At 72.7% G+C, this 54,544-nt stretch carries 57 protein-coding genes and 1 riboswitch (1 of these 58 cut by a window edge); of the genes, 26 read left to right on the top strand and 31 right to left on the bottom strand.

From position 1 onward, the window contains the following. Positions 1-41, bottom strand: partial view of an LCP family protein gene (locus AB0C84_RS04090; RefSeq protein WP_361060930.1) — the start only. 1,297 nt of this gene lie to the left of the window's left edge; 41 of the gene's 1,338 nt are visible here — the first part of the coding sequence; it begins with the start codon at positions 39-41; its stop codon lies off the left edge, out of view. A 283-nt stretch (positions 42-324) separates the two neighbouring features. Here AB0C84_RS04090 and AB0C84_RS04085 point away from each other — a divergent pair, with 283 nt between their 5' ends. Then, a complete protein-coding gene (locus tag AB0C84_RS04085) occupies positions 325-480 on the top strand; it encodes a hypothetical protein (protein ID WP_258945609.1) in 156 nt (51 codons plus the stop codon). Here AB0C84_RS04085 and AB0C84_RS04080 read toward each other — a convergent pair. Beyond that, entirely contained in the window at positions 464-955 is a 492-nt protein-coding gene (locus AB0C84_RS04080) for an ATP-binding protein (protein WP_361060928.1), read from the bottom strand. The genes AB0C84_RS04085 and AB0C84_RS04080 overlap by 17 nt on opposite strands. A gap of 174 nt (positions 956-1,129) precedes the next feature. Here AB0C84_RS04080 and AB0C84_RS04075 point away from each other — a divergent pair, with 174 nt between their 5' ends. Further along, complete coding sequence (locus AB0C84_RS04075) at positions 1,130-2,530, top strand: HAMP domain-containing sensor histidine kinase (protein WP_361060926.1); 1,401 nt, start codon at positions 1,130-1,132, stop codon at positions 2,528-2,530. On the opposite strand, the gene AB0C84_RS04070 is transcribed toward AB0C84_RS04075, so the two are convergent. Then, positions 2,505-3,377 (bottom strand): NAD(P)-binding domain-containing protein, encoded by an 873-nt coding sequence (locus AB0C84_RS04070; RefSeq protein ID WP_361060924.1) that lies wholly within the window; start codon positions 3,375-3,377, stop codon positions 2,505-2,507. The two genes, AB0C84_RS04075 and AB0C84_RS04070, sit on opposite strands and share 26 nt — an antisense overlap. Positions 3,378-3,469: 92 nt before the next feature. On the opposite strand from AB0C84_RS04070, the gene AB0C84_RS04065 reads away from it, so the two are divergent. Both AB0C84_RS04065 and AB0C84_RS04060 read left to right on the top strand, forming a co-directional pair. Then, on the top strand, positions 3,470-6,523 hold the full coding sequence (locus tag AB0C84_RS04065; protein ID WP_361060922.1) for a BTAD domain-containing putative transcriptional regulator: 3,054 nt from the start codon (positions 3,470-3,472) through the stop codon (positions 6,521-6,523). After that, positions 6,520-7,395 (top strand): arylamine N-acetyltransferase, encoded by an 876-nt coding sequence (locus tag AB0C84_RS04060; protein ID WP_361060920.1) that lies wholly within the window; start codon positions 6,520-6,522, stop codon positions 7,393-7,395. The genes AB0C84_RS04065 and AB0C84_RS04060 overlap by 4 nt, the downstream gene beginning before the upstream one ends. Positions 7,396-7,591: 196 nt before the next feature. On the opposite strand, the gene AB0C84_RS04055 is transcribed toward AB0C84_RS04060, so the two are convergent. Continuing rightward, the gene (locus AB0C84_RS04055; protein ID WP_361060918.1) at positions 7,592-10,303 is read right to left on the bottom strand and encodes an AAA family ATPase; all 2,712 of its coding nucleotides are present in this window, start codon (positions 10,301-10,303) and stop codon (positions 7,592-7,594) included. Positions 10,304-10,410: 107 nt separating this feature from the next. Between AB0C84_RS04055 and AB0C84_RS04050 the strand changes: the two genes are divergently transcribed. After that, positions 10,411-10,965, top strand: a complete 555-nt coding sequence (locus tag AB0C84_RS04050) for a hemerythrin domain-containing protein (RefSeq protein ID WP_179845533.1) — start codon at positions 10,411-10,413, stop codon at positions 10,963-10,965. A 52-nt stretch (positions 10,966-11,017) separates the two neighbouring features. Further along, entirely contained in the window at positions 11,018-11,206 is a 189-nt protein-coding gene (locus tag AB0C84_RS04045; protein WP_179838061.1) for a hypothetical protein, read from the top strand. A 22-nt stretch (positions 11,207-11,228) separates the two neighbouring features. Here AB0C84_RS04045 and AB0C84_RS04040 read toward each other — a convergent pair whose 3' ends face one another. The 3 genes from AB0C84_RS04040 to AB0C84_RS04030 all read right to left on the bottom strand — a co-directional run bounded on the left by AB0C84_RS04040 (position 11,229) and on the right by AB0C84_RS04030 (position 12,687). After that, positions 11,229-11,999 carry an MgtC/SapB family protein gene (locus AB0C84_RS04040; protein ID WP_361060916.1) on the bottom strand — a complete coding sequence of 257 codons (771 nt, stop codon included), beginning with the start codon at positions 11,997-11,999 and terminating at the stop codon, positions 11,229-11,231. Between the two features lie 125 nt (positions 12,000-12,124). Then, complete coding sequence (locus AB0C84_RS04035) at positions 12,125-12,316, bottom strand: hypothetical protein (protein WP_361060914.1); 192 nt, start codon at positions 12,314-12,316, stop codon at positions 12,125-12,127. An 11-nt stretch (positions 12,317-12,327) separates the two neighbouring features. After that, positions 12,328-12,687 (bottom strand): DUF3140 domain-containing protein, encoded by a 360-nt coding sequence (locus tag AB0C84_RS04030; protein ID WP_361060912.1) that lies wholly within the window; start codon positions 12,685-12,687, stop codon positions 12,328-12,330. Between the two features lie 151 nt (positions 12,688-12,838). Here AB0C84_RS04030 and AB0C84_RS04025 point away from each other — a divergent pair, with 151 nt between their 5' ends. Together AB0C84_RS04025 and AB0C84_RS04020 are read left to right on the top strand one after the other, a co-directional pair. Further along, positions 12,839-14,305: an ornithine decarboxylase gene (locus tag AB0C84_RS04025; protein WP_361060910.1), complete on the top strand. Its 1,467-nt coding sequence runs from the start codon at positions 12,839-12,841 to the stop codon at positions 14,303-14,305. Positions 14,306-14,396: 91 nt separating this feature from the next. Next, a complete protein-coding gene (locus tag AB0C84_RS04020; RefSeq protein ID WP_361060908.1) occupies positions 14,397-15,230 on the top strand; it encodes a phosphoribosylaminoimidazolesuccinocarboxamide synthase in 834 nt (277 codons plus the stop codon). A gap of 48 nt (positions 15,231-15,278) precedes the next feature. Here the strand turns inward: AB0C84_RS04020 and AB0C84_RS04015 are convergent, their stop codons facing one another. Continuing rightward, on the bottom strand, positions 15,279-16,631 hold the full coding sequence (locus AB0C84_RS04015) for a glycosyl hydrolase family 18 protein (RefSeq protein WP_361060906.1): 1,353 nt from the start codon (positions 16,629-16,631) through the stop codon (positions 15,279-15,281). 165 nt (positions 16,632-16,796) lie between these two features. Then, entirely contained in the window at positions 16,797-17,186 is a 390-nt protein-coding gene (locus AB0C84_RS04010; RefSeq protein WP_179845529.1) for a YccF domain-containing protein, read from the bottom strand. 135 nt (positions 17,187-17,321) lie between these two features. On the opposite strand from AB0C84_RS04010, the gene AB0C84_RS04005 reads away from it, so the two are divergent. The 3 genes from AB0C84_RS04005 (at position 17,322) to AB0C84_RS03995 (ending at position 19,493) form a co-directional block, all read left to right on the top strand. Continuing rightward, complete coding sequence (locus AB0C84_RS04005) at positions 17,322-17,978, top strand: HEAT repeat domain-containing protein (RefSeq protein WP_361060903.1); 657 nt, start codon at positions 17,322-17,324, stop codon at positions 17,976-17,978. Between the two features lie 4 nt (positions 17,979-17,982). Beyond that, on the top strand, positions 17,983-18,975 hold the full coding sequence (locus AB0C84_RS04000) for a HEAT repeat domain-containing protein (RefSeq protein ID WP_361060901.1): 993 nt from the start codon (positions 17,983-17,985) through the stop codon (positions 18,973-18,975). A gap of 107 nt (positions 18,976-19,082) precedes the next feature. Then, positions 19,083-19,493 (top strand): VOC family protein, encoded by a 411-nt coding sequence (locus AB0C84_RS03995; RefSeq protein WP_361060899.1) that lies wholly within the window; start codon positions 19,083-19,085, stop codon positions 19,491-19,493. 174 nt (positions 19,494-19,667) lie between these two features. Here the strand turns inward: AB0C84_RS03995 and AB0C84_RS03990 are convergent, their stop codons facing one another. Together AB0C84_RS03990 and AB0C84_RS03985 are read right to left on the bottom strand one after the other, a co-directional pair. Beyond that, positions 19,668-20,429, bottom strand: coding sequence for a hypothetical protein (locus tag AB0C84_RS03990; protein WP_361060897.1), 762 nt, complete (start codon positions 20,427-20,429; stop codon positions 19,668-19,670). Positions 20,430-20,901: 472 nt separating this feature from the next. Beyond that, positions 20,902-21,420, bottom strand: a complete 519-nt coding sequence (locus tag AB0C84_RS03985; RefSeq protein ID WP_361060895.1) for a hypothetical protein — start codon at positions 21,418-21,420, stop codon at positions 20,902-20,904. Positions 21,421-21,677: 257 nt separating this feature from the next. Here AB0C84_RS03985 and AB0C84_RS03980 point away from each other — a divergent pair, with 257 nt between their 5' ends. After that, entirely contained in the window at positions 21,678-23,039 is a 1,362-nt protein-coding gene (locus tag AB0C84_RS03980) for a hypothetical protein (protein WP_361060893.1), read from the top strand. A gap of 220 nt (positions 23,040-23,259) precedes the next feature. On the opposite strand, the gene AB0C84_RS03975 is transcribed toward AB0C84_RS03980, so the two are convergent. Next, the gene (locus AB0C84_RS03975) at positions 23,260-24,168 is read right to left on the bottom strand and encodes an ADP-ribosylglycohydrolase family protein (protein ID WP_361060891.1); all 909 of its coding nucleotides are present in this window, start codon (positions 24,166-24,168) and stop codon (positions 23,260-23,262) included. Positions 24,169-24,276: 108 nt separating this feature from the next. Between AB0C84_RS03975 and AB0C84_RS03970 the strand changes: the two genes are divergently transcribed. Continuing rightward, complete coding sequence (locus AB0C84_RS03970) at positions 24,277-25,065, top strand: tetratricopeptide repeat protein (protein ID WP_361060889.1); 789 nt, start codon at positions 24,277-24,279, stop codon at positions 25,063-25,065. Positions 25,066-25,074: 9 nt separating this feature from the next. Here the strand turns inward: AB0C84_RS03970 and AB0C84_RS03965 are convergent, their stop codons facing one another. The 3 genes from AB0C84_RS03965 to AB0C84_RS03955 all read right to left on the bottom strand — a co-directional run bounded on the left by AB0C84_RS03965 (position 25,075) and on the right by AB0C84_RS03955 (position 27,319). Next, on the bottom strand, positions 25,075-26,349 hold the full coding sequence (locus AB0C84_RS03965; RefSeq protein WP_361060887.1) for an RNA polymerase sigma factor: 1,275 nt from the start codon (positions 26,347-26,349) through the stop codon (positions 25,075-25,077). After that, positions 26,349-26,765 carry a YciI family protein gene (locus tag AB0C84_RS03960; RefSeq protein ID WP_258944610.1) on the bottom strand — a complete coding sequence of 139 codons (417 nt, stop codon included), beginning with the start codon at positions 26,763-26,765 and terminating at the stop codon, positions 26,349-26,351. The genes AB0C84_RS03965 and AB0C84_RS03960 overlap by 1 nt, the downstream gene beginning before the upstream one ends. Positions 26,766-26,932: 167 nt before the next feature. After that, positions 26,933-27,319: a DUF4440 domain-containing protein gene (locus tag AB0C84_RS03955; protein ID WP_361060885.1), complete on the bottom strand. Its 387-nt coding sequence runs from the start codon at positions 27,317-27,319 to the stop codon at positions 26,933-26,935. A 54-nt stretch (positions 27,320-27,373) separates the two neighbouring features. Between AB0C84_RS03955 and AB0C84_RS03950 the strand changes: the two genes are divergently transcribed. Continuing rightward, on the top strand, positions 27,374-27,727 hold the full coding sequence (locus AB0C84_RS03950; protein WP_179845513.1) for a helix-turn-helix domain-containing protein: 354 nt from the start codon (positions 27,374-27,376) through the stop codon (positions 27,725-27,727). 6 nt (positions 27,728-27,733) lie between these two features. On the opposite strand, the gene AB0C84_RS03945 is transcribed toward AB0C84_RS03950, so the two are convergent. From AB0C84_RS03945 to AB0C84_RS03935, 3 genes are read right to left on the bottom strand one after another with little or no spacing between them, the layout of a single operon-like run. After that, a complete protein-coding gene (locus AB0C84_RS03945; RefSeq protein ID WP_361060883.1) occupies positions 27,734-28,483 on the bottom strand; it encodes a tRNA(His) guanylyltransferase Thg1 family protein in 750 nt (249 codons plus the stop codon). Then, positions 28,470-28,745, bottom strand: coding sequence for a hypothetical protein (locus AB0C84_RS03940; RefSeq protein WP_361060881.1), 276 nt, complete (start codon positions 28,743-28,745; stop codon positions 28,470-28,472). Before AB0C84_RS03940 ends, AB0C84_RS03945 begins: the two co-directional genes overlap by 14 nt. Continuing rightward, complete coding sequence (locus AB0C84_RS03935) at positions 28,745-29,770, bottom strand: nitronate monooxygenase (protein WP_361060878.1); 1,026 nt, start codon at positions 29,768-29,770, stop codon at positions 28,745-28,747. Before AB0C84_RS03935 ends, AB0C84_RS03940 begins: the two co-directional genes overlap by 1 nt. A gap of 69 nt (positions 29,771-29,839) precedes the next feature. Here AB0C84_RS03935 and AB0C84_RS03930 point away from each other — a divergent pair, with 69 nt between their 5' ends. Then, positions 29,840-30,748 carry an NAD(P)-dependent oxidoreductase gene (locus AB0C84_RS03930; RefSeq protein ID WP_361060876.1) on the top strand — a complete coding sequence of 303 codons (909 nt, stop codon included), beginning with the start codon at positions 29,840-29,842 and terminating at the stop codon, positions 30,746-30,748. A 69-nt stretch (positions 30,749-30,817) separates the two neighbouring features. Here the strand turns inward: AB0C84_RS03930 and AB0C84_RS03925 are convergent, their stop codons facing one another. Next, on the bottom strand, positions 30,818-31,555 hold the full coding sequence (locus tag AB0C84_RS03925; RefSeq protein ID WP_361060874.1) for a GntR family transcriptional regulator: 738 nt from the start codon (positions 31,553-31,555) through the stop codon (positions 30,818-30,820). 135 nt (positions 31,556-31,690) lie between these two features. Further along, on the bottom strand, positions 31,691-32,068 hold the full coding sequence (locus tag AB0C84_RS03920) for a nuclear transport factor 2 family protein (protein ID WP_361060872.1): 378 nt from the start codon (positions 32,066-32,068) through the stop codon (positions 31,691-31,693). Positions 32,069-32,155: 87 nt separating this feature from the next. On the opposite strand from AB0C84_RS03920, the gene AB0C84_RS03915 reads away from it, so the two are divergent. Continuing rightward, positions 32,156-32,941: a helix-turn-helix transcriptional regulator gene (locus AB0C84_RS03915; RefSeq protein ID WP_361060870.1), complete on the top strand. Its 786-nt coding sequence runs from the start codon at positions 32,156-32,158 to the stop codon at positions 32,939-32,941. Here the strand turns inward: AB0C84_RS03915 and AB0C84_RS03910 are convergent. From AB0C84_RS03910 to AB0C84_RS03895, 4 genes are all read right to left on the bottom strand, one after another. After that, a complete protein-coding gene (locus tag AB0C84_RS03910; protein ID WP_361060868.1) occupies positions 32,919-34,013 on the bottom strand; it encodes an NAD(P)-dependent alcohol dehydrogenase in 1,095 nt (364 codons plus the stop codon). The two genes, AB0C84_RS03915 and AB0C84_RS03910, sit on opposite strands and share 23 nt — an antisense overlap. An 11-nt stretch (positions 34,014-34,024) precedes the next feature. Further along, the gene (locus AB0C84_RS03905; protein WP_339155748.1) at positions 34,025-35,293 is read right to left on the bottom strand and encodes a cytochrome P450; all 1,269 of its coding nucleotides are present in this window, start codon (positions 35,291-35,293) and stop codon (positions 34,025-34,027) included. A 73-nt stretch (positions 35,294-35,366) separates the two neighbouring features. Further along, complete coding sequence (locus tag AB0C84_RS03900) at positions 35,367-36,134, bottom strand: crotonase/enoyl-CoA hydratase family protein (RefSeq protein ID WP_361060866.1); 768 nt, start codon at positions 36,132-36,134, stop codon at positions 35,367-35,369. Between the two features lie 10 nt (positions 36,135-36,144). Then, complete coding sequence (locus AB0C84_RS03895; RefSeq protein ID WP_361060864.1) at positions 36,145-37,905, bottom strand: acyl-CoA dehydrogenase family protein; 1,761 nt, start codon at positions 37,903-37,905, stop codon at positions 36,145-36,147. A gap of 91 nt (positions 37,906-37,996) precedes the next feature. Here AB0C84_RS03895 and AB0C84_RS03890 point away from each other — a divergent pair, with 91 nt between their 5' ends. Continuing rightward, positions 37,997-38,728 (top strand): PaaX family transcriptional regulator C-terminal domain-containing protein, encoded by a 732-nt coding sequence (locus AB0C84_RS03890; protein ID WP_361060862.1) that lies wholly within the window; start codon positions 37,997-37,999, stop codon positions 38,726-38,728. A 10-nt stretch (positions 38,729-38,738) separates the two neighbouring features. On the opposite strand, the gene AB0C84_RS03885 is transcribed toward AB0C84_RS03890, so the two are convergent. The 6 genes from AB0C84_RS03885 to AB0C84_RS03860 form a co-directional block, all read right to left on the bottom strand. Next, entirely contained in the window at positions 38,739-39,863 is a 1,125-nt protein-coding gene (locus AB0C84_RS03885; protein WP_361060859.1) for a zinc-dependent alcohol dehydrogenase family protein, read from the bottom strand. Next, positions 39,860-40,276 carry a thioesterase family protein gene (locus AB0C84_RS03880; RefSeq protein ID WP_179845501.1) on the bottom strand — a complete coding sequence of 139 codons (417 nt, stop codon included), beginning with the start codon at positions 40,274-40,276 and terminating at the stop codon, positions 39,860-39,862. Before AB0C84_RS03880 ends, AB0C84_RS03885 begins: the two co-directional genes overlap by 4 nt. 222 nt (positions 40,277-40,498) lie before the next feature. Continuing rightward, positions 40,499-41,125 (bottom strand): superoxide dismutase, encoded by a 627-nt coding sequence (locus AB0C84_RS03875; protein ID WP_361060856.1) that lies wholly within the window; start codon positions 41,123-41,125, stop codon positions 40,499-40,501. A gap of 96 nt (positions 41,126-41,221) precedes the next feature. After that, entirely contained in the window at positions 41,222-41,380 is a 159-nt protein-coding gene (locus AB0C84_RS03870; RefSeq protein WP_361060854.1) for a hypothetical protein, read from the bottom strand. Positions 41,381-41,435: 55 nt separating this feature from the next. Continuing rightward, positions 41,436-42,431: a ribonucleotide-diphosphate reductase subunit beta gene (locus AB0C84_RS03865; RefSeq protein ID WP_361060852.1), complete on the bottom strand. Its 996-nt coding sequence runs from the start codon at positions 42,429-42,431 to the stop codon at positions 41,436-41,438. A 41-nt stretch (positions 42,432-42,472) separates the two neighbouring features. Then, entirely contained in the window at positions 42,473-44,794 is a 2,322-nt protein-coding gene (locus tag AB0C84_RS03860) for a ribonucleoside-diphosphate reductase subunit alpha (protein WP_361060850.1), read from the bottom strand. A gap of 151 nt (positions 44,795-44,945) precedes the next feature. Further along, positions 44,946-45,089, bottom strand: a riboswitch (cobalamin riboswitch). Between the two features lie 159 nt (positions 45,090-45,248). On the opposite strand from AB0C84_RS03860, the gene AB0C84_RS03855 reads away from it, so the two are divergent. From AB0C84_RS03855 to AB0C84_RS03830, 6 genes are all read left to right on the top strand, one after another. Further along, positions 45,249-45,884: an MFS transporter gene (locus tag AB0C84_RS03855; protein ID WP_361060848.1), complete on the top strand. Its 636-nt coding sequence runs from the start codon at positions 45,249-45,251 to the stop codon at positions 45,882-45,884. 77 nt (positions 45,885-45,961) lie between these two features. Beyond that, a complete protein-coding gene (locus AB0C84_RS03850) occupies positions 45,962-46,669 on the top strand; it encodes a YcnI family protein (RefSeq protein WP_361060846.1) in 708 nt (235 codons plus the stop codon). Then, on the top strand, positions 46,666-47,199 hold the full coding sequence (locus AB0C84_RS03845; protein ID WP_361060844.1) for a copper resistance CopC family protein: 534 nt from the start codon (positions 46,666-46,668) through the stop codon (positions 47,197-47,199). The genes AB0C84_RS03850 and AB0C84_RS03845 overlap by 4 nt, the downstream gene beginning before the upstream one ends. Positions 47,200-47,269: 70 nt before the next feature. Beyond that, positions 47,270-48,058 carry an antibiotic biosynthesis monooxygenase gene (locus tag AB0C84_RS03840; protein ID WP_361060842.1) on the top strand — a complete coding sequence of 263 codons (789 nt, stop codon included), beginning with the start codon at positions 47,270-47,272 and terminating at the stop codon, positions 48,056-48,058. A 193-nt stretch (positions 48,059-48,251) separates the two neighbouring features. Beyond that, a complete protein-coding gene (locus AB0C84_RS03835; RefSeq protein WP_361060840.1) occupies positions 48,252-48,935 on the top strand; it encodes a GNAT family N-acetyltransferase in 684 nt (227 codons plus the stop codon). 179 nt (positions 48,936-49,114) lie between these two features. Then, positions 49,115-49,651, top strand: coding sequence for a GNAT family N-acetyltransferase (locus tag AB0C84_RS03830; protein ID WP_361060838.1), 537 nt, complete (start codon positions 49,115-49,117; stop codon positions 49,649-49,651). A gap of 64 nt (positions 49,652-49,715) precedes the next feature. On the opposite strand, the gene AB0C84_RS03825 is transcribed toward AB0C84_RS03830, so the two are convergent. Further along, the gene (locus AB0C84_RS03825) at positions 49,716-50,186 is read right to left on the bottom strand and encodes a carboxymuconolactone decarboxylase family protein (RefSeq protein ID WP_179845492.1); all 471 of its coding nucleotides are present in this window, start codon (positions 50,184-50,186) and stop codon (positions 49,716-49,718) included. A 135-nt stretch (positions 50,187-50,321) separates the two neighbouring features. On the opposite strand from AB0C84_RS03825, the gene AB0C84_RS03820 reads away from it, so the two are divergent. The 3 genes from AB0C84_RS03820 to AB0C84_RS03810 all read left to right on the top strand — a co-directional run bounded on the left by AB0C84_RS03820 (position 50,322) and on the right by AB0C84_RS03810 (position 54,353). Continuing rightward, positions 50,322-50,936 (top strand): TetR/AcrR family transcriptional regulator, encoded by a 615-nt coding sequence (locus tag AB0C84_RS03820; RefSeq protein ID WP_258944636.1) that lies wholly within the window; start codon positions 50,322-50,324, stop codon positions 50,934-50,936. Positions 50,937-51,033: 97 nt separating this feature from the next. Next, positions 51,034-52,716, top strand: coding sequence for an AMP-binding protein (locus tag AB0C84_RS03815; protein ID WP_258944637.1), 1,683 nt, complete (start codon positions 51,034-51,036; stop codon positions 52,714-52,716). Continuing rightward, positions 52,713-54,353 carry an AMP-binding protein gene (locus AB0C84_RS03810; RefSeq protein ID WP_361060835.1) on the top strand — a complete coding sequence of 547 codons (1,641 nt, stop codon included), beginning with the start codon at positions 52,713-52,715 and terminating at the stop codon, positions 54,351-54,353. Before AB0C84_RS03815 ends, AB0C84_RS03810 begins: the two co-directional genes overlap by 4 nt. Positions 54,354-54,544 lie beyond the last annotated feature (191 nt).

Here is a 54,544-nt window from a genome sequence, read left to right as displayed (position 1 = left end):
ACCGCGGCCACCGCGACGGCGACCCAAGCCAGCAGCTTCATGAAGCCTCCCGGCATGTATCGCCGTTTCCCCGCCTTCGAGTTCACGCCCGCCGGGAATTAATGGTTGACACGCCGCCCGGAGGTATGGCTAACTATTCCCCATGAAGCTTTGATTCTTCTCCGGTTGAGCCGCCCCCGGCGTTGCCCGCGGGCCCGCTCCCGTCTCCATGGCGCTCCTCCATCGCACGGGCACGCGTGTGCCCTGCGGCGATGCGGCGTGCCCTCTCCACCTTTTCACGGCCTTTCACGGCCGAATTCAGACGTGCCCGGAGGTGATCTCTTCATGCGTGCCATGAACCATGAGACGAACATCGACCCCTTCTCCAAATCGCGAAAGAAGGGCAAGCGAAAGAACTCCGACCCCAGGTCGGCGAATTTCGCGAACAATCGCCGCAACGCCCGGCAGATGCCGACCCGGCAGCTCAACCGGGGCCGCTGACCGGCGTCCCCCGGCCCCGGCCCCGCTCCACCGCGGCGGCCGGGGCTCGGGCCTCCGGAGCTCGGGCCTCCGGGGCGGGGAACTCCGCCCACACCACCGTCCGGGCGCCGTCCGCCCGGAAGCCCCAACGCGACGCGAGCGCCTCCACGATGCGCATCCCGCGTCCCGACTCCGCGCCCGTCCCGTCCGTCACCCGCACGTGGGGGCGGCCGCCCGCGGCGCCGTCGTCTGCGACCTCAAGCCTGTATCCCCCGTCCCCGGCCAGGACCGCGACCCTCACCTGCCCTCCCTCCAGCCCGGACGCCGTGTGCGTGATCGCGTTCGCGACCGTCTCGCTCGCCACCAGGACCATGTCGTCCAGGGCGGGATGGCCGGCCGCCACGCTCCGGACGAAGCCGCGTGCGCCTCCGACCGACCGCCGCACGCCCGGCAGCGTGATCTCGCCGATCACCACACGGTCCCGCGTCCCGACCACAGCACCGCCTCCCCGTCCCGGCCGCCCTCACGTCCGGAAGGCAGCCCGTCACCCTCGATATACGGATCGCGGCCCTTGTCCTGTTCACGGCGCCTGCTCCGGCGCCGCCCGGGGTGCGGGCACGTCACACCGAGTCACTTAGAGTGACGGTGTGCACCCTTCCGGGAATCCACCGTGACGACGGGGAAGCGGGATCCCACCCGCCTCTGGGGCAGGCAACTGCTCTTCTCGGTGCGGGGGCGCGCGACTCTCATCACCGTCGCGGTGTCGGCGGTCATCCTGGTCCTGGCGCTCATCCTGATGCTGCTGCTGGCGAGGGACTGGGCGGAGAACAGGGTCGCGCGCCAGACGGAACGGACCGCCGAACGGATCGCGTTCGACCTGTCCCGGGGAAGGAACCCCGGCGTCATCGACGTCCTGCCCGGCGAGGCGCCGATGGTGCAGGTGGTGAACCCGCGCGGAGAGGTCGTGGCGGCCAGCGACGCGATCCGCGGGCGCCCGGCGCTCGCCACCGCAGACCTGGCGCGAGGCGAACTGCTGATCGACCAGCGGGTCTGCCCCCGTTCCCTGGACACGTGCGTGTGGGCGTTCGGTCTCCGTATCCGCACGTCCCCGTGGGGCGCGGACGTCATGGTCATCGCCGCGGCGCGCCTGCCCGGCCTGCTGAACGTGTGGCTCCTGCCGCTCGCCCTGTTCGGCCTGCTCGTCGCGCTGCTCAGCCTGATCGCGTGGTGGACGTGGCACACGATCGGGCAGGCGTTCGTCCCGATCGAGGTGATCCGTTCCGAGATGGCCGACCTGGACGCGCGGGGCCTGGACCACCGGGTGCCCGTCCCGGAGGCCGGCGGCGGGATCCAGAGCCTCGCCGAGACGGTCAACGCCACCCTCGACCGGCTGGAGGAGGCGGTGACCCGGGAGCGCCGCTTCGTCTCCGACGCCTCCCACGACCTGCGCAACCCGATCACCGGCCTCCAGACGCGGCTGGAGGTCGCCCTCGGCGAGCCGGACGACGCCGACTGGAAGCCGATGGTCCGCGGCGCGCTCCGCGACACGCGGCGCCTGAACGACATCGTCGCCGACCTCCTGGAACTGGCCCGGCTCGACGCCCGCACCCCCAAGCCCGTGGAACCGGTCGACCTCGCCGCCCTGGTCCGGCGGGAGGTCGGCCTGCGCGCGGGCGACGTCCCGATCAGGATGCGCCTGGAGCCCGGCGTGGTCGTGCGCGCGAACCCGGTCCGGCTGAGCCGGGTGCTCGGGAACCTGCTGGGCAACGCCGAGCGGCACGCCGAGTCGCGCATCGAGGTGACCGTGGCGCGCGACGGGGGCGACGCGGTCGTGGAGGTCCTGGACGACGGCTCCGGCATCCCCGAGGAGGCCCGCGAACGCGTCTTCGAGCGCTTCGCCCGGCTCAGTGAGTCGCGCGTCCGGGACCCCCAGGGCACCGGTCTCGGCCTGCCCATCGCCCGCGAGATCGCCGAGATCTACGGCGGTTCCCTGCGCATCGCCGACTCCCGCGTGGGCGCCCGGTTCGTCCTCCGCCTCCCCCTGATCAGCGGCGGCGGACCGCCTCGATGACGGCGGACAGCCCGTCCTCGCCGTGACCGGCCTCCACGGCACGCCAGAACAGGTCCCGCAGGGCGGTCGGGTTCGCGACGTCGATCCCGGCTTCGCGGGCGGCCTCGACGACGTGGTCGGCGCCGACGGCCTGCATGTGAAGGGTGTTGTCCTCGCCCGGGTAGACGCCGGCCTCGATCTCTTCCGTGATGTGCTTCACGAAGCCCATCGGCCCGTCGCCGCCCAGGGCGACCAGCAGAGACGCGGCGAACGGACGGAACTCCTGGGCGGAGACGCCCGCGGTGCCCAGCAAGGCCACGGCGTGCATGTAGGCGGTCAGGGTCGACCAGAAGAGGTAGAGCTGCGACTGGTAGTAAAGCATCGCCAGGCCCGGGTCCTCGCCGACGAACGTGACGTCCCCCAGCTCGCCCAGGGCTTCGCGGTGGGGGTCCAACGTCTGCTCGGGACCGCTGTAGAAGACGTAGGCGCCTGGCTGGCCGATGCCTGGCGGGGGCACCATGATTCCGCCGGTGAGCAGGACGCCGCCCCGCTCGGACACCCATGCGCTCGCACGGCGCAGTTCGCCGGGGCTGCCTGAGCTGAGATTGACGATGACGCGTCCTTCGAGGTCCGCGCCGTCGAGCGACTCGAACATCGCCTTGTAGTCGGTCTGGCTGACGACGACCAGCTCGGAGGCCGCGAGGGCCTCGGCAGCGGTGGGGGCGAGGGTCGCACCTTCCTCCACCAAGGGGGCCGCCTTGGACGCCGTCCGGTTCCAGACCGTGGTCGGGTGGCCGTTCTTCAGGAACGTCCTGGCCATCGTCGCGCCCATCGGCCCGAGACCGATGACGGTCACTGGAGATGTCACTTGTCCTCCTGGATGTGTGTTTCCTCCACCCTCGTCTTGGGCGCTACGGACGTGCTGCGGGTCTGTCCGTAGCGCTGGCTACGCTGGACGGTGTGCGCTTCGGGGTGCTGGGACCGCTCGCGGTGTGGACGGACGCCGGGACGCCCGTGCGCGTGCCGGAGACGAAGGTCCGCACGCTGCTCGCCGTCCTGCTCACCCGTCCCGGACGCCCCGTCCCGGTCGATCGGCTGATCGACGCCCTGTGGGGCGACCGGCCGCCTCGCAACCCGGTCGGAACGCTCCAAGCCCGGGTCTCGCAGCTCCGGAAGGCGCTGGAGGACGGCGAGCCGGGCGGCCGGGGCCTCGTCGCCGCCCGTCCGCCCGGGTACGTGCTCGACGCCGGTCCGGAGGCGGTCGACGCCGCGCGGTTCGCGGCGGCGCTCGGCCGCGACGCCGCCGACCCCCTCACCCGCAAGCGGCTGCTCGGCGACGCGCTCGCGCTGTGGCGCGGGCCGGCCTTCGCCGATTTCGCCGACGCCGAGTTCACCCGCAGCGCGATCATCGAGCTGGAGGAGGGGCGGCTCGTCGCGCTGGAGCGGCACGCGCAGGCCCGGCTCGACCTCGGCGAGCACGCGGCGGTGGCGGCCGAGCTGGCCGCGCCGGCGGCCCGCCATCCGCTGCGCGAGCGGCTGCACGCCCTCCACCTGCGCGCCCTGCACCTGGCCGGGCGGCAGGGCGAGGCGTTCGCGGGCTACCACGAGCTGCGCGAGCGGCTCGCAGAGGAGCTGGGCGCCGACCCGGGGCCCGAGCTGGCGGAACTCCACCGCTCGATGCTCGCGGAGGGCCCCGCCCCGCCGCGGCCGGCGCCCCGGCTGCCCGCCGCGCTCGACGAGCTGATCGGCCGCGAGGGCGCGGTCGAGCGGGGCCGCGCCCTGCTGGCCGAGCACCGGCTCGTGACGCTCACCGGCACGGGAGGCGTCGGCAAGACGCGGCTGGCCGTGGAGATCGCCTCGCGGTCGATCGCCGACCACCCCGACGGGGTGTGGATGGTGGAGCTCACCGCGCCCGACGACGTCCCCGGACAGGTCGCCCGCGCGCTGGGCCTGCGCGAGGAGACCGCCGGGAGCCCCCTCGCTGACGCGCTGCGAGGGCGGCGGGCGCTGCTCGTCCTCGACAACTGCGAGCACGTGCTCGAACCCGTCGCCGAGCTGGCCGGGCGGCTGCTCGCCGACGCGGCCGGGCTGCGCGTCCTCGCGACGTCGCGGGAGCCCTTGGGGGTCGCCGGGGAACGGCTGCAGCTCGTCCCGCCTCTCGACCCGCCCGGTCACGACGCCTCCCCTGACGCGCTGCGCGAGTCGGGCGCGGTCCGGCTGTTCGTCGCGCGGGCCGCGGCGGCGTCCCCCGGCTTCGAGCTGGACGCCGGCACGGCGCCGTGGGTCGCGGCGATCTGCCGTCGCCTGGACGGGGTGCCGCTCGCGCTGGAGCTGGCGGCGACCCGCGTCCGCGCGCTCGGGGTGCGGGAGCTGGCGGCGCGGCTGGACGACCGGTTCCGCGTGCTGGCGGGCGGGAGGCACGGCGGCCCGGCCCGGCAGCGGACGCTCCGCGCGGTGATCGACTGGAGCTGGGAGCTGCTCACCGGGCCCGAGCGGGTCGCGCTGCGGCGCCTCGCCGTCCACGCGGGCGGTTGCACGCTGGACGCGGCGGAGGCGGTCTGCGACGCGGGCGTCGACGTGCTCGCCAGGCTGGTCGACCGCTCCCTCGTCGTCCGGACGGAGGAAGGCCGGTACCGGCTGCTGGAGTCGGTCGCCGCCTACGCCCTGGAACGCCTGCGGGAGGCGGGCGAGGAGGACGAGTTCCGCCACCGCCACGTCCTGCACTACACCGGCCAGGCCGAACAAGCGGCGGAACGGCTGCGCGGTCCCGAACAGGGCCACTGGCTAAAGCTGCTCGACGAGGAGGCCGCGAACCTGCGCGCTGCCCTGGGAAACGGGACGGGATTCCGGCTCGTGAACGCGCTCGCCTGGTACTGGTACCTGCGGGGGCGCTTCGGGGAGGCCCGCCGTGCGTTCGCTGAGGCCCTGGCCGCCCATTCGCAGGCGTCCCCGGCCAGAACCGAGGCCGCGACGTGGCTGACCGCCTTCACCATGCTGGTCGGCGAAGGCACCGATTCAGAGGAGCTTCGGCAAGCCGCCTTGGCCGAACACGACGATCCGCTCGCCAAGGCCAAGGCCGAGTGGCTGCTGAGCCACGTGCACTGGGCGTATGGGGATCTGGCCGTGAACGAGCGACGCATCGACCACGCCTTGGCCGTGTTCCTGGAGCGGGACGACCCCTGGTTCACGGCCGCCGCGCTCGCGACCCGGGCCAAGCTGGCCGTCGGGCACGGCGATCTGGCCGCCATGGAGCGGGACGCGGTGCGCAGCGCAGCGCTGTTCGCCGAGCTCGGCGACCCGTGGGGGCGGCTGGAGGCGTCCGACGCACTCGTCCGGCGCGCCGAGATCACCGGCGACTACGCCGAGGCCGCGCGGCTGCTGCGCGACGGGCTCCGGCTGGCCGAGGAGTCGCGGATGTGGCCGGAGGCATCGTTCCGGATGTCGGGCCTCGGCCGCGTCGCGCTCCTCACCGGCGCCCTCGGCGAGGCGCGCGACCTGCACGAGCGGGCGCTCGACCTGGCGCGGCGGCACATGGCCCGGTCGGCCGAGGAGTTCGCCGAGGTCGGGCTCGGGCTCGTCGCCCGCGCCCGCGGCGACCTCGACGCCGCCGAGCGGCACCTGCGCGCCCGGCTCGACTGGCTGCGCGGCATCGGCGGGACGGCCGGCCTCGCGTTCGCGCACGCCCAGCTCGGCTTCATCGCCGAGGAGCGCGGCGACGCTGGCGGCGCGCTGGCCCTGCACACCGAGGGGCTCGCCGCCGCCCGCGCCGTCGGCGACCCGCGCGCGATCGCGCTCGCGCTGGAGGGGCTGGCCGGGGCGCGGTCCCTGGCGGGCGACCACGCGGCCGCGGACGGGCTGCTCGCCGAGGCGGGCACGCTCCGTGCGGCGGCCGGCGCCGCGCTGCCGCCCGGCGAGCGGCGCGACGTCGAGCGGATCTCCGGGAGGATCCGGGACGCCCGCGGTGTTGTCGCGATCAACGGCGAGGCGTCGTCGCCGGGGGAAGGGAAGACATGAGCGAGGACCACGGCCACGGATGGCAGGGCGAGCTGCTCGACCTGCCCGCCTACCTGAAGCGCGTCGGCCACGACGGCGGCCTGGCCCCGACCGCCGCGACCCTGCGGGCCCTGCACCGCGCGCACGTCACGTCCATCCCGTTCGAGAACCTGGAGATCATGCTCGGGCGGCCGATCGAGCTGTCGCTGGACGCCGTCCAGGCGAAGCTGGTCGGGCGTCCGCGCGGCGGCTACTGCTTCGAGCACAACCGGCTGTTCGCGGCGGTGCTGGAGCGGCTCGGGTACGAGGTCGCGGCGGTGGCGGGGCGGGTGACGCTGGGGGCGGCGAAGATCCTGCCCGCCACGCACGCGCTGCTGCACGTCCGCCCGCCGGACGCGTCGCGGGACGAGCCGGCGTGGCTGTGCGACGTCGGGTTCGGCGCCGGCCCGCTGGAGCCGCTGCGGCTCGTGGACGGTGAGGAGGCCGTCCAGGACGGCTGGGGCTTCCGGCTCCGGCGAGGCCGCACCGTCACCACCTGGACCCCGCACACGGCGGAGTGGGAGATGCACCAGCGCGGCCCGGGCGGCTGGGTCCAGCGGCACACGTTCGTGCTGAACGAGGTGTTCCGCATCGACTTCGAGGTGGGCAGCTACTACGTGTCGACCAGCGCGCGTTCGCCGTTCACGACCCGCCCCTTCGTGCAGAAGTTCTCGTCCGACGCGCTCCGCGTCCTGGACGGGACGAAGCTGACCGTCACCCGCCCGGACGGAACCGCCGAGTCCCGCACCCTGGCCCCCGAAGACGTACCGGGAACGCTGGCCGAGGACTTCGGAATCGTCCTGGAAGGGGAGGACCCCGATCGGCTCATAGAGTTCGTGCGCGCGAGGAGCTGACTCGGCCACGCGCGCGAACGCGTGACCTGCCCGGTGGAGCGAAGCCGGAGGCGAGCGGAGCCGGGCAGATCGCGAAGCGATGCCGCGTTCGCCCAGGCCCGGTCACGTAGCGAGCCGCAAGGCGAGCGAAGTGGGCCGGGACTGTGAAAACACAGCCGCCAGGCGAGCGAAGTGGGCCAGGACGTGGAAACACGGACTAACCCAGGTCGAGGCGGGCCAGGGCCGCTCTCGTGGTGACGCCGAGCTTGGGGTAGGCCTTGTAGAGGTGGTAGCCGACGGTCCGGGGACTGAGGAACAGCTGGGCGCCGATCTCCCGGTTGCTCAGGCCCGTCGCCGCCAGCCGGGTGACCTGGAGTTCCTGCGGGGTGAGCCGGGCGGCGAGGTCGTCCCGGGCGGCCGGGTCGTCGCGGCCGCCGGTGAGGCTCTCCCCGGCGGCGCGCAGTTCCGTCCGGGCACGTTCCGTCCAGGGTGCGGCGCCGAGTCGCTCGAACGCCTCCAGTGCCGCGTGCAGCCGCGCTCGTGCGTCGTTCCTGCGACGTGACCTCCGCAGCCACTCCCCGTACAGCAGCTCGGTGCGCGCCTGCTCGAACGGTGTCCCTCCCTCGCGGTGCAGATCGAGGGCCTTCGAGTACAGCGGGTCTGGGTCGTCCGTAACCAGGAGGGCCGCGCAGCGTGCCGCGACGGCCTGCGCCCAGGGCTGCTGAGTCTGCGCGGCCCAATCGGCGTGCCAGGCGGCGGCGTCCCGCGCGCGCTCTGGGACACCGGCTCTGACGGCCGCTTCGACCATGTCGGGCAGAGCGGCGATGGCGCCTTGCCGGGTGGGCCCGGCGACGACGTCGGCGAGACGTTCCAGAGCCGCCTCGTACCGGCCGAGCCCGAGGTCGAGCAGGCTGCGCGCGGCGGCGGCGTGCACGTTGCTCGGCGGGAGGCCGCGTGACAGCGCCTCCTCTGTCAGTTTCAGGCAGCGCTCCTCGTCGCCCTGGATCGCGGCGAGCTGGCCCAGGCTGGTGTCGAGGTAGACGCGGATGCGGTGCTGGCCGGTGTCGGCGGCGATCCGCGCGCCCTCCGTCGCGCCGGTCAGCGCGTCGCGGAACCTGCCGAGCAGCAGGTCGGTCCGGGTCCGGAGCATCAGGACGGGCGCGAGCAGCCCGATCGCGCCCCGGTCGCGGAAGCGCCGCTCCAGGTCGGCCGCGACCTCGGCCGCGCCCCGCACGTCGCCGATCATGAGATGCCACATGCCCGCGCGGATCCGGTCGCGCGGCGCGTAGCAGGCGCCCATCGCGTCCATCAGCTCGCGCAGCGCCGCCACGCCGTCCGCCGGATCGGCGTCCGCGAGCGGGTTCTGCCCGGCGAACACCCTGCTCAGCGCCCGCAGGTGCGGCGCGTTCGGGACGCCGAGGCGCACGCCCTCGGCGGCGATGCCGTCCATCGCGGCGAAGTCCCCGGCGTTGGCGGCGGCGGCCGCGGCCTGGAAGTACAGGTAGCCGGACGTGCGGGGATCGAGCCGCGTGACCGACGCCGCCGTCTCGGCGAACAGCCGGTGGGCGTCCCCCGCCCGGTCCTGCTCGTCGGCGAGCGACGCCCGGATCAGCGTCAGCTCCGCCCGCGCCAGCGGGTCCGGCAGGTCGGCCTCCGCCCGCGCCGCCAGCTCGACCGCGCGCTCGGGCAGCCCCGCGTCGGCCGACGCCCGCGCCGCCGCGGCCAGCCGCCGGCCGCGCTCGGCCGGGTCCGGGGTGAGATCGGCGGCGGCCTCGTACATGGCGGCGACGGCCGCGTTGCCGCCCGCGTTCCGCTCGGTCTCGGCGGTCCTCTCCAGCACGGCCGCGACGTGCTCGTCCGGTTCCGTCACCGAGCGGGCGAGATGCCAGGCGTGGTGGCAGACGTCGCCGCGCTCCAGGTACGCCTCCGCCAGCGCCTTGTGGGCGGCCAGGCGCAGGCCGAGCGTCGCCTCCCGCACGGCGGCGGTGCGGATCAGCGGGTGCCGCACCTCCAGCCGCCCGTCGGACGTGGTGCGCAGCAGGCCCGCGCGCTCGGCGGGCTCCAGGTCGTCGATGGAGGCGGCGGCGCCGGAAAGGCCCGCCGCCTTCACCACCACCCCGGCGTCGCCGAGATCGTCGACGCCGACCAGCAGGACGAGCCTGCGCGCCGGCTCCGGCAGCGCGGCGATCCGCTCGGCGAACGACCGCAGGATCCGCTCGTAGGCCGACCCGTGCCCGCCCCGGCCCGGAAGTTCGAGCAGCGCGAGCGGGTTGCCCATCGCCCCGGCGAGGATCTCCCGCCGGACGTGGCCGGGCAGGCCCGGGGCCCGGTCGGCCAGCAGCGCATCCGCCGCGTCCCCGTCGAGGCCGCGCAGGTGCAGCTCCGGCAGCCCCTGCGCGACGAACTCGGGGGCGGCGCATTCCGGCGCGACCGCGTCGCGGGCCGCGAACACGACCGCGATGGGTTCGGCGTCGAGGCGGCGGGCGGCGAACAGCAGCGCCTCCGCGGACGCGCCGTCCATCCAGTGCGCGTCGTCGACCAGGCAGAGCAGCGGCCGCTCCTCCGCCAGGTCGGACAGCAGGGTCAGCACCGCGAGCCCCACGAGGAACCGGTCGCTCTCAGCCTCCGGGCCGCCCATGTTGAGGGCGGCTCGCAGCGCCTCGGCCTGCGCGTCCGGCAGGCCGCCGATCCGGTCGAGGTGGCGGCCGAGCAGCAGGTGCAGGCCCGCGTACGGCATGCCGCTCTCGGTCTCGACGCCCGTCCCGCGCAGGACGCGCATGCCGTCCGCGGCGCCGGCGGCGTGGTCGAGGAGGGCGGACTTCCCGATCCCGGCCTCGCCGCGCAGCACGAGGGTCCCGCTGCGCCCGGCGCGGGCCCGGTCGAGGAGTCCGTCGATCGCGGCCAGTTCCCCGTCCCGCCCCAACAGCATGCGCTCACCCTACTCAGCCCGCCGCGCCGCCCGGATGGTTGAAGCCCTCACCTCGGGTATCGCCACGAATCGAGCCCGAGAAGACGAACACTCACTGGAGGTTGGACATGGCCGACCAGGCCACGAAGGAGAACGTCGTCGATCTGCTGCTCGCGCAGCACGAGGAGATCCGCCACCTCGCCACGACCGTGGAGAAGAACCACGGCAAGGTGCGCAAGGACGCCTTCGACCGGCTGCGCAGGCTTCTCGCCGTGCACGAGACCGCCGAGGAGGAGGTCGTCCACCCGTTCGCCCGGCGCGCCGGCGACGGCTCCCGGGTGGTGGACGAGCGGCTGGAGGAGGAGAACAAGGCCAAGGGCGTCCTGTCGGACCTGGAGAAGATGGACCCCGAGTCCGTCGAGTTCGAGGAGACGTTCGCCAGGTTCCACCGGGACCTCGACGCGCACGCCTCGCACGAGGAGAAGGAGGAGTTCCCGCGCATCGCCCGCGAGGCCACGCCCGAGCAGATGCGCGGCATGGCCGCGGCCGTCAAGCTCGCCGAGGCGGTCGCCCCGACCCATCCCCACCAGGGGACGGAGTCGCCCACCAAGAACCTCGCGCTCGGCCCGATGGCGGCCGTCGCCGACCGCGTCCGCGACGCCATCGGCAAGGCCCGCGGCTGACCCGCGCGACCCGGGCGGCCCGCCGGGCCGTCCCTTCCCTGAGGAGGGTGCGATGACCGACCGCAGGAACGACGAGGACAAGCCGCTCGCCGACCGGCGCGCCGAGGCCGGGGCGCCGCAGGAGGACGACGCCGACGTGGGGGCCGAGCACACGCCCGGCCCCACCGACCCGCCGATCGCCGAGGCCGAGACCCCGGGCGGGGAGGACGACGGCTACAGCCCGCAGACCGAGGTCCCCTGACCCGCCCGGGGCTCCCGGCCCCTCACTCGGCGTCGTCCCGGTCGGCCCCGACCGTGACGCCGACGACGTCGTCCAGTTCGCTCAGGACCGCAGCGAGGTCCGGGACCGAGCCCGTTCCCTCCAGCGTGAGCGACACCACGGCGTTGCCCGGCCGCCGCCGGTCGGGTTCGCGCCGGTCCCGGCGCTCGTCGCGGCCCCGGTCGGAGTCGTCCGGCAGGTGGTCGCGGTCGACGTCGACCTCCAGGATCACGAAGTCGCGCCGCGTGGACTCCATCAGGACCTGCCGCAGTACGCCGTGCCCGTCCCGGTAGACGATCCGCATCCGCGCGACCCCGGCCCGGCGGTACCGCTCCAGCGGCAGCCTCTTCGTCAGCCCGCTCAGCCCGTAGACGACGAGGAAGTGGATCGCGGTGACCGCCACCGCGAGGACCGGCAGCCCGCCGCCGGCCGCCATGCCGACGGCCGCGGTCACCCACACGACGGCGGCGGTCGTGAGGCCGCGCACCGCGTCCCGGCGGACGAAGATCAGCCCGCCGCCGATGAAGCCGATGCCGGACACGATCTGCGCCGCGACCCGGGAGGGATCCAGCGACACGTTCCCGGGGACGTTCTCAAAGCCGTACTTGCTGACCAGCATGAACAGGGCCGCGCCGACGCCGACGAGGGTGTGCGTGCGCAGTCCCGCGCTCTTGTTGCGCAGCCCTCGTTCCAGACCGATCGCGGCCGACAGCACCATGGCGAGCAGCAGCTCGCCGATCTCCACCCAACCCTGCCCGGGGGACAACTCGAACACCCTCGTACCACCCCTCCCTCTTCCGTTGTCAATCGGCCGCACGCCCCGGCCGGACGGAACCGGCCCGCGCAGCAGCAGACGGGAGGCCGCCCCGGACTCTCTCCGGGACGGCCTCCAACCTGCTGCTACGAGGGGTGCGGCGGCTTCTGCGCCGGCGGTGTGCCGCCGCCCTTGCCGCCGCCCCTGTTCCCCTTGTCGGTGCCGTGCGCGTGGCCCTTGGCCCTCGTCGACTTCGGGTCGGTGGCCTCGGGCGCGGGCTCGTCCGTCACCGCGGTCTTCCCGGACCGCCGGAGCTCGGGCTGCTGCGGGTTCGGCATGCTCTCGCCTCCTAGGCGCTGGACGGTTCGGGACGCAGCGGGTCGTGCCCCACGCTCATCAGCGCGTGGCGCCACTCCTCGTCCCGTTCCGCGTTCGGCGGCCGGTGCTCCAGGCGGTCCTCCACGTAGCCGACGACCTCCTGCATCACCTCCCCGTCGCTTTCGGTCAGGTCGACCTTCCGCTTGCGCAGCACGTCCACCACGCGGGCTCCCAGCTCGGACACCCCGGGGCCGGGGCCGTCGGCCGGGAACGCCGCCTCGCCGGACGCGTCCGTGAGCAACCAGGTGCGCAGTTCGTCGGAGGTCATGTTCACGAGCCGGTGGAAGTCCTCCCACGCCAGCTCCACCTCGGGCGATACGCGGTCCTTCATAAGCACATCTCCCTGTACGGGTTCACGGCCGCCGTACCCGGAGACCGCTGCCCCATACGTCCTAGCTTGTCTCACTTGAAGGTGAATTGGCGCGCGGGGGCGGCCGGAGCGGCCCGCGTTAGGGCCAAAACCGTCCGGGAACACGTCCCGCATGGACCACTCGCAAGCCCCCGTCCTGGACGCCCTTGCCGCCTACCACCGCGAGAAGCAGCTCCCCTTCACCCCGCCCGGCCACAAGCAGGGCCGCGGCGCGGATCCGCGCGCCCGCGAGGTGCTCGGCGACGCGGTGTTCCGATCCGACGTCCTCGCCATCTCCGGCCTGGACGACCGGGAGTCGGGCAACGAGGTGCTGGAGCGCGCCCAGGAGCTGATGGCCGACGCCGTCCGCGCCGAGCAGGCGTTCTTCTCGACGTGCGGCAGCTCCCTGTCGGTCAAGAGCGCGATGCTGTCGGTCGCGGGCCCGGGCGAGAAGCTCCTGGTCGGGCGGGACGCCCACAAGTCGGTCGTCTCGGGGCTGATCCTCTCCGGCGTCCGCCCCGTCTGGGTCGAGCCGCAATGGGACGCGACCCGGCACCTGGCCCACCCGCCCTCGCCCGCCGCGTTCGCGGCGCGCTTCCGGGAGCACCCCGACGCGCGCGGCGCCCTCGTCACCAGCCCGACGCCCTACGGGACGTGCGCCGACCTCTCCGCGATCGCCGCCGTCTGCCACGAGCACGGCAAGCCGCTCATCGTGGACGAGGCGTGGGGCGCGCATCTGCCGTTCCACGAGGACCTGCCCACGTGGGCCATGGACGCCGGCGCCGACGTGTGCGTGACGAGCGTCCACAAGATGGGCGCCGGGCTGGAGCAGGGCTCGGTCTTCCACCAGCAGGGCGACCTGGTCGACCCGGACGTCCTCAAGGCCCGGGAGGACCTGCTCGGGACGACCAGCCCGTCCGTCCTGATCTACGCGGGCCTCGACGCGTGGCGCCGGCAGATGGTCGAGCACGGGCACGCCCTGCTGCGGGACGCGCTGGACCTGGCGGCCGACGTCCGCGCGCGGATCGCGGCCATCGACGGCTTCGACGTCCAGGGCCGGGAGGAGCTCACCGGCCCCGGGCTCGCCCGCGATCTCGACCCGCTGCCCGTCGTCATCGACATCGCCGGCCTCGGCGTCACCGGCTACCGGGCCGCCGACTGGCTGCGCGAGCACCACCGCGTCAACCTGCACCTGGCCGACCACCGGCGGATCAGCGCGCAGCTCACCTTCGCCGACGACAAGGACACGGCCGCCGCGCTGCTCGCCGCCCTGCGCGACCTCCGCTCCCACCTCGACGACCTGCGAGGGGAGCCGGCCGTCGAGGTGCCGTCGCCCGAGGACCTGCGGCTCGAACTCGCCGTCCTGCCCCGGGACGCGTTCTTCGGCCCGGCGGAGCAGGTGCCCGCGTCCGAGGCCGCCGGCCGCGTCTGCGCGGAGATGCTGACCCCGTACCCGCCCGGCATCCCGGCCGTGCTGCCTGGCGAGCGGATCAACGAGCCGGCCCTCAGATACCTGCGCTCAGGCGTCGCCGCCGGGATGGTCGTCCCGGACGCGGCGGACGGCACCCTCGACAGCGTGCGGGTGTTCGTCGAGGGGTAGCGGGCCCGGCATGGCGGGCCGGAGCCGCCGCAGGTCGCGGGGCGGCGCTGTGGAAGACTCCTACCGGCACGGCGGCTAGATGGGGAGCGTCATGGAGTTGGTCCACTCGGGCAAGGTCAGGGACGTCTACGCGGACGGCGACGAACTGATCCTCGTCGCGTCCGACCGGGTGAGCGTCTACGACGTCGTCCTGCCGACCCCGATCCCCGACAAGGGGAAGATCCTCACGCAGCTGTCCCTCTGGTGGTTCGAGCGGCTCGCCGACATCATCCCGAACCACGTCGTGTCGGCCACCGACGTGCCGCGGGAGTGGGCCGGGCGCGCCATCCGCTGCCGCCGCCTCACCATGCTGCCCGTCGAGTGGATCGCGCGCGGGCACCTCGCCGGGCTCGGCCTGAAGGAGTACCAGAAGTCGGGCACGGTGTCGGGCGTCCCCCTGCCGGACGGCCTGGTCGAGGCGTCCCGGCTGCCGGAGCCGATCTTCACCCCGACCACCAAGGCCACCGAGGGCCACGACGAGTTCATCACCTACGACGACGTGGTCCGCGAGATCGGCGACGACACCGCCGCGCGCCTCAAGGACGTCACCCTGGAGATCTACCGGCGCGGCGCGGCCCTCGCCGCCGAGCGCGGCATCATCATCGCCGACACCAAGCTGGAGTTCGGGCGCGCCGCCGACGGCACCCTCGTCCTCGGCGACGAGGTGCTCACGCCCGACTCGTCCCGCTTCTGGCCCGCCGACCAGTGGGTGCCCGGCCGCCCGCAGCACTCCCTCGACAAGCAGTTCGTGCGCGACTGGAGCAGCACGCTCGACTGGGACCGCACCCCGCCCGGCCCCGCCATCCCCGACGAGGTCGTGGAGGCCACCCGCGCCCGCTACACCGAGGTCTACGAACGCCTGACCGGCACCCCCTGGACCTCCTGAGGCCCTGGGGAGGACGGGCCCGGCGGATGCCGCCGGGCCCTCCCCTCATCAGCGGCCCTGGAGGCCGCGGGCGTTGTCGCCGAACGTCCAGCTCTTCGACCCGTCCCAGTTGATGGACCAGGTCATCAGGCCCTTCAACTGGCCGTTGAAGTGGTTCCACGCCTGGCCGACGAGGCCCGGCGACATGTAGCCGCCGCCCGCGCCCGGCTGCGCGGGAAGCCCCGGGGCCTGCTTGTCGTAGGGGACCTTGATGGTGGTGCCCTGGACGGTCAGGCCGTTGTTCAGGCACTCGGTCTGCTTCACGAAGCCCTCGACCGTCCCGGCGGAGTAGGAGTCGCCCGAGCAGCCGTACATGCTGCCGTTGTAGTACTGCATGTTCAGCCACCACAGCCGGCCGTTGTCCGCGTACTTCTTGACGATCGGCAGGTAGGCGCCCCAGATGGAGCCGTAGGTGACGCTGCCGCCGGTCACGTACGCGGTCTCGGGCGCCATCGTGAGCCCGAAGCCGGACGGCATCTGGCCGAGCACGCCGTCGATGATGCGGATCAGGTTGGACTGCGACGCCGACAGCTGGTTGATGTTCCCGCTGCCCGACAGGCCCGTCTCGATGTCGATGTCGATGCCGTCGAAGTTGTACCTCTTCAGGATCGGCACGACCGTCTGGACGAACCGGTCGGCGACGGTGCTGGAGCTGAGGTCGATGCCCGCGGCGGCGCCGCCGATCGACATCAGGATGGTCGCGCCCGCCGCCTTCGCCGCGCACATCTGGGCGGGGGTGGAGACCTTGACCGTCGCGTCCATGCCGTCCTCCCACAGGACGGTGCCGTCCGAGCGGATGACGGGGAACGCCGCGTTGATCACGTTGTAGCCGTGCTGCTTGATCACGGGGTTGTCGATCGGCGTCCAGCCGAACGGCGGGTGGACGCCGTTGGACGAGCCGTCCCAGTTCTCCCAGTAGCCCTGGAGGATCTTGCCCGCGGGCTTCGGCTTCACCGCGCAGGTCTCGTCCCCGCCCGGCGGCGGGGTGGTCGGCGGGTCCGTGGTCGGCGGCGTCGTCGGCGGGGTGGTGGGCGGCTCGGACGTGTCGCAGGTGCCCAGCTCGCGCCACAGCGTGGCGGTGGACGCGGGGTTCCAGCCGGCGCCCGGGTAGGCGGTGTGGGCGACGATCGCCTCGTAGCCGTGGCCGCTGTAGACGACCTTGTCGCCGACCTTGTACGAGGTACCCTCCGCCCACGCCGGATACGTGCAGGCGACCGCGGACGCGGGCTGGGCCGACGACGGCGCCGACACCGCGACCAGGGTGCCGAGCGACAGGACGGCGGCGGCCGCGGCGGAGGCCAGCGCGGCGCCGGCCGCGCGGCCGGACGGTCTGTGCTTGAAGTGCGCGTGCTTGAGCTTCACGGGGACGACTCCTCAGCTGAGCGGGACAGAGGAGCCGGTGCAGGAGCCGTACAAGTCCCGTGGGGACGGGGCTCTCCCAGAGCAAGGCACATACGACCGGCGTGGACGCCAGTTAGAGGGTAACCGCCCCGTCCGACCCCGTGAAGCCCTGGGAAGAGGGGCCGTTCAGAAGGTCGCGGTGCGGTCCGACGGGACGATCTCCTGGCCCAGCGGGGTGAGCGAGATCGGGATCAGCTTGAAGTTGGCGATGCCGAACGGGATCCCGATGATCGTGATGCAGAGCAGGACGCCGGTGACGAGGTGCCCGAGGGCCAGCCACCACCCCGCGAAGACGATCCAGATGATGTTCCCGATGAGCGAGCCCGCGCCCGCGTCCCGCCTCGGCACGGTCGTCCGGCCGAACGGCCACAGCGCGAAGCCCGCGATGCGGAACGAGGCGATGCCGAACGGGATGGTGATGATGAGGATGCAGCAGATCACCCCGGCGACCACGTAGCCCATCGCCATCCAGAAGCCCGCGAGGACCAGCCAGAGGACGTTCAACAGCGTGCGCACGAGTTCCCCCCGAGAGTAATCAAATGCTGTTATTTCACACCGTCCCCGCCCTCAAACCATGCGCCACCGCGCTGTGACCCTGCTTGACCTTGACACGGTGACAAGCTCTTCACTGCGACCAGGGAGGTGGTCACCATGACCATGCCGGATACGGTCCGGGCTTTCCGGGGGCTGGAGCACGGTGACGCGTCGGTGCGGCTGCGTGCGGCGATGGCGGTCGGCACCGCCCCTCACCCGGAGTTCGTCGACAAGCTCATCGAACGATGCGCGGTCGAACCGGAGTTCTTCGTCCGCGACATGCTCACGTGGGCGCTGACCCGCCACCCCGCGGCGACGACGGTTCCGAAGCTCATCGACGAACTCCGCTCGGAGCGCGCGCAGGCCCGCAGCCAGGCGCTGCACACGCTGTCCAAGGTCGGGGACCGGCGGGCCTGGCCAGCGATCACGCGGGAGCTCCTGACCGACGCCGACGACGAGGTGGCGCGGAGCGCCTGGCGGACGGCGGTCGTGCTCGTCCCCGAAGGTGCGGAACCCGAGCTGGCCGCGGTGCTCGGGACGCAGTTCGGGCGTGGGGAGCGCGCGATGCGGCAGAGTCTCAGCCGGGCGCTGATCGCGCTCGGCGAGGTGATCCTGCCGGTGCTGCGCGCCGCCCAGGCGGGCGCCGACCCGCGCGTGCGCACGCACGCGATCGCCACGGAACGCCTGCTGCGCGATCCGGACGCCACGTTCGAGTTCGCGATCGAGGAGGCGAAGCGCATCGTGGCCCTCGGCGCGGCCGGCGGGGAGGAGTGACGGTTTGCTGATCGGGGACGTGGCGCGACGGTCCGGGGTCAGCGCCCGCATGCTCAGGCATTACGAGTCGCTCGGCCTGGTGCGGCCGACGGGCCGGACCGGCGCCGGCTACCGCGAGTACTCCGGCGACGACATCCGGCGGATCTTCCACATCGAGAGCCTGCGGTCGCTGGGCCTGTCGCTGCGCGAGGTCGGCCGCGCGCTCGACGATCCCGGCTTCGCGCCCGCGGAGCTCGTCGACGACCTCATCCGCCAGACGCGGGAACGCATCGCGCGCGAGAGGGAACTGCTCACGCGCCTCCGCCGGATCGACGCCGCGGAACCCGCCGCCTGGGAGGACGTCCTCCAGGTCGTCGCACTCCTCCAGGCCCTGGGGTCGGAAAGCGCGGGGAAGCGCCAGCGCGCTGCCCTGTCCTCGGTCGACGTGCCGGTGGACGCCCTTGTCGAGGCGGCGCTGAACGAGTCGGACACGAACGTCGCCGGAGCCCTCCGATGGGCGCTGGCGCAATCGGGCGACAGCGCGTTGGCGCCGCTGGCGGAGGGCCTCGGCTCACCGGACGCCGAGGTGCGGAAACGTGCCGTCCAGTCGGTCGCCGAGATTTCGAGCGACGGGGCGACCGCGCTGCTGCGGGACGTCCTCACGAGCCCTGACCTCGCGGTTCGCAGGCATGCGGCTCTCGCGCTCGGCGCACGGGGCGTGGAGGACGCCGTCCCGACACTGATCGACATGGTCGCCGAAGAGGCGAACGACGTCGACGCGGCCGACGCGCTGGCCGCCCTCGCGAGCCGTCCCGCCCTGGCGGACGAGATCGCATCCGGCCTCGTCGCCCGCCTCGCCCCAGGCGCCGCCGCTTCGCCCGCCCGCCGCCGCCTGACCCAGGCACTCGCGGACATCCCGGGCACCACGGCGTCCCGCGCCCTCGCGGACCTGTCGCAGGACGAGGACCGCGCCGTCGCGCTCACAGCGACCTACATCCTGCGCCTGCGCAGCACATGAGCCGACACCGGGGATGAGTGGCCCAGAGTGCCGCCCCCCTCCCGACCGCGGCCGGGAGAGCCACGCCCCCCAGGCGGCGGCCATCGATCTTGTGACACGATCGCGGAATGCTGCGACTCACCGATTTCATCATCGACTGCCCGGACACGATGAAGTTGGCGGCCTTCTACTCCGAGGTGACGGGTCGCCCGGTCAAGGAGGGCAGCCACGAGAACTGGGCCGGTGTCCAGTTCGGCGAGATCGAGCTGGCCTTCATCCGTGTGGAGGACTACCGCGCCCCGCAGTGGCCCGACAGCGAGCACCCCAAGCAGTTCCACCTCGACTTCGAAGTCGACGACATCGAGGCCGAACAGTCCCGGGTCCTGGCTCTCGGCGCGTCCCTGCAGCAGGACTTCATCGGCCCCGACGGCTACGGCTGGCGCGTCTACACCGACCCCATCGGCCACCCCTTCTGCCTCTGCCGCAACAAGGGTGTCGTCTGGACCGACCAGGGCCTCACCTGGCCCGAGCGCAACTAGGGCCAGCCGGTCGCCCGGGCGGCCGATCCGCTTGCACTGGCGTCGGTACCGCCCGCGCGAAGGCCTCACGCCCGTCCGCCCGCGAGTTCCTCCAGCAAGCAGTGGCCCCCGGATGTCCGGGGGCCACTGGGTCGGGGCGACGGCCCTGTAGTCGGATCGACTACGGAGCCGGCGCTATCGGATGGGAGCGTCCCTCAGCGCTCGCATGAACGGAAGAACGCCCCGAGGCGGGCTGGGCAGGAACAGGTCGACCCCTTCCTGCAGGTTGCGGACGCCCACCTTGAAGGTCGGGATGCCCTCCTCGCGGCGCACCGCGTCGAGCTCGGCCATGATCACCCTGTCGGGCGCGTCGCCCGCGTTCATGATCACGGAGGGCTCGAACGGAACGCACTCGCTGAGGATCCGCCGGAGCGCGACCCTCTTGTCGAGGCCCGCGGGCGCGACCTTGACCACGCCGCGGTCCCTCATCAGCTTCAGGTCCCCGGCGGCCGCGGTGACCTCACCGATCTCGGCTGCCAGCCGCTCGACCACCTCCTGGGAGGAGTCCGCCGGGTAGCGGAGGACGAGCGAATGGGACCTGGAGTAGATGCACTCGGGGTTCAGGTGGAGTTCCTCCACCAGCTCGTGCACCTTGTCGTAGACCCGGCTCAGCCCCGCCGGGGGCGGAACCAGCTGGCGGTGGATCCCCGTCTGCCAGTCCCAGTGCTCGCTGGCGAGCTGCCCCCAGACGTGGCAGTAGGGGACGGCCAGGCCGATATTGCTGACCTGGTAGAACGGCCACCCCGTCAGAACGCCGTTGACGCCGTACCGTTCTCCCACTCGGGGGATCTCCTGACGGACGTCGGGGTCCAGCCGCGGCATTCCGTTCAGCGGGGAGAGCTCCTGAGCCGTCCCGTTGAGGTCCCACAGCAGGACGGCACGCTCGGGGCACTCCATGAGAGCGTCCCAGCCTTCCCGTCCCTCATCCGTCCGAAGGACGGACCGTACGTCTCCTCCCCTGTAGAGAGGAGCAACTTGTCGGATGCGCGATTCCTCGCATGCCGATTCCATGAGTTTTCCCCATCCTTGTTTGCTTCGTGGCAACCCTGCTTTGCTTCGCCACAACTGGAACCGTCCGCCACTCAGGAAGACACGCAAGCCTTACCACAAAAGACCAAAAAGGTAATTTGATCAAGCCCGAAACCCGTGGTCAATTAATCGATGACCGGTTCGAGGTTTGGAGTTGGAGCCCTGTTCGGCACACGGAGCGCGGTTCCAAAGGCTCCCTGCCCTGCCACCTGCCGAAATGGCCGCCGCACACTGCCCGCTCGACTCGTCCGCCCTGGTCAGAGGCCTTCTCGGGCATGCCGACGCCGGAGCAGAGCATGATGCCGCGACTGGTGAACCACTGGCCGCCGGTCGCCCGGCACTACGCCCCGATCGCCCGCCGCACACGCTCGGCCACACACCAACTCCGGGCCGAATTCAGCACCTTTAGCAGCGGTAATGCGCCAGCGGCGAGCCATCCCGCCTGGTCACAGCCAGTCCTACGGAATGCCCCGAGGTCATTGTCTTCGCCATTCGACGACAGCCCCACGCGCAGGCTGCTTGTCCATTGACCTGGGGTGCGGCGTTTGGTGGGGTTCGGCGCGGCCGGGAGCACGAGGGGGGCGGCTCGACCGGCCGCGCCGAACCCCGGCTCACGTCCCCCCCCGGCAGCCCGCAGGAGACCGTGTTTCCTGGCGGCGACGATCGCCTCGCCGAGCCGGTCAGGGGTCTTGCCCTCGACCAGCCAGGCGAGGTCGACCAGCGCCCACCAATGCCGCGTGAAGTAGCCGAACCACACCGCCGTCGCGCCGTAGCGGGCCTCGATACGGCGCGCCTCAAGGACTCGGATGGGGACGGGGTCGATCACGGCGGTGTCGTCCGGCGCCGCCTCACCGGTCACGAGGCACCGCCCGAAGCTTGACCGCGAGGTCCCCGGCCGTGTCGGCGTCGACGTCGGAGACCCCGGTGACGTCCCCACGCGGAAGCGGCCCGCGCGTTGCCCACCACCGCCCCGAATCCCGCGCGTAAATGATCGACCACCCGGGAAACTCCTCCCGGAGCCGGCCTTTGGTCCGCTCGATGTCGTTGGTGTTCGTGTCCACGGGACCGCCCTGGCTGCGATTCGCTGGTAGTGATCCAGTCACGTTCAGTGAACCCGTGGCGGGCGCCGCACGTCAGCCTGATAATCACGGATACGCGCGGACGCGGCCCGTGTCCGCGACCATCCCGGCCGAGGTGCATCGCAACATGTCGTCCGAGAATCCGGTCATCGGTGCGCGCCTACGCGCGGCGAGAAAGGCGGCAGGGCTGACCGTCGCCGACGTCGCCGAACAATGGCGCGAGCTCGCCCCCCTCCGGGTCCGCCGCCAACTCCCGGCGCTCAAGGACCTGGAGCGCACGATCCGCGGTCACGAAGCCGGAGAGCACGCTCCGGGGCCCTGCTACCGGCTCTTGTGGGCGCAAGTCGTCGGCCGATCCGAGGACGAACTCTTCGCCACCGACACGGCCACGCGGCCCGGTCCCGTCCTGGCCGGGAACCGAGGAGAGCCAGGCGACTATGCGGCGACGGTGCGTGACACCAGCCAGCACCTGATCATGCTCGACTCCCGATTCGGCGGAACCGTCATCGCCGACCTGGCGGTCCGTGCGTTCCACACTGCCCGATCCGCGCTGGCCACCGCCCTGCACAACTCCGACGAGCGGGACCTCCAGGCCGCCGCCGGCGAAGCCGGAGAGATCGCCGCATGGACCTTGTACGACGCAGACCGCCTGAGCGAATCCCGTGCCACCATCCACGAGGCGATGCTGCTTTCCCGCCTCGCCGGTGACCGGTCCATGGAACTGTTCGAGTTATCTCACCTCGCGCTGCTCGACGTGCACCAGCGGCACTCTCGCGAGGCGCTGAGCATCGCCGAGCACAGCATCGAGGGCGCCGCGCTCGCCCCGCGCGTCGAGGCGCTGTTCAAGCTCCGCGCCGCTCGCGCCCTCGCGCAGGGCGGCGACCGGGCCCGCGCCATCGCGACCCTTGACCAGGCCGCCGGCGCACTGCAAGAGTCGCTGCACCCCAGGGACCCGCATTGGACGTGGTGGCTGGACTCCTCCGAACTGGCGTGGCATCGCGGCATCCTGCATATGGAACTCGGCGACCTCGAAACCGCGATGCCCTATCTCGACGAGGCCGCCCACGGCCGCCTTGAACGCGACCCGTACATGCCGAACGCGCAGGCCGGACCGGTCATGGCGCGCGGTCAGGAATGGGGCCGGGCCGCCTACAACGATCTCGTCCACCTTCAGCTCGCCCTGACGCTGGCCAAGGCATGGCGAGAGACAGAGGCGATCACGGCCACGGTGTTCGACTTCACGCGGGAGGTCGTCTCCGCACGGACGGAGGTGATGCTCCGTGCCGCCGTCCGGTCGGTGCTGCGCGCCGGGCGGGGGCCGAGCGGGCCTTCCTCGACACTGGCCGATCTCGCTGAGCAGATCGCAGAAGCACGTGGCTGGGACGTCGGCTCAGGGTGACTTGCAGAGAACGCCCCGACCGAGCAGTGGCTGGTCGTCGACCGCCGGACCGGGCGCCTGCTGGCCACCCAGACGGTCGTGGCACGCTTCGGCCGGTCGGTGCCCGGGACGGCGGCCGCGACGGCGGTGACGTGGTCGACCACCGCGCCGCCCTGGACTCCCGCTGGACCGACCAGGCCCCGCAAGGCGGCAAGCCCTGACCTGCGGCGGTTTCGCCTGGTCAGGCTGTCGGGTGGTCGTCCAGCCAGGCGGGGAGGGGTTCTCGGTGTTCGAGCCAGGCCGGTGGGATGCCGTCGATTCCGGTGCGGGCGGCGATGATGCCGCCGGCGATCGCGGCGGTGGTGTCCATGTCGCCGCCGGCCGTGACGCAGGCCCGGATGCCGCTCGGGTAGTCGTCCAGGTGGCGGGTGGACGCCCAGAGCGCGAACGGGACGGTGTCCTGGGCGGTGATGCGCGATCCGTTGCCCAGCGCCCGTGCCGCTTGCTCGGGTGTCGCCTTGCTGAGGCCGCGGGCGCGTTGGAGGCCTCGCCGGACGTAGGTTCCGGGGACGTGATCGAGTGCCGCCTCGATCGGGTTCTCGGCGGCGCCGGCGGCGGCGAGGGAGGCGGCCACCGCGACGGCGACGGCGCCGGCGACCCCTTCGGCGTGGGCATGGGTGATCTCGGCCTGGAGGACGGCCTCCGCGGCGGCGCGCGCCGGGTCGCCGGCGAAGAAGGCGCCGAGGGGGGCGACACGCATGGCGGCGCCGTTGCCGAAGGAGCCGTTGCCTCCGAAGGACTCGGCCGTGGCGGCCCGCCACGGGTGCCCGTCGCGGATGCGTTCGAGGAGTTCGAGGGCGCCGGCGCCGTAGCGGCGGCCGGTGTCCATGCGGGCGGCGAAGGAGGCGGCGAGAGCGTCCTGGTCGACGCGTCCGTGACTGCGCAGGCAGGCGACGACCGAGCAGGCCATCTCGGTGTCGTCGCTCCACTCCCACGGCGGTGAAGGAAGGTCCGCCGCGGTGAGGTGCCGGTTGGCATGCAGGAAGAACTGGTCTCCGAACGCGTCCCCGACCGACAGGCCCGCCAGGGACGCGTGCATGAGCGCGGCTGCGCGTTCGGGAGCCGGCGCGAGGCGTTGGTCGTCGTTCACAGCAAGGGTCCCGACTGGGGTGGGGCGCGGTGGGTGTCGCTTCCGCGGCAGCCTATAGGGAACCCCAGGCGCAGGCGGGAACCGTTCCGGGGCCGGAATGGTCCGAACATGGTGATCACGGAAGGGGACGGTGTGGAGACCGGTAGTGGAGAGGCCGAGTTCCAAGAGGCGAAGGCGCTTCAGGAGCGGGGGCAGGTGCGGGAGGCCGAGCGGCTGTTCAGGGCGGCCGCCGAGGCGGGGCACGTCGGCGCGATGCTCAATCTCGGCATCCTGGTCGTGGAGCGGGACGAGGGCGAGGCCGAGCGGTGGTGGCGTGCGGCGGCCGACGCGGGCGAACGGGTCGGGCAACTGAACCTGGGCATCCTCTGTTCGGACCAGGGCCGGGACGAGGAGGCCGAGAGCTGGTACCGCAAGGCGGCCGAGGCGGGTGAGGTCGGCGCTCGGCACAATCTCGGGATGCTGCTGATCCGCCGTGGTGACCGGCAAGGGGCCGCCGAGCACTTCCGTATCGCGGCCGAGGACGGGCACACCGGCTCGATGACCAACCTCGGTCTGGCGCTCGGTGAGATGGGGCGGGCGGAGGAGTCCGAGGAATGGCTGCGGCGCGCCGCCGAGAAGGGCGATGGCCGTGCGCTCAGCGCCCTCGCCAACCATCTCTACTCCCAGGGCCGGCGCGAGGATGCCGATGAATGGTGGGAGAAGGGCGCGGCTGCGGGTGACCCGGACTCCCTGTTCAACCTCGGTGTCCGCTGCGAGCACAAGAACGACATGGCCGGGGCCGAGGAGTACTTCCGCAAGGCCGGGCAGGCCGGGCATCCGCGTGGGGAGGCAAGGGCGACGGCCGTGGCGCGCGGAGTCCGCGCGAATGGCGCCCCCTACATGCCGGGCCTGTTCTGACCCATCGTCTCAGGAGAGGGCGGCGAGTTTGCGCTGGAGGAGGGCGCGCTCGCGGTCGTTGGCCGCGAGTTCGACGGCCTGCTCCAGTTCGGTGCGGGCTTCTTCGGGGCGGCCCAGGCGGGTGAGGAGTTCGCCTCGGACGCTCGGGAGGAGGTGGGAGTTCGCCAGGGCGCCTGAGGCCGCCAGGTCGTCGACGATGGCGAGCGCGGCGGCAGGGCCCTTCGCCATGGAGACCGCTACGGCCCTGTTGAGGTCGACGACCGGGGACGGCGCCAGGCGGCCCAGGGCCTCGTAGAGGAGGACGATGCGGTCCCAGTCGGTCTCGGCCACCGACGGGGAGAGGGCGTGGCATTCGGCGATCGCCGCCTGGAGGCCGTAGGGGCCGAGGCCGCGGCCCGCCTTCTCCGCGCGGGACAGGGCGGCGCGCCCCCGGCGGATCGCGGCGCCGTCCCAGCGGGTGCGGTCCTGGTGCTCCAGCAGCACCGGCCCGCCGTCCGGGGCGGTGCGGGCGGGGAAGCGCGCGGAGGTCAGCTCCAGCAGCGCCAGCAGGCCGTGGACCTCCGGCTCGTCCGGCATCAGCCGGGCCAGGACGCGGGCCAGGCGCCGCGCCTCGCCCGCGAGGTCGAACCTGATCAGCTCGCCGCCCGAGCTGGCCGTGGAGCCCTCGGTGAAGATCAGGTAGACGGCGTTGAGGACGGAGGGGAGGCGCTCGGCCCGCTCCCCGGCCGGCGGCACCCCGAACGGGACCCGCGCCGCGCCGAGGGTCTTCTTCGCGCGGGTGATCCGGGCCTGGACGGTCGCGGTCGGCACCAGGAACGCTCGCGCGATCTCGTCGCTCGTCAGGCCGCCGACCACGCGCAGCGTCAGCGCGATCCGCGCCTCCCGCGACAGGACGGGGTGGCAGGAGACGAACATGAGCGCGAGCACGTCGTCGTCGATCCGGTCGGGGTCCCAGAGCACGTCGTCGTCCTTCTCGGGCGGGCGTCCGGTGGCGGCGCCGCCCTCGTCCAGGTCGTGGGCGAGGGCGGCGTACCGTTCGTCGAGGGCGGAGCGGCGGCGGAACGCGTCGATCGCGCGCCGCCGCCCCACGGTGAGCAGCCACCCCGACGGATTGCGGGGGACGCCGTCGCGCGGCCACGTCACGAGCGCCTCGGCCAGCGCCTCCTGGGCGAGGTCCTCGGCCAGCGCGAAGTCGCCGGTGTAGCGGGCGAGGGCGCCGACGATCCGCGCCGACTCGATCCGCCAGACGGCGGCGACGGCCTCGCGTCCGGTGGGGTCGCCCATCACAGCTGGCCGGTGGCCTCGCGCCAGGCCCGCTCCTTCTCGATCCACTCGTTGTCCTGCGGGAACTCGTCGATGGTGGGGACGCGGCGGATCTCGGTCTTGAAGCCGGGACCGGCCGGCGCCCGCTTGGCCCACTCGACGGCCTCCTCCTTCGAGGCCACGTTGAGGATGTAGAACCCGCCGAACAGCTCCTTCGTCTCGCCGTACGGGCCGTCGGTGACCGCGGGCGGCTCGGAGGAGTGGTCGACGACCACGCTCTCGGACGGGTCGTCGAGGCCCTCCGCGGCGAGCAGCACACCGGCCCGGATCAGCTCCTGGTTGAACCGGCCCACGGTCTCGATCATCTCGGCGTGGTCGGTGTTCGCCATGCCCGCGTAGGCCTCGTCGGTCGCCCGCATGATCAGCATGTACTTCATGGCTTTTTCTCCGTGTGCGTCCGGGCCCCTCAGCGGGACCCTCTCATCCCTAGGTCGAACGGGGGGCGGCCGCGATCGACACGCCCCCTGAATTTCTTCCCGATGACTTCGCCGCGCACGTTCACCTGGTCGAACGTTTCACGGAAGCCAGTACGTCCGTTTCCGGGCTACCCGCCGGTCGCGGCCGTGCCGAAGGGGTTGTCGACGGCGTAGCGCCAGCGGCCGTCCGGGCCCCGGCGGGCGACGTCAGTGGCGGTGCCCTCGATGCGGACCGGGCCCTCCTCCGACGGGCCTTCGATCACCCAGTCGACGATCAGCAGAGCGAGGTCGCCGGCCGAGTAGACGTGGCGGGGGCTCACCTTGATCGGCAGGCCGAGGGCCATGAAGCGGGCGTTGGCGGCGTGGGCGTCGGCGCCGGTCAGCGGGCTGCCCGGTTCGGGGACGAACACCGCCCCCTCCTCGTACAGCTCGGCGACCGCCGCCGGGTCGCCGCCGTTGAAGCGGTCGGCGAACACGTGCGGGACGTCCTCGGGGCGTTCGGCCAGTGGGCGCATCGTCGTCCTTCCGGGTAGACATGACCGGGACGCGAAACGCTAGGAGGCGCCCTCGTGACTCACCAAACGGTCAGCCACCCGGGGCTGCCCGACGATCCCCGCGCGGACGCGGCGGAGCCCACCCCGTCCTGCCCGGTGGAGATCACCCTCGACGTGCTGCGCGGGCGCTGGACGACGCTGGTGATCCGCGAGCTCCTGCGGGGCGACCGCTCGTACAGCGAGCTGCGGCAGGCCCTCCCCGCCCTGTCAGACAAGGTGCTCGCCGACCGCCTGTCCCATCTCGTCCAGGCGGGCGTCCTCGAACGGGAGCGAAAGGCGGGCTGGCCGCCGCGCACGCAGTACACGCTCACACCGCAGGGCCGCCGCCTGGGGCCGGTGCTCCAGGCCCTGTGGGACTGGGGCTCCTAGGGGTGGTCAGGTGGTCGGCCGCAGGAGCACGTCGATGAGGTCGTGGTAGGTGCCCGTCATGGATTCGTCGCGTTCAGTGCGGATCCGGCGGCGGGTGGTGGTGACGTACGTGTCGCGAATGGGATCGTGGCCCGTCTTCTCGTACGTCTCCCACCAGAGGGCGATGCCGTGACGCTGCCAGGTGGGGACGTCGTTGAAGTCGATGCCGCGCGAGGAGAGCAACGCCACCCTGTCGTCGGCGGACGTCCGCTCCAGCTCCCGGGTGGCCCGCCGCGCGGACAGCCCTTCCTTGCGCAGGGTCCAGTAGCACAATGAGTTCAGTGCGCAGTGCGCCGCGTTGGTCCGGCGCCAGGTGATGTAGCCGTGGACGTCGTCGACGGAGGCGCCCATCCAGACGCGGCCGTCGAAGACGGCGGGCTGCCCGGCGGCGTGGGTGAAGGCGGCGGAGGCGATGCCCGCCGACAGCGACACCAGCTTCTCCACCTCGCGGCCGAACAGGTCGAAGGCGGGGTCGAGGACGACGGAGATCTCGTCGCTCTGGGTGTAGGCGTACCGTCCGCCGAGCTCGGTGAGCAGGGTCGTCGCGGTATCGACCATGAGGTCGGAGAAGCGCTGGTCGAACGGCTTGTCGAAGTTCGCCTCGGTGAGGCGGGAGAACGACCGGCCGTCCACGCGGACGACGGCCCAGGCGCCGGGGAGCAGGGTCAGGGAGTGGAACCACTCGCGGGCGCGCATCCGCGCTTCAAGATCCTTCATCGAGGGGCTCCTCGGGCCGGGCGACGACGAACCCTCCGTCGCCGTCGTGGCCGACGATGCGGATCGCGTCGAAGCCGTCGCGGGGGGTCGGGCGGCGGAGTCGCTTGAGCGTGGCATGGATTCCGACGTCCGGCACCTGGATTACGGGCGGTCGCGCCGCGTCGCGGCCCTTCGACGCGGCGACGTCGGGCGGGAACCAGTGGGCGGTGACCCGAGCGGCGTGGCGGCGGCCTGGGGCGATGAGGGTCGCGAGGTCGGGCATCAGGCGGGGGCCAGTGCTGCCACCAGGTCGGCGGCGGGGGTTTCGGTCGTCTCGCGGAACGCCTCGCCTGCCCAGAGGTTGACGTTGTCCGGGTCGCCCTGGGCGGCGGACGCGCGGCGAAGGGGCGCCGTCACGTAATGGACGTCCGGGTACGCGGCGGGGGCTTGCCCAGAGTGCTCGATGAGGAAGCGGTTGATCAGGCCGCGCGCGGGACGTCCGCTGAAGACCCTGGTCACCGCGGTGGAGGTGTAGCGGGGGTCGGTCAGGGCGGCCTTGTGGACGGCACTGGCCCCGCTTTCCGGGCAGCGCAGGAACGCCGTCCCGAGCTGGGCGGCGACGGCGCCGAGGGAGAGGATCTCGGCGACGTCGGCGGCCGTGGCCAGGCCCCCGGCGGCGATGAGCGGCTGCCGGGTGACCTCGCGAACCGCCGGGAGCAGCGCGCGCAGTGGCAGCAGGTCCTCGAGGGTGTTGGTGAACGAGCCCCGGTGGCCTCCGGCCTCGGAACCCTGGACGCAGAGCGCGTCGGCGCCGGACGCGTGGCGGGCCTCGTTCACGGAGGTCACGGTGACGACGACGGTGGCGCCGCGGTCCTTGAGGGCGCGTATCACGTCCGGAGCGGGGCAGCCGAACGTGAAGCTGACGAGCGCCGGCGGATCCGCCACCAGGTCGGCGATCTTCGCGTCGTAGGCGTCGTCGCGGGCGCCCGGGGTGCCCGGCTCCACGCCGAGACGGGCGGCCTCGGGGACGAGGAGGTCGCGGTAGGCGGCGACGGCGGCCGGGTCGATCTCGTCCAGGGACGGCATGAAGACGTTCATCCCGAACGGGCGGGACGTCAGCTCGCGGGTGGCGGCGATGTCGGCGCGCATGACCTCGGGCGTCCTGTAGCCGGCGGCGAGGAAGCCGAGACCGCCCGCGTTCGAGACGGCGGCGGCCAGCTCGGGCGTCGACGGCCCGCCCGCCATCGGGGCCTGCACGATCGGCAGTTCCGTCCACATGGCGCTCACCTCGGTCCGGTTCCCGGTCATCATTCGCACCATAATCGCGGGGGACGCCGGGTGGTGACGGCGGGGTCGACGGGAGAGAAGGGGACCGGCATGCGGGTGCTGCTGCACTACGACATGGATCACGAGGAGCACGGGCTCGACATCGTGAGCTGCTCGGAGCAGGACGACGCGCGGTTCGGCGAGCTGCTGCCGGACACCGAGGTGCTCTGGCACGTGCTGCGCCCGGTGACGGGCACCGACATGGACCGGGCACCGAAGCTGAAGCTGATCCAGAAGCTCGGCACGGGCGTGAACACCATCGATCTGGACGCGGCGGCCGAACGCGGGATCGCGGTCGCGAACATGCCGGGCCGCAACGCGCAGGCCGTCGCGGAGACGTCGCTGCTGCTGATGCTGGCGGCGCTGCGGCGGGTCGTGCCGTTCGACGGGCGGACGCGGCGCGGCGAGGGATGGCCCGCCGACCGGTCCCTGGTGGGCGGTGAGCTGGCCGGACGGACGGTCGGGCTCCTCGGCGGCGGCGAGATCGCGACCCTGCTGCGCGGGATGCTGGAGGCGATCGGGGCGACCGTCCTCTACACGACCCGGCGGCCCCGGCGCGACGATCGGGCCTGGCGGGAACTGGACGACCTGCTGCGTGCGAGCGACATCGTGTCGGTGCACATTCCCCTGACGGACGAGACCCGCCACCTGCTGAACGCCGAGAGGCTCGCGCTGCTGCCGGACGGCGCGATCGTGGTGAACACGGCGCGCGGCGCGGTGATCGACGAAGCGGCGCTGGTGGAGGCGCTCGCGTCGGGGCGCCTCGGCGGCGCGGGGCTGGACGTCTTCGAGAAGGAGCCCGTGGACGCGGGGAACCCGCTGCTGGCCCTCGACACCGTGGTCGTCATGCCGCACGTGGCCTGGCTGACCCGGGAGACGTGGGACCGCTACTTCGCGGTCGCCGCGGAGAACTGCCGCCGCCTCGCGCGCGGCGACGCCCTCCTCCACCGCGTCGTCTAGCGTCCCCGTGCTGCCCCGGCGGCAACAGCCCCGGCCCCGCCCACCGCACGTCGGACCGTTCGCGGACGGCTAGGTCACGGAGCGGGGCGGGGTTCCATGTCCAAGGTGGATGCGGTAACGGTCGGCCCGGTAGGTCGAGAAGGTGACCTCGGCGCAGGTCCCGCGGCTGAACGTCCGCCGGCGCAGGAAGAACACGGCGTCGCCCTGCGCGATGCTCAGCGGCTCGGCTTCGCCGCGATCCGCCGGGCCCGCCTCGATCGTCTGGTCGCCCTCGTCCATGACGATTCCGAACTCGCCCTCCAGCACCCTGGTCAGGGAGCCGCGGGGGGCGCGACGCTCGAACAGGTCGGGCGCGAGGGACACCGGGATGTGCGCGCGCTCCATCGCCATGGGTTCGCCGTCGGCGAGCCGCAGTCGCTCCAGGACGTGCACGGCGACTCCCGGCGCCGCGCCGAGGAGCGCGGCCAGCCGGGCGTCCGCCTCGATCGTGCGGGCGTCGAGGTCGACGCACGCGGGCCTCATCCCGAGGGCGTGCATGTCCTCGGTGAAGGAGACCAGTTCCCTTGCCACCCGCACCTTCGGGCGCGCCACGACCATGCCCGCGCGGGGGATGCGCCGAAGCCGGCCCTCGGCGACGAGCCGATCGATGGCCTGCCGGACGGTCGTCCGCGACACTCCGAACCTTCGGCACAGGTCCCGTTCGGACGGGACGAGCGCGTCCACCGGCAGCCGGCCCTCTTCGATCATGTCCAGCAGGATGGCGCGGAGCTGGAGGTACTTCGGCAGGGACCCGGAGGAATCGATCACCCTTCATGCATATCCGATCGCCTCATCCTGTCGCCAGGCGGTCGCCGGGGGTCGCCAGGCGGTCGCCGGGGGTCGCCGGGCGGCCGCCTGGTCGTTCCGTCCTGTGATGTTGCAGATGCGGTAGCGGCCGGTGGGTCAGGCCGCGGCGGGGTCCCACCAGGTGAGGTTGGCGGGGGCCTGGGCGACCGGCTCGATGATCTCCCAGGCCTCGGCGAGCAGCCCGTCCTCGACCCGCCAGATGTCGACGACCGCGATCTCCGGGCCGTCCGGGAGCCGCCGCAGCGTGTGCAGCACCACGTGGTCGCCGTCGGCCAGGAGGTGGCGGATCTCGACCTGCATGCCGGCGAGCGGGGTGAGCGCCGCCTGGACGGCGTCGAGCCATTCGTCCTTGGTGGTGGAGGCGTCCGGGCGGTGGTGCATGAAGTCGTCACTGAGCAGAGATCGGAGCCCGTCGGTGCTGCCCGTGGTGAGCAGCTCGGAAAGGGCCTGCTGGACGATGTCCTTGTTGGTCATGAGCGCAGTGTTTCCGCGGTGGCCGCGGCTTGTCGATGAAGTCCCATTTCATGGCGTCGCGCTCCAGGATGAGTACTCTCGACGCCTGTGGACACGATCGGGGACCTCCTGCGGCAGTGGCGGCACCGGCGCCGGCTGAGCCAGCTCGATCTCGCGATCGCCGCCGACGTCTCGGCCCGGCACGTCAGCCTCGTCGAGACGGGCAAGTCCAACCCGAGCGCAGCCATGGTGCTGCGGCTGGCGGACCACCTCGACGTGCCGCTGCGCGACCGCAACCGGCTGCTGCTCGCGGCCGGCTTCGCGCCCCGGTACGCCGAACGGCCGCTCGACGACGCCGCACTGTCCGCCGCCCGGAACGCCGTCGAACGGGTGCTTCGCGCGCACGAGCCGTATCCGGCTCTGGCGTTCGACCGCCGCTGGAACATCATCATGACCAACCGCGCCGTCGATCCGTTCCTCGCCGAGGTCGACCCCGAACTGCTCCGGCCGCCGGTCAACCTGGTGCGGCTCGGCCTGGACCCGCGCGGGCTCGCCCGCCTGGTCGTCAACCTGGCCGACGTGCGCGCGGTGTTCCGGTCGCGGGTCAGGCGCCAGCTCGCTGCCGCGCCCGACCCCGAGCTCGCCGCCCTCTACGCGGAACTACTCGAACCCGGCGGCGGGGACGCGCCGGCCGGCGCCGACGTCATGATCCAGATGATCGTCCGCTTCGGCGGACGGGAGCTGCGGCTGTTCTCCACCATCACCACGTTCGGCACGCCCCAGGACATCACGCTGGACGAGGTCGCCGTCGAGTCGTACTACCCGGCGGACGCCGAGAGCGCCGCCTGCTTCGAGGGCCCCGGCGCGGGCCTCACGGGATCAGGACCGGCTTGACGACCTTGCCGGACGTCGTGTCGGCCTCCGCCTCGTTGATCTGGGCGAGCGGGTAGGTCGTGACCAGCCGGTCGAACGGGAAGCGGCCCTGCCGCCACATCTCGATCATCCGCGGGATGAACGTGTGCGGGACGGCGTCGCCCTCGATGATGCCCTTGACCGTCCGTCCCATGAGCAGGAGGTTCGCGTCCAGCCGGTACTCGGCGGCGCCGACGCCGACCAGGCCGCAGACGCCCGTCGTGCGCAGCGAGGCGACCGCCGTCGAGACGACCTCGGGGACGGCGGTGGAGTCGAACGAGTACTGCACGCCCTCACCGCCGGAGATCGCCCGGATCCGCCCGGCGATGTCGTCGTCCGCCCCGTCGAGGACGTGGGTGGCGCCGAGTTCGCGGGCCAGGTCGAGCCGGGACTCGTGCAGGTCGACGGCGACGATCGTCGAGGCGCCGGCGATCCGCGCGGCCATGACGGCGGCCAGCCCGACGGCGCCCGCGCCGAAGACCGCGATGCTGTCGCCCGCGCGGACGCCCAGCGAGATCAGCACGGAGGCGGCGCCGGTCTGCACGCCGCAGCCGAGCGGCCCGAGCACGTCGAGCGGGACGTCCTTGCTGACCGGGACGACGTTGTGCACGGTCCCGAGGGCGTGGCTCGCGAACGACGACTGCCCGAACCAGCGCGTGTGGACGGGTTCGCCGCCCGGGCCGGTGGCGCGGGGCGTCCCGTCCAGCGGCATCGCGAGCATGTTGAGCGCGGTCATCTGCGGGCACGCGCCGGGCTTGGCGGCGCGGCAGTTGGCGCACGCCCCGCACGAGTCGAACGACATGACCACGTGGTCGCCGACGGTGGGGCCGGTGACGCCGGGACCGACCGCCTCGACCACGCCGGAGCCCTCGTGCCCGAGGACGACCGGCTTCGTGACGAGGTCTCCGGGGATGCGGCCGAGCATGTCGGTGTGGCACATCCCGGCGCCCGCGACCCTGACGAGGATCTCGCCGGGTCCGGGGTCGGCGAGGTCGAGCGACTCGATCGTGTAGGGGGCGTCTGCGGCGCGCAGCACCGCGGCTTCGATCTGCACCGGGGGGTTCCTTAGGCGAGGGAGTAGCGGACGGGGAGGCGCTTGAGGCCGCCGACGAAGGTGGTGGCGATGCTCTCCGGCGTCCCGGCGAGCTCGATCGAGCCGAGGCGGGGCAGCAGCTCCTCGAAGAAGGCGCGGACCTCGATGCGGGCCAGCGCCGCGCCCAGGCAGTAGTGGACGCCGAAGCCGAACGCCAGGTGCCGGTTCGGGTCGCGCCCGACGTCGAAGCGGAACGGGTCGTCGAAGACGTCCTCGTCGCGGTTCGCGGACGGGTAGGACAGCAGCACCGCGTCGCCCTCGCGGATCGTGACGCCGCGCAGGTCGTAGTCCTCGGTGGCGGTGCGCATGAACTCCTTGACCGGCGTGACCCAGCGGATCATCTCGTCCACCGCGAGCGGCATCAGCTCGGGCTTCTCGCGGAGCCGCTCGATCTGGTCGGGGTGCTCGATCAGCGCGTGCAGGCCGCCCGCGATCGTCGCGCTGGTGGTGTCGTGCCCGGCCGTCGCGACGATCACGTAGTAGGACGCGGTGTCGAAGTCGTTGAGCGGCTCGCCGTCGATGCGCGCGTTCGCGATCGCGGAGGCGAGGTCGTCGGTGGGGTGCTTGCGGCGCTCCTCCGTCAGGCCCTGGAAGTAGGCGAAGAAGTCCAGCAGGACCTGGAGCTTCTCCTCGTTCGTCGTGCCCCGCTGGAACTCGTCGTCGTCGCCGCCGAACAGCTCCTGCGTGAGCTTCAGCATGCGGTCGAAGTCGCTCTCCGGCAGGCCGAGCAGCGACAGGATCACGTACAGCGGGAAGTGGACGGCGATCTCCTGCGCGAAGTCGCACTCGCCGCCGAGGTCGACCATCCGGTCGACGTACCGCTTGGCCAGCTCCCGGACGCGCGGCTCCAGGGCGCGCATCGCGCGCGGCCGGAACCAGTCGGCGCCGATCGCCCGGATGACCCGGTGGTCGGGGTCGTCCATGTGGACGAGGGTGCGCAGCGCGATGCCCTGCTCCGCGCGCTGCCGGTTCAGCGCGTCGAACTCGGCGGTGCCGAGCACGGGGCGCGGCGCGTTGAGGAAGATCGGGTGGTTGCGCTCGATCTCCAGGACGTCCTCGTGCTTGGTGATCCCCCAGAAGGGCGTGTAGCCGGGGGCCTCCACCCGGTGCACCGGGGACTCGCGGCGGAGCAGCGCGAGGGAATCGTGGAACCGCCGGTCGTCGGCGTAGGCCTTAGGGTCGGCGAGCGCGAGGCCCGCCTCCTCCACGGTCAGCGTCATCGCTTCGCTCTCCTCGGTCACGGTGGCCGCCCCTCAGGAACCTACGGTCCCGAATTACATTCGGTCAACGACCTACGGGGTGATGTCGGCCGGCTCAGATGTCGGTGAAGTCACCGTGCCGGCCGCGGCCGCCCGCGAACCGTCCGGCGCCCTTGATCGCGTCTTCCAGGGACCCCAGGCCGTGGCGGTACTCGGCGGCGATCGCCTCGTCCTCGGCGAGGCCCTCCGCCTCCAGCGCCGACAGCCGGTCGTTCCGCAGGCAGGTCTGCGGGAAACGGGCCAGCTCGGCCGCCAGCCCCTCGGCCTCCTCCCGCGCCTTCCCCAGCGGGACGAGCCGGTTGGCGAGGCCGATCTCGAACGCCTCCCGCCCGTCCACGGGCCGCCCGGTGAGGATCAGGTCCATGGCGCGGCTCGCGCCGATGAGCCGCGGGAGCCGGACCGTCCCGCCGTCGACCAGCGGGACGCCCCAGCGCCGGCAGTAGACCCCGAAGGTGGCCGTCTCCTCCGCGACACGCAGATCGCACCACAGCGCCAGCTCCAGGCCCCCGGCGACGGCGTGGCCCGCGACCGCCGCGATCACCGGCTTCGACAGCCGCATCCGCGTGCAGCCGAGCGGCCCGTCGGCCGGAGGCGGGTCGAGGCGCGGCCCCCGGTCGGTGCCGACCGAGGACAGGTCGGCGCCGGAGCAGAACGTCCCGCCCTCGCCCCACAGGACGGCGACGCTCGCGCCGTCGTCCGCGTCGAACTCGCGGAACGCGGCGGCCAGTTCGCGCGCCGTCGGCCCGTCCACGGCGTTGCGCGTCGCCGGGCGGGACATCACCACCGTGATCACCGGGCCGTCCCGCTCGATCCGTACCGCCACGCGCAGCCTCCTAGTCGCCGGTGAACGCGCCGTCCGCCAGGTCCTCGAAGCGTTCGAGGTCGTCCGCCGGGTCGTCGATGCCCCGCAGCGGACCGGGGTCGGCGAGGTGGCTCCGAGCGTAGAGGCGCGCGACCAGCGCCTTGCGGTCCTCGCCGGAATCGGCGCGCTCCCACCCCGCCTGCTCCAGCAGCAGCGCCGCCGCGTACACGTCGGCCATGTACTGGGCGAGCGGGTAGAGGCGCGCTTCGGCCACGGTCCTGTCGAGCCCGCGCCACTTCTCTATGGCCTCGCGGAGATGCCCGATGCTCTGGCCGACCAGCGCGGCCGTCGCGTCGTCCCCGCCAGGCGACCGCTCGACGGCCTGGGAGAGCCGTTCGAGGAACGGCTCGTGCGCGTCCTGCCGCTCGATGGCGCGGCGGACGTCCAGGCACAGGATGTTGTCGCCGCCCTCCCAGATGGGGTTGACCTGCGCGTCCCGGAGGATCCGCGCGACCGGCCACTGCTCGATGTAGCCGTTCCCGCCGTGGATCTCGATGGCGTCGCTCGCGGCCGTCACGCCCAGCCGGGCGGCCCGCAGCTTGATGAGCGCGGCCCCCAGGCGCAGCCGGGGACGTCCCAGGTACCCGTCGAAGACGAGCGCCTGCACGGCCTCGGTCTCCACGATCAGCTCGGCGAGCTTGCGGCGCATGAGCGGCTGCGCGCCGAGCGGCGCGCCGAACGCCTCACGCGCCCGCGTGTAGCAGAGCGACTCGACGAGGGCCCGCCGCGCGCAGCCGAGGCCCATCATGGAGATGCCGAGCCGGGCGCCGTTGGTCAGCTCCATCATGCGGGCCAGGCCCCTGCCGTCCCCGCCCTCTCCCGCGCTCGACGCCGGGGCCAGCAGGAACGCCTCCGCGTCGGTGAACTCGATCTCGGCCGACGCCACCGACCGCGTGCCGAGCTTGTCCTTGAGCCGCCGGATCCGGACGCCGTTGCGCGACCCGTCCCGCCGCTCCCGCAGGACGAGGAAGGGCGCGATGCCCCGCACGCCGTCGACGGCCCCCTCCGGCTTGGCGAGCACCACGAACGCCGAGCCGTTGGCGTTCGACGCGAACCACTTGAAGCCGTTGAGGCGCCAGGCGTCCCCCTCCCTGGACGCGGTCGACTCCAGCGCGCCGAGGTCCGAGCCGCCCGACCGCTCGGTGAGCATCTGCGCGGCCTCGCCGGACATCTCCCCGGCCGCGAACAGCTCCCGCACGCGCGCCTTGACGTCGTCCGGAGCGAACAGCTCCGCCAGCCCCACGACCATGTCGCCGCCGGTGCCGAGCGCGCACGCCATGCCGATGTCGGCCTGGTCGAGGAGGTAGCTCCACGCGACGCCCATCGGCGCGGGGTCGACGCCGCCGCGCTTGGCCTCGGCCACGAAGTCTGGCCGCGTGAACGACGTCGCCACGATGTCCCGCCGCGCCGCCTCGAACGAAGGCGGCATGACGACCTCGCTGATGTCGCGTCCCCACCGGTCGTACTTCTCCAGGCGCGGCGGGTTGCGGTCCGTCTCCTCGGCCCGCTCGGCGATCGGCCCGCCCATCAGCGCGCCCATCTCCCTGAGCCGGGGCTCGGCCCAGCCGAAACCCTCTCCCAGATGCCGCCGCATGAGGAACCGCAGAGTGGGGTCGCAGTCGTACCAGTTGCGGCCGACCGCGCCCCGGTAGCGCTCGGTGGCGTAGCGGCGGGCCTTCTCCGCGCCCCCGAACGGCAACCGGTCGAACGACTCGATGAGGTAAGACGCCATGACCTGACATTACACATACAGTTCACGCGACGGAAAGACTGTAATCTGAGGACGAGGCCACCCTCGGTCCCCGGTAGGGTCACCACCAGCCATGGACAGCCTGGAGATTCGCCCGCTCACCGCTCGGTCCGTCGTCCTGAGCACGCTGCTGGGCGTCCACCCGCCCCGCCTCCCGGCCCGCTACCTCGTCCGCGTCGGCGACCTGTTCGGCATCGCGGAGGGGACGATCCGGGTGGCCCTCTCGCGCATGGTCGCCGCCGGCGACCTCGTCCAGTCCGGCGGGACGTACGCCCTCACCGAGCGCCTCCTCGCCCGCCAGGCCCGCCAGGACGAGGCCCGCCTCCCCCCGACCCGCCCGTGGGACGGCGCCTGGGAGATCGCCGTCATCACCGCCGAGCGCCGTCCCGCCGCCGACCGCGCCGCGCTGCGCCAGGCCATGTCGACGCTGCGGCTCGCCGAACTGCGGGAGGGCACCTGGCTGCGCCCCGCGAACCTGACGCGCCCGCGGCCCGAACCCGTCGTCCGGCAGTGCACCTTCCTGACGGGCCGCCCCGAGGAAGACCCCGCCGTCCTGGCCGCGTCCCTCTGGGACCTGGACGCCTGGACGGCCAAGGCCGGCGCCCTGCGCACCGCCCTGGCCGGGGCGACCGCGATCGCCGAGCGCTTCACCTACGCGGCGGCCGTCCTGCGCCACCTCCTGAACGACCCGCTCCTGCCCCCGTCACTGCTGCCCGCCGGCTGGCCGGGTCCCGACCTGCGCGCGCGCTACGAAGCCTTCGAGGCCGACTTCGAGCAACTCCTCACCACCCACGTCCTCGCCTGAGGCCGTTCCCTCAGGGGAAGGTGACGAGCTGGCGGACGGCCTCGGCGGTGTGGAGCCGGTCGAAGCCCGCGTTGATCTCGTCGAGGGGGAGGCGGCCGCTGAGGAGGGCGTCCACGGGGAGGGCGCCGTCGCGGTACAGGGCGATGAAGCGGGGAACGTCCCGCCGGGGGACGCAGGAGCCGAGGTAGCTGCCGCGCAGGGTCCGCTCCTCGGCGACGAGGCTGAGGGCGGGCAGGGTCAGCGGCGCGCCCGGGGCGGGGAGGCCGACGGTGACGGTCGTGCCGCCGGGACGGGTCGCCGCGTAGGACTGTTCGAGGACGGCGACGACGCCCGTCGTGTCGACGACCTTCTCCGCGCCGCCGGACGTCAGGTCGCGGATCGCCTCGACGGCGTCCGGGCCGCCCGCGACGGGCCGGGCGCCGAGACGCTCGGCGAGGTCCAGCTTGGAGTCGACGACGTCCACGGCGAGGACGGTGGAGGCTCCGGCGGCCTTCGCGGCGAGGACGGCGGACAGGCCGACGCCGCCGAGGCCGAAGACGGCGACGGTGTCGCCCGGCACGACGGCGGCGCTGTAGAGGGCGGCGCCGGCGCCGGTGAGGACGGCGCAGCCGAACAGCGCGGCGACGTCGAAGGGCAGGTCGCGGTCGATCTTCACGGCGGACCGGGACGAGACGACGGTGTACTCGGAGAACGCCGAGACGCCGAGATGGTGGTGCGGGCGCGTGCCGTCGGAGGCGCGGAACCGCCGGCCGCCGCCGAGCAGGGTCCCGGCGCCGTTGGCCTGGGCGCCCGGCCCGCAGAGGGCGGGGCGTCCGGCGACGCAGCGCTCGCAGTGGCCGCAGGCCGGGACGAACGCGAGCACGACGTGGTCGCCGGGCGCGAACTCGGTGCCCGGCCCGGTCTCCACGACCTCGCCCGCGGCCTCGTGCCCGAGGGCCATCGGCAGGGGGCGCGGCCGGGACCCGTTGATGACCGACAGGTCGGAGTGGCAGAGGCCGGCGGCGCCGATCCGGACCAGGAGCTCGCCGTGGCCGGGCGGGTCGAGACGCAGCTCGGCGATCTCCAGGGGGCGGGACGCGGCGTACGGGGCGGGGCGTCCCGACTCGACGAGGACGGCGGCGCGGGTGGCGGTCATGCGGCCAGCAGCTTCTGCATCTCGGTGCGGACCCTTCCGGTGATCTCGACCGGGCGGCGGGTGCCCCGGTCCACGAAGACGTGCACGAAGTGGCCCTCGGCGACGAGGGCTCCGTCCGACCCGCGCAGCATGCCGATCTCCCAGCGGACGCTGGAGCGGCCGAGCTTGCCGACGCGGAGCCCGACGCGGATCGTGTCGGGGAACGCCACCTCGGCCTTGTACTCGCAGTGGGACTCGACGCAGAGCGCGATGGAGCCGGAGACGGCGGGGTCGAAGCCCGCCGTCCGGATCATCCACTCGTTGATGACGGTGTCCATCAGCGAGTAGTGGACGACGTTGTTGACGTGCCCGTAGACGTCGTTGTCCTTCCACCGCGTTGGGACGTTCTCCCAGTACAGGTACTCGCCGGTCATAAGGAGCAGACTAGGGGCGCGGCCGCGGCGGCGCCGCACCGCCCGGTCGGGAGGGTGACCGCGCAAAACGCCGCCCGGGCGCGGGAGGGCGCCCGCACAACCATCGGTGCCGGTGTCCGGAAAGGCGGAAGCGGCGTTCACCAGGCCGCGAGGAAAGGTTCTGAGCACGATCCCGGCCAGGTGAACGCCGCCCCCTCAGCGGCGCCGCGCGGACGCCGCCGTCTATCGGGAGGACGCCGCGCCGTCGCGGCGGGAGCGGGCCGCGTCGAAGCGGGCCTTCACGTCCGTCCAGTTCACGAGCGACCAGAGCTTCTCCACGTAGTCCGGGCGGACGTTGCGGTACTGGAGGTAGTAGGCGTGCTCCCAGGCGTCGAACACCAGCAGCGGCGTCGCGCTCATGCCGACGTTGCCGTGGTGGTCGTAGACCTGCTCGACGACGAGGCGCCCGCCGAGGGGCTCCCACGCGAGGACGCCCCAGCCGGAGCCCTGCACGGCCGAGGTCGCGGCCGTGAGCTGCTTCTGGAACGCCTCGAACGCGCCGAAGTACTCGTCGATGGCCGCCGCCAGTTCCCCGTCCGGGCGGTCGCCGCCGTCCGGCGACAGGTTGTCCCAGAAGATCGAGTGCAGGACGTGGCCGGAGAGGTTGAACGCGAACGTCTTCTCCAGGCCGACCAGCCCGCCGTACTGCTCCTTGTCGCGCGCCTCGGCGAGCCTCTCCAGCGTGTCGTTGGCGCCCTTGACGTAGGCGGCGTGGTGCCTGGAGTGGTGCAGCTCCAGGATCTCGCCGGTGATCGCCGGCTCCAGTGCGGCGTAGTCGTAGGGCAGGTCGGGAAGCGTGTAGTCGGCCATGAGGCCACTATTGCAAACGAGTTGCAGTTACGTCCAATGCGCAACACGGAACGGACCCGTCCCCGGGGGCGGGGACGGGTCCGGTCTCGGTGGGGGTCAGTAGCGGCGGCGTCCGCCGCCGCGCCCGCGCGACAGCAGTCCTCGGACCTTCGCCTGGGTGCGCGGGTCCCGGGCGAGCCGCTCCGCCCGGGCACGCGCTCTGCGGCCCTGCGGGCTCCGGGCGAACCGCTTGATGCGGTCGATGACGGAAGGCATGTTCTTCCTCCTCGGCCTTGTCTTCACGGTTCAACGACTGCCCGTTCTGAAAGGTTCAGAACGCCTCGTCGAGCGCGACCGTCCCCTCCACGCCGATCTGGTAGGCCGAAACGCGCCGCTCGAAGAAGTTGGACAGCTCCTGGACGTCCTGCAACTCCATGAACGCGAACGGGTTCGCGGTGCCGTAGCGGGCGGGCAGGCCGAGCCGGACGAGCCGCTGGTCCGCGACGTATTCGAGGTAGGCGCGCATGTCGTCCGCGCTCATGCCGGGCAGGCCGTCCCCGCACAGGTCGCGGGCGAACGCCAGCTCCGCCTGGACGGCCTCCTCCATCATCGCGCCGACCTGGTCCGTCAGCTCCGCGTCGAACAGCCCGGGTTCCTCCGCCCGGACCGTGTCGACCACGGAGAACGCGAACTCCATGTGCATTGACTCGTCCCGGAAGACCCAGTTCGTCCCCGACGCGAGGCCGTTCAGCAGGCCCCGCGACCGGAGCCAGTACACGTAGGCGAACGCGCCGTAGAAGAACAGCCCCTCGATGCAGGCCGCGAAGCAGATGAGGTTCAGCAGGAACGCCCTGCGGTCGGCGGCCGTCCGGAGCTCGTCCAGGGAGCCGAGCGAGTCGATCCAGCGGAAGCAGAACTCCGCCTTGGCCCGGATGGACGGGATGTGCTCGATCGCCGCGAACGCCTTGACGCGCTCGTCCTGATCGGGCAGGTAGGTGTCCAGGAGGGTCAGGTAGAACTGTACGTGCACGGCCTCCTCATATAGCTGCCGCGACAGGTAGAGCCGGGCCTCCGGCGCGTTCACGTGCTTGTAGAGGTTGAGCACGAGGTTGTTCGCCACGATCGAGTCGCCGGTGGCGAAGAACGCGACGAGCCGGTTGACGAGGTGCAGCTCGGCGGGCGTGAGCCGCGCGAGGTCCGCCATGTCGGAGGCGAGGTCGACCTCCTCGACCGTCCAGGTGTTGCGGATCGCGGCCCGGTACCGCTCGTAGAAGTCCGGATAGCGCATGGGCCGCAGCGTCAGGTCCATGCCGGGGTCGAGGAGCATGCCCCGTCCTTCCTCTCGCCTCTGCCCTTCCGCCCGCACGGTCACTGGCACGCCTCGCAGGTCTCGGGGTTCTCCAGGGAGCAGACGGCCGCGGCGACCGTCGTCTGCGCGATCCGCGTCGCGGGACGGGACCGCAGGTAGTACGTCGTCTTGAGCCCGGCCCGCCACGCGTAGGCGTACATCGAGGAGAGCTTGCCGATCGTGGGCGTCTCCATGAACAGGTTCAGCGACTGCGACTGGTCGATGTACGGGGTGCGGGCGGCGGCGAGGTCGATGAGCGCCTTCTGCGGCAGCTCCCACGCCGTCCGGTAGAGCGACAGCATCTCCTCCGGCAGGTCGACGAGCCCCTGGACGGACCCGTTCGCCTTCTTGACCGCCTCGCGGACGGCCGGCGTCCACAGCCCGAGCGACTTCAGGTCCTCCACCAGGTAGCGGTTGATCTGGAGGAACTCGCCGGACAGCGTCTCGCGCTTGAACAGGTTGGACACCTGCGGCTCGATGCACTCGTAGCAGCCCGCGATGGAGGCGATCGTCGCGGTCGGCGCGATCGCGACGAGCAGCGAGTTGCGCAGGCCCACCTCCGCGACGCGGGCGCGGAGCGCGTCCCAGTCGGCGGGACGGGACGGCGCCGCGTCCGGGAAGTGGTCCAGGTGGAGCCGGCCGCGCGCGGTGCGCGTCGCGGCGTAGGCGGGCAGCGGCCCGTGCACGGCGGCGAGGTCGGCCGACGCGTTGTAGGCGGCCAGCGCGATCTCCTCGGCGACGCGCGTCGACAGCTCGCGCGCCTCGTCGGAGTCGAACGGCAGGCGCAGCGTGAAGAACACGTCCGCGAGGCCCATCACGCCCAGCCCGACCGGCCGCCACTTGCGGTTGGCCGTCTCCGCCTCGGGCGTCGGGTAGAAGCCCCGGTCGATGGTGCGGTCCAGGAACCGGACGGCGGTGCGGACCGTCGACCGGAGCCGCTCCCAGTCGACGCCGGACGGCCCCACGTGCGCGGCCAGGTTCACCGATCCGAGGTTGCAGACGGCGGCCTCGCCGTCGCCCGTCACCTCCAGGATCTCCGTGCAGAGGTTCGACAGGTGGACGACCCTGCCCCGCTCGGCGGTCTGGTTGCAGGCGCGGTTGGCGGCGTCCTTGAACGTCATCCAGCCGTTGCCCGTCTCGGCGAGCGTCCGCATCATGCGCCCGTACAGCTTGCGGGCCGGGACCTGCCGGACGAACCGTCCCTCCCGCTCCGCCGCCCGGTAGGCCTCGTCGAACTCGTCGCCCCACAGGTCGACCAGCTCGGGGACCTCCTTGGGGTCGAACAGGGACCACTGCGCGTCCGCCTCGACGCGGCGCATGAACTCGTCCGGGATCCAGTTGGCCAGGTTGAGGTTGTGGGTGCGGCGCGCGTCCTCGCCGGTGTTGTCGCGCAGCTCCAGGAACTCCTCGACATCGGCGTGCCACGGCTCCAGGTAGACGCACGCCGCGCCCTTGCGGCGGCCGCCCTGGTTGACGGCGGCGACGGACGAGTCGAGCGTGCGCAGCCACGGGACGATCCCGTTGGAGTGCCCGTTCGTGCCCCGGATCAGCGAGCCCCGCGACCGCACCCGCGTCCAGGAGACGCCGATGCCGCCCGCGTACTTGCTGAGCCGCGCGACCTGGCCGTACCGGTCGTAGATGGACTCCAGCTCGTCGCGCGGCGAGTCGAGCAGGAAGCACGACGAGAGCTGCGGGCGGCGGGCCCCGGAGTTGAACAGGGTGGGCGAGCTGGGCAGGTACGAAAGCGTGCTTAGCAGCGCGTAAAGCTCGGCGGCCTCTTCGACGTTCTCGGCGAGCCCGCAGGACACCCGCAGGAAGAAGTACTGCGGCCGCTCCAGGACGAGCCGCGACCGCGGATGCCTGAGCAGGTACCGGTCGTAGACCGTCCGGAGCCCGAAGTACTCGAAACGGTCATCGGCACCGTGGACTGGGTCCTTCGAGGGGGGACGACCCCCCACACCCCCCGAACTCCCGTCAACAAGGGCGTCGAGGGCCCCGGCGTTGGCGGCGACGAAGGCGGCCAGGTCGTCCGCCAGGAGGCCCTCGCGGTGGGCGGCGGCGACGGACTCGGCGAACGTCCGGACGCCGGCGGCGGCGGCCTCGTCGCGGATCCGGCCGCCGAGCAGCCGCGCGGCCACCCTGGAGTAGCCCGGCTCGGCGGGGATGAGCGCGGCGGCCTCCCCGATCGCGAGGTCCCGCAGGGCCGCCGCGTCCAGGCCGTCCCCGGACCGGACGGCGGCCAGCACCCGCCCGGCCTCGGCCCCGGGCACCCCCTCGCAGGCCGCCTCGACCTCGGCGGCGATCCCCGCCGGCGGCGCGGCCAGAACCTCTGTCACGTGCATCTCCCCTCGCATGCCGCCCCGCGGAGGCATGCGAACGGCGCGCGGCGGCGGCCGCGCTCCGTCCCCGGCCCACCCGCGAGGCCTGGACGTGTCGATCCGGGACGGGACCCGGACCCCCGATGGGGCCGGTCTCCCGGCCCCGCGCACTGGCAGGTCTTCGGACTCGCGGGCGCCGCCTCTGCCGAGGCGTCCTACTGGCCGTCGCTTCCCAGGCCGCCGGGCCCAGTGCTCGATGACGGCGGTCGTTCCCGCTCACCGCTGCGGGGCAGTCCCGGATTCCCACCGGGTTCCCTCTCACGCCGCCCCCGCCGCGAGCGGCGGGGGCGGACCAGCACGGGACTGAACCCTACATCTAGTCGACGATCAACGCACAACCCCAAGATGTTGGGCGCGTCGGCGGATCTTCGGGGGCGGCTGGGCAGCGCGCGCGGGGGATGGGACGATGGGGGCCGTCATGAGCCCCCATGCGCCGCAGCCGCTGTTCCGGCCCGCACGCGCGGTGGTGTTCGCCACCGTGTGCGCGACGCTGGCGACCCTTGGGCACGTCCTCGCGGGCGGCGCGGCGGTACCGGCCTGGGCGGCACTCGCGGGCTTCGGCGCCGTCCTCGGCGTGACGCTGGTGCTGGCGGGCCACGAGCGCTCGCTCGCGACGATCCTGGGCGGGCTCCTCGGCGGGCAGTTCGCCCTGCACACGCTGTTCACGGCGGCCTGCGCGCCGCTGTCCCACCACACGCCCGAGGCGCACGCCGCCATGACGGGCGCCATGGAACCCGCCGCCGTCCCCGCCGCCCACGCCGGGAACGGCCTGGTGATGACGCTCGCCCACTGCACGGCCGCGCTGGTGGCCGCGTGGTGGCTGCGGCGCGGCGAGCGGGCCGCGTGGTCGCTCGCCCGGCGGGTCGCCGCCCTGGCGGACCGCCCGATCCGGCTGCTTCTGGCCCTGCTCGCCGTGGAACCGGCCGAGCCTCCGGCCCGCCCCCTCCGGACGGCGCCCGCCGCGGCCGCCGTCACGGCCACCGGACGTGTCCTGCGGCACCAGGTCGTCCGGCGGGGACCCCCTCCGCGTTCGAGGGCGCTCGCTCACTCCTGAGCCTGAGCGCCGTACGTCACCGGACGCCGGCTCGCGGCGCCCGGCCATTCCCGTACGTCCTCGAACGGAGTTCCGCAATGCCCTTCCTCCCCCATGCCCGGCGCGCCGGCGCCGTCGCGTCCCTGGCCGCCCTGTCCGTGATCGGCCTCGCCGCGGCGGCGTCCGCGCACGTCAGCGTCAATCCCAAGACGGCCGAGCAGGGCTCCTACTCCAAGGTCTCGTTCCGCGTGCCCAACGAGCGCGACGACGCCTCCACCACCAAGCTCGTGGTGAACCTGCCGACCGACCACCCGCTGTCGTCGGTGTCGGTCCGGCCGCTGCCGGGCTGGACGGTCAAGGTCGAGAAGTCCAGGCTGCCGCGGCCGGTGAAGACCGAGGGCGGCGAGCTGACCGAGGCCGTCACGAAGATCACCTGGAGCGGAGGCAAGATCGAACCGGGCCGGTTCGAGGAGTTCGACGTCTCGATGGGGCCGCTGCCCACCGACACCGACCGGCTCGTGTTCAAGGCCGACCAGACCTACTCCGGCGGCGAGGTCGTCAAGTGGGAGGAGCCCCCCGCCGAAGGGGCGAACGAGCCGGAGCACCCCTCGCCCGTGCTGAAGCTCCTCCCCAAGGGCTCGGCGACAGCGACCGGGCTGACCGCGCAGGTGAAGCCCGCCGCGGCGTCGTCCGCGTCGTCCGGCGACGGGACGGCCCGGCTGCTCGGCGGCATCGGCATCGCCGCCGGCGTGGCCGGCGTCGCGGTCGGCGCCTACGGCGTGACCCGGGCGAGGAGCCGGGCATGAGCCGGGCGACGCTGCGCGGGGCCGCCGGCATCGCGGCACTCGCGGCCGTCCTGGCGACGACGGCGGTGCCCGCGTCGGCGCACACCGCGCTGACGTCGGCGAGCCCTGAGAAGGACTCGACGGTCGCGGCCCCGTCCCAGATCGTCCTGACGTACGGCGACCCCGTCCGGCTGCCGCGCGTGGTCGTGACCGACGGGTCGCGACGGCAGTACCAGGCCGGGTCCGCGCGGGCGGTCGACAACAAGGTCACCCAGGCGGTGAACGGCACGCTGCCCAACGGGACGTACACCGTGGGCTGGCGTGTCGTCGCGTCGGACGGCCATCCGGTCGAGGGCACCTACACGTTCACCGTGCAGGGCTCGTCCGGTGCCGCTCCTCCCGTCGCCCCGTCGCCGGTCCGGAAGACCATCGTCGGGACCGAGGATCAGGGGGACTCGTCGGGCTGGCTCTGGATCGGCCTGATCGCCCTGGTCCTCGCGGCCGGGGCGGGCGCCGTCGCCTGGTTCCGCCGCTCGTCCGCCCAGGATTGATCGTTTCGCTTCCGGTCGGATGATTACAGGATTACAGTGATAATCCGACCGGAAGCAGCCTGGGGGCACCATGATCGTCGAGTACGTCCGCTACCGCATCGACCCGCAGGACGCGGCGGACTTCGAGGCCGCCTACGCGCGGGCCTCCGTCCCCCTCGCCGCCGCCCCCGAATGCGTCGACTACGAGCTGTCCAGGTGCGTCGACGAGCCGTCGTCGTACATCCTGCGCATCTGCTGGACGTCGGCCGACGACCACATGCGAGGCTTCCGCGGCGGCGAGCACTTCCCCGCGTTCCTCGCCGAGATCAAGCCGTACGTCCAGCGGATCGAGGAGATGCGGCACTACGAGCGGACGGCGGTGCGCGGCGCCGGCTCGTCCGTCCCGACCATGTACGACTGGGCGGGCGGGAACGAGGCGCTGGAGCGGCTCACCGAGCACTTCTACACGAACGTCCTCAAGGACGACCTGCTGCGCCCCCTCTTCGAGCACATGGCCCCGGACCACCCGAAGTGGGTCGCGGCGTGGCTCGGCGAGGTCTTCCGCGGACCCGAGCGCTACAGCCGCGAGCGCGGCGGCTACCACCACATGGTGCGCCACCACCTCGGCAAGTCCATCACCGAGGCGCAGCGCCGCCGCTGGGTCTCGCTCCTCATGGACGCGGCGGACGAGGTCGGACTCCCCGACGACCCGGAGTTCCGCGCCGCGTTCGCGTCCTACATCGAGTGGGGCACGCGCATCGCCCTCGCCAACTCCCAGCCGGGCGCGAAGCCGCCCCTCGAAGCCCCCATGCCCCACTGGGGCTGGGGCGTCGCCCCGCCCTACATCCCCGCAGTGTTTACACAGTCCCGGCCCACGTAGCTCGCCTGGCGGCTCGCTACGTGACCGTGCCTGGGCGAACGCGGCATCGCTTCGCGATCTGCCCGGTTTCGCTCGCCTTCGGCTTCGCTACACCGGGCAGGTCACGCGTTCGCGTCCGTGGCCGAGGCCATTTCGACACAAGGCCCTAGCATCGGGACGCTGATTCCACTCACGGCCTGAGGGGTGCTGCACCTTGGCGGATGCCGACGACGTCGTGCTCGATGACCCTGTGGGCGAGTCGCTCCGCGGCGGCCACGCGCACCTCGCACGCCGGCTCGGCCGGGCCGCCACCTACCTGGCGGAGGTGTCGACCTTCTCCGCGCTGCCCGCCGACCCGGGCCCGGCGGAGTGGGCCGACCTCGCCCGGCTGCTCGGCCGCGGCGAACTCGCCGACATGTTCAGCAGCCCCGCGGCGCCGCCGCCGGACTGGGAGCCGGTCTTCGTCCTCGAAGGCCTCCAGATGATCTGGTCCGGCGGCGGCGAGACCGGCACCGGCGTGGTGGAACTGGGGGCGAAGGACGTTCCCGAGATGCTCGACCTCGTCGCGCGGACGCGGCCGGGGCCGTTCTGGCCGCGCACCCGCGAGCTCGGCGCCTATGTCGGCATCCGCGACAACGGCTCCCTGGTGGCGATGGCGGGCGAACGGCTCCGGCCTCCGGGATGGACGGAGATCAGCACCGTCTGCACCGCCCCCGAGGCGCGCGGGCGCGGCTACGCCGCCCGCCTGATCGGCGCGCTCGCGGCTCGCGTCACGTCCAGGAACGAACGCCCCTTCTTGCACGTGGCCGAAGCGAACACCCAGGCGATCGCGCTCTACGAACGGCTCGGCTTCAAGACCCGGAGGCACGTGACGTTCCGCGGCTTCCGGGTTCCCTGACGGGCTCCGGCACCAGCACGCTGGTGGGCACTGCGAGCCGTTCGTAGTACGCTCTGCGGCGTTCCTGCGACAGGGGAGGTTGATGAATATGGCCCGCGCGGCGCTTCGTCAGCATGCCCTTGTCCGGGCCGCTCGCGGTTGAGCGCGGCCCGGTCGTCCAGCACGACCAGGAGCCACACATGTCTTCTTCCGACCTGACCACTTCAGGCCTTCCCGACTCCGGCCCGGCCGACTCCGGCCCGGCCGGCGCGGAGCTCACCACGGACCGTCTCGTCCTGCGGCCGTGGACGCCCGGCGAGATCGCCACCGTCCTGTCCGGCGACAGGCTCGCCGGCTGGGCCGACGACTTCCCCGCCGAAGGCGACCTCGCCATCGCCGGCTTCATCGCCGAGAACCCGTCCGCGCTCGGCGAGCACGGCCAGCGCCTGATCATCGAACGGTCCACCGGCCTGGTGGCCGGCGCCGTCGGCCTGTTCTGGCCGCCCGCCGACGGGGCCGTCGAGTTCGGCTACGGCGTCGTCCCGTCCCGCCGGGGCCGCGGGTACGCCACCGAGGCCGCCCGCGCCATCGTGGCGTTCGCCCTGGCCGCGCCCGGCGTGGACAGGGTCGTCGCGACCGTGGAGCTGTCCAACCCGGCGTCGGCCCGCGTCCTGGAGAACGCCGGCCTCCGCCGAGTCGGCACCGACGGCGAACTCGCCACCTACCGCACCGCCTGACGGCGGGCCGAGCGTGCCGCCCTTCACCCGGGTGGAGGGCGGCACGTCCGCGTTCCGCGGACGGTCAGCCGAACTGGCCGGGCTGGTAGGCGCCGCCCGGCTGCCGGGTGATGACGTTCATGCGGTTCCAGGCGTTGATGAGGGCGATCAGCGACACCAGCGCCGCGAGCTCCTCCTCGTCGTAGTGCTTGGCGGCGTTCTCCCAGGCCTCGTCGGAGACGCCGGTGCCGTCGGCGAGGCGGGTGCCCTGCTCGGCCAGCTCCAGGGCGGCGCGCTCGGCGTCGGTGAAGACGGTGGCCTCCCGCCAGGCCGCGACCAGGTTGAGGCGCACCGGCGTCTCGCCCTCGTGGGCGAGGTCCTTGCTGTGCATGTCGACGCAGAAGGCGCAACCGTTGATCTGGCTCGCCCGCAGCTCCACCAGGTGGACCGTCGCGGACGGCAGCGTCGAGTCCGTGACGACCTTGGCCGCCGACTGCAGGTACTTCATGAACCTGCCGGCCGCGGCGGTGCCGTAGTAGTTGAAACGGGCGTCCATGGCGATCTCCTTTGCCGTGTGGAGGGGTACACCCGGTTGACGCGGTAGCCGGGCGAGGTGTGACGGCCCCCCGAAAGTGACTCCGCTCACCTCGCCCCGGACGGGCGGCGGCCGCGCGGCTGGGAACATGGGGCCATGGCGAGGGCGATCGAGGAGCCGCGGAACGCGAGGAGCCGGCGTTCCCGGACGGCGCTGCTGCGCGCCGCGCGCGAGCTCGTCGAGGAGCACGGGATGGCGGCGACGACGATGGCGGCCGTCGCCGAGCGCGCCGGAGTGTCGCGGCGGGCCGTCTACCTGCACTTCGCGTCGCGGGCCGACCTGATCAGCGAGCTGTTCGACCACGTCAACGAGGTCGAGGACCTGCGGGGCCGGTTCGCGCCCGTCGCCGAGGCGCCCGACGCGGTGACCGCGCTGGAGGTGTTCGCGCGCCGGCACGCCGAGTTCATGCCGCGCGTCCTCGCCGTCGCGCGGGCGGTGGAGCGGGAGGCGGGCAGCGACCCGGACGCGGCCCGGCACTGGGAGGCCGCCATGCGGTGGCGGTACGAGACGAACCGCGCGCTGATCCGGCGGCTGGACGAGGAGGGCGTGCTCGCCCCCGGCTGGACGGTCGACACCGCCACCGACATGCTCCTCGCGCTCATCGCCAACGAGGTGAGCGGGACGCTGCTCGACGACCGCGGCTGGACTCCCGGCCAAATCGGCGACCACATGGCGCTGTTGCTGCGCTCAACCTTCGTAACGGGCGGGTAAGACCACCCCACTACCCCCGTTCGGGGGTGGCGTGGGTCACCCGGATGGCCAACCATCCTTCTGACCGGGTGTCCGTGCGGCTACGAGGGAGAAGACCATGCCCGCAGTCGAGTTCCGCGCGGCGCGCGACTTCCTGCTCGCGCATCGCGACGACTACGCGACGGCGTACGAGAAGTTCCGCTGGCCGGTGCTGACCGGTTTCAACTGGGCGCTGGACTGGTTCGACAAGATCGCCGAAGGGAACGACTCGCCCGCGCTGTGGATCGTCGAGGAGGACGGCGCCGAGGCGAAGTACTCCTTCTCGCAGATGGCGCGGCGCTCGAACCAGGTCGCGAACCTGCTCCGCCGGGCGGGGGTGCGGCGCGGCGACCGGATCATCCTGATGCTCGGCAACCAGGTGGAGCTGTGGGAGACCGTGCTCGCGGCGATGAAACTCGGCGCGATCATGATTCCGTCCACGCCGCTGCTCGGCACGGCCGACCTCCAGGACCGGCTGACCCGCGGGAAGGCCCGGCACGTGGTCACCGCCTCGTCCGAGACCGGGAAGTTCGACGGCGTCGAGGGCGAGTTCACGAGGATCGCCGTGGGCGAGCCGGTGGAGGGCTGGCTGCGGTACGCCGACGCCTACGAGGAGGGCGAGTCCTTCACCCCCTACGGGCTGACGATGTCGCGGGACACGCTGCTGCTGTACTTCACGTCCGGGACGACGGCCAAGCCGAAGCTGGTCGAGCACACCCACGCGTCCTACCCGGCCGGGCACCTGTCGACGATGTACTGGATCGGGCTGCGGCCGGGCGACGTCCACCTGAACATCTCGTCGCCGGGGTGGGCGAAGCACGCGTGGAGCAACATCTTCGCGCCGTGGGACGCCGAGGCGTGCGTGTTCATCTTCAACTACACCCGGTTCGACCCGGACCGGCTCCTCGACACCCTCGAACGCTGCGGCGTGACGAGCTTCTGCGCGCCGCCGACCGTGTGGCGGATGCTGATCCAGTCCGATCTCGGACGGCTCGGCAGGCCGCCGCGCGAGGTCGTCGCGGCCGGGGAGCCGCTGAACCCCGAGGTCATCGAGCGGGTGAAGCAGGCGTGGGACCGCACGATCCGGGACGGCTTCGGGCAGACCGAGACGACCGTCCAGATCGCCAACACGCCCGGCCAGCCGGTCAAGCCCGGGTCGATGGGACGTCCCGTGCCCGGCTACGAGGTCGTGCTGATCGACCCGCTCACCGGGGAGCCCGGCGAGGAGGGCGAGATCTGCCTCGACCTGGAGGACCGCCCGCTCGGGCTGATGACCGGTTACCACGGCGACGAGGAGCGCACCGAGGAGGCGATGGCCGGCGGCTACTACCACACCGGCGACATCGGCTCCCGCGACGAGGACGGGTACATCACCTACGTCGGGCGCGCCGACGACGTGTTCAAGGCGTCCGACTACAAGATCTCGCCGTTCGAGCTGGAGAGCGTGCTGATCGAGCACGAGGCGGTGGCGGAGGCCGCGGTCGTGCCGTCGCCCGACCCGGTGCGGCTGGCCGTCCCGAAGGCCTACGTCACGCTCGCGAGCGGCTGGGCGCCGGACGCCGAGACCGCGAAGGCGATCTTCGCGCACTGCCGGGAGCAGCTGTCGCCCTACAAGCGGATCCGGCTGCTGGAGTTCGCCGAGCTGCCGAAGACGATCTCCGGGAAGATCCGGCGGGTCGAGCTGCGGGCCAGCGAGATCGACAAGCATCCCGGGCGGGACGACCGGCCCGCGGGCGAGTTCAGGGAGGAGGACCTGCGGTGAATCTCTCCTACGCCTCGGGCGTCTCGGCCACGCCGCTGCTCGGCGACACGATCGGCGCGAACCTCGACCGGACGGTCGCGGCGCACGCGGAGCGCGACGCGCTCGTCGAGCGGACGTCCGGCCGCCGCTGGACCTACGAGCAGTTCTCCGACGACGTGGAGGCCGTCGCGCTCGGCCTGCGCGACCTCGGCGTCGTCAAGGGCGACCGGGTGGGCATCTGGGCGCCGAACTGCGCCGAGTGGATGCTCGTGCAGTACGCGACGGCCAAGCTCGGGGCGATCCTCGTCAACATCAACCCCGCCTACCGGGTGCACGAGCTGGAGTTCGTCCTCAACCAGGCCGGGATCCGGACGCTGGTCGCGACGCCGGTGTTCAAGACGTCCGACTACGCGGCGATGATCGAGCAGGTCCGGCCGAAGTGCGCCGCCCTGCGCGACGTCGTGCTCATCGGCACGCCCGGGTGGGACGCGCTGCTGGAGGCCGGCCGCACGGGCGAACCGGGCGTCCTCGACGAGATCGGGCGGATGCTCACCGCCGACGACCCCATCAACATCCAGTACACGTCCGGGACGACGGGGTTCCCCAAAGGCGCGACGCTGTCGCACCACAACATCCTGAACAACGGTTACTTCGTCGGCGAGCTGTGCGGCTACGACGAGGAGGACCGCATCTGCGTGCCGGTGCCCTTCTACCACTGCTTCGGCATGGTCATGGGCAACCTCGCGGCGACGAGCCACGGCGCGTGCGTCGTGATCCCGGCGCCCGCGTTCGACCCGAAGGCGACGCTGGAGGCGGTCGCGGCCGAGCGCTGCACCTCGCTGTACGGGGTGCCGACGATGTTCATCGCCGTCCTGAACGAGCCGTCGCTCACCGGGCTCGACCTGTCCTGCCTGCGCACCGGGATCATGGCGGGTTCGCCGTGCCCGGTCGAGGTGATGAAGCAGGTCATCGAGCGGCTCGGGATGAGCGAGGTCGCGATCTGCTACGGCATGACCGAGACGTCGCCGGTGTCCACACAGACCCGCGCGGGCGACTCGCTGGAGCGCCGCGTGTCCACGGTCGGGACCGTCCTGCCGCACCTGGAGATCAAGGTCGTCGACCCGGAGACGGGCGTGACCGTCCCGCGCGGCGTGCCCGGCGAGTTCTGCACGCGCGGCTATTCGGTGATGCTCGGCTACTGGGACGAGCCGGACAAGACGGCCGAGGCCGTCGACACGGCCCGCTGGATGCACACCGGCGACCTCGCGGTGATGGACGGGGAGGGCTACGTCAACATCACCGGCCGGATCAAGGACATGGTGATCCGCGGCGGGGAGAACATCTACCCGCGCGAGATCGAGGAGTTCCTCTACACCCACCCCGACATCGTCGACGCGCAGGTCATCGGCGTCCCCGACGAGAAGTACGGCGAGGAGCTGATGGCCTGGGTGCGGCTGCGCGAGGGCGTGCCGGGCCTGACCGCCGGGGAGCTGCGCGCGTTCTGCGAGGGCAGGCTCGCCCACTACAAGATCCCCCGCTACGTGCACGTGGTGGAGGAGTTCCCGATGACGGTCACCGGCAAGATCCGCAAGGTGCAGATGCGCGCCGAGGCCGTGGACATCCTCGGCCTGGAGGACACCACCGCGCGGCACGCCTAGGTTGTGTTTCACAGTCCCGGCCCACTGCGCTCGCCTGGCGGCTGTGTTTCCACGTCCCGGCCCACTTCGCTCGCCTTGCGGCTCGCTACGTGACCAGGCCTGGGCGAACGCGGCATCGCTTCGCGATCTGCCCGGCTCCGCTCGCCTCCGGCCTCGCTCCACCGGCCAGGTCACGCGTTCGCGCGCGTGGC

The sequence above is a fragment of the Actinomadura sp. NPDC048955 genome (assembly GCF_040649435.1).
In the GTDB taxonomy this organism is placed as follows: Bacteria; Actinomycetota; Actinomycetes; order Streptosporangiales; family Streptosporangiaceae; genus Spirillospora; species Spirillospora luteofluorescens.
The sequence above is the reverse complement of the archived record's forward strand: the minus strand, read 5'-3'. Positions and strand labels throughout refer to the sequence as shown.

Bases quoted from the DNA above. Each gene is read 5' to 3' on its own strand.
- AB0C84_RS04085 (WP_258945609.1), top strand. From the start codon at position 325: ATGCGTGCCATGAACCATGAGACGAACATCGACCCCTTCTCCAAATCG.
- AB0C84_RS04060 (WP_361060920.1), top strand. From the start codon at position 6,520: ATGAGCGAGGACCACGGCCACGGATGGCAGGGCGAGCTGCTCGACCTG.
- AB0C84_RS04055 (WP_361060918.1), bottom strand. From the start codon at position 10,303: ATGCTGTTGGGGCGGGACGGGGAACTGGCCGCGATCGACGGACTCCTC.
- AB0C84_RS04050 (WP_179845533.1), top strand. From the start codon at position 10,411: ATGGCCGACCAGGCCACGAAGGAGAACGTCGTCGATCTGCTGCTCGCG.
- AB0C84_RS04045 (WP_179838061.1), top strand. From the start codon at position 11,018: ATGACCGACCGCAGGAACGACGAGGACAAGCCGCTCGCCGACCGGCGC.
- AB0C84_RS04035 (WP_361060914.1), bottom strand. From the start codon at position 12,316: ATGCCGAACCCGCAGCAGCCCGAGCTCCGGCGGTCCGGGAAGACCGCG.
- AB0C84_RS04030 (WP_361060912.1), bottom strand. From the start codon at position 12,687: ATGAAGGACCGCGTATCGCCCGAGGTGGAGCTGGCGTGGGAGGACTTC.
- AB0C84_RS04025 (WP_361060910.1), top strand. From the start codon at position 12,839: ATGGACCACTCGCAAGCCCCCGTCCTGGACGCCCTTGCCGCCTACCAC.
- AB0C84_RS04020 (WP_361060908.1), top strand. From the start codon at position 14,397: ATGGAGTTGGTCCACTCGGGCAAGGTCAGGGACGTCTACGCGGACGGC.
- AB0C84_RS04005 (WP_361060903.1), top strand. From the start codon at position 17,322: ATGACCATGCCGGATACGGTCCGGGCTTTCCGGGGGCTGGAGCACGGT.
- AB0C84_RS03995 (WP_361060899.1), top strand. From the start codon at position 19,083: ATGCTGCGACTCACCGATTTCATCATCGACTGCCCGGACACGATGAAG.
- AB0C84_RS03990 (WP_361060897.1), bottom strand. From the start codon at position 20,429: ATGGAGTGCCCCGAGCGTGCCGTCCTGCTGTGGGACCTCAACGGGACG.
- AB0C84_RS03970 (WP_361060889.1), top strand. From the start codon at position 24,277: ATGGTGATCACGGAAGGGGACGGTGTGGAGACCGGTAGTGGAGAGGCC.
- AB0C84_RS03965 (WP_361060887.1), bottom strand. From the start codon at position 26,349: ATGGGCGACCCCACCGGACGCGAGGCCGTCGCCGCCGTCTGGCGGATC.
- AB0C84_RS03960 (WP_258944610.1), bottom strand. From the start codon at position 26,765: ATGAAGTACATGCTGATCATGCGGGCGACCGACGAGGCCTACGCGGGC.
- AB0C84_RS03955 (WP_361060885.1), bottom strand. From the start codon at position 27,319: ATGCGCCCACTGGCCGAACGCCCCGAGGACGTCCCGCACGTGTTCGCC.
- AB0C84_RS03945 (WP_361060883.1), bottom strand. From the start codon at position 28,483: ATGAAGGATCTTGAAGCGCGGATGCGCGCCCGCGAGTGGTTCCACTCC.
- AB0C84_RS03940 (WP_361060881.1), bottom strand. From the start codon at position 28,745: ATGCCCGACCTCGCGACCCTCATCGCCCCAGGCCGCCGCCACGCCGCT.
- AB0C84_RS03935 (WP_361060878.1), bottom strand. From the start codon at position 29,770: ATGACCGGGAACCGGACCGAGGTGAGCGCCATGTGGACGGAACTGCCG.
- AB0C84_RS03930 (WP_361060876.1), top strand. From the start codon at position 29,840: ATGCGGGTGCTGCTGCACTACGACATGGATCACGAGGAGCACGGGCTC.
- AB0C84_RS03920 (WP_361060872.1), bottom strand. From the start codon at position 32,068: ATGACCAACAAGGACATCGTCCAGCAGGCCCTTTCCGAGCTGCTCACC.
- AB0C84_RS03895 (WP_361060864.1), bottom strand. From the start codon at position 37,905: ATGGCGTCTTACCTCATCGAGTCGTTCGACCGGTTGCCGTTCGGGGGC.
- AB0C84_RS03890 (WP_361060862.1), top strand. From the start codon at position 37,997: ATGGACAGCCTGGAGATTCGCCCGCTCACCGCTCGGTCCGTCGTCCTG.
- AB0C84_RS03885 (WP_361060859.1), bottom strand. From the start codon at position 39,863: ATGACCGCCACCCGCGCCGCCGTCCTCGTCGAGTCGGGACGCCCCGCC.
- AB0C84_RS03880 (WP_179845501.1), bottom strand. From the start codon at position 40,276: ATGACCGGCGAGTACCTGTACTGGGAGAACGTCCCAACGCGGTGGAAG.
- AB0C84_RS03875 (WP_361060856.1), bottom strand. From the start codon at position 41,125: ATGGCCGACTACACGCTTCCCGACCTGCCCTACGACTACGCCGCACTG.
- AB0C84_RS03870 (WP_361060854.1), bottom strand. From the start codon at position 41,380: ATGCCTTCCGTCATCGACCGCATCAAGCGGTTCGCCCGGAGCCCGCAG.
- AB0C84_RS03865 (WP_361060852.1), bottom strand. From the start codon at position 42,431: ATGCTCCTCGACCCCGGCATGGACCTGACGCTGCGGCCCATGCGCTAT.
- AB0C84_RS03860 (WP_361060850.1), bottom strand. From the start codon at position 44,794: ATGCACGTGACAGAGGTTCTGGCCGCGCCGCCGGCGGGGATCGCCGCC.
- AB0C84_RS03855 (WP_361060848.1), top strand. From the start codon at position 45,249: ATGAGCCCCCATGCGCCGCAGCCGCTGTTCCGGCCCGCACGCGCGGTG.
- AB0C84_RS03850 (WP_361060846.1), top strand. From the start codon at position 45,962: ATGCCCTTCCTCCCCCATGCCCGGCGCGCCGGCGCCGTCGCGTCCCTG.
- AB0C84_RS03845 (WP_361060844.1), top strand. From the start codon at position 46,666: ATGAGCCGGGCGACGCTGCGCGGGGCCGCCGGCATCGCGGCACTCGCG.
- AB0C84_RS03840 (WP_361060842.1), top strand. From the start codon at position 47,270: ATGATCGTCGAGTACGTCCGCTACCGCATCGACCCGCAGGACGCGGCG.
- AB0C84_RS03830 (WP_361060838.1), top strand. From the start codon at position 49,115: ATGTCTTCTTCCGACCTGACCACTTCAGGCCTTCCCGACTCCGGCCCG.
- AB0C84_RS03825 (WP_179845492.1), bottom strand. From the start codon at position 50,186: ATGGACGCCCGTTTCAACTACTACGGCACCGCCGCGGCCGGCAGGTTC.
- AB0C84_RS03820 (WP_258944636.1), top strand. From the start codon at position 50,322: ATGGCGAGGGCGATCGAGGAGCCGCGGAACGCGAGGAGCCGGCGTTCC.
- AB0C84_RS03815 (WP_258944637.1), top strand. From the start codon at position 51,034: ATGCCCGCAGTCGAGTTCCGCGCGGCGCGCGACTTCCTGCTCGCGCAT.